Origin of the sequence: Chryseobacterium sp. HR92 (assembly GCF_045689405.1) — a bacterium.
In the GTDB taxonomy this organism is placed as follows: domain Bacteria; phylum Bacteroidota; class Bacteroidia; order Flavobacteriales; family Weeksellaceae; genus Chryseobacterium; species Chryseobacterium viscerum_A.
Genome location: NZ_CP139139.1, coordinates 315,515 through 373,185, shown reverse-complemented (window position 1 = coordinate 373,185; position 57,671 = coordinate 315,515). Strand labels below are relative to the sequence as shown.

Genomic DNA, 57,671 nt, shown 5'->3' with positions numbered 1-57,671 from the left:
GAATTATTTCACGTGAAACATTTTATAAATCCGTGAAACTCTGATGATCAGGGAGAAACAGTTTTCAGCATCAAAAAAAGCGGAACATTTCTGTCCCGCTTTTATCATTATTTTTAACAAAAGGATTAATACCCGAAGATCTCTTCAAGAGATACTTCGTTGAATTCTCCCATTTTGTTGATAGATTCCATATTCAGGTTTTCTTTCTTCCCGATGATGGCTGTATTATATTTTACAGGTTTCACCTCAGTATTGTAGAATCCTGTAAGCTGCGGCAATGTCAGTCCCTGGATTTCAGCATAGACATCTTTTCTCAAATCATAATCAACCCCTAGTTTTTTCAACGCTAACTGATTGAAGAAGATATTCGTTCTGTTGATTCTGTTGGATGCAATCTGTTTTAATGCAGAACCTCTTGCATTTTCAAACTGAGCCGGAATTTGTGGTAAAGATACCATCAGCTCGTTCATTGCATTTACGGCTAAAGGAAGCTTATTTGACTGTGTTCCGATGTAGTTCGTTACATAGTTTGCTTTCCCTTTTTCTGAAGCATTACCATAAGAAACATAAGCAGTATAAGCCAATGACTTACTTTCTCTGATTTCCTGGAAAACGATAGAAGATAGCCCTCTTCCGAAATACTCGTTGAAAACATTGGCTTTCCCAAAATTCCCAAGATTTACAGTATTAGCTTTTGCCACTTTAGACATTTCCATCTGTACCATGTCATAATTCGTGAAGTATACTTTTCCTTCCGTAGTCGGTTCAGTATATTCTTTTGCCTGTGCTGGCTGAAGGCTTGTATTGGTAATAAAAGGCTTCACTGCTTTTTCCAAACCAGCCTGATCCTGTCCGTAAAGAAACACCTGATAAGGATATTGGTTCAGCGTTGTCACTTTCTTCATCAATTCTACAGCGTCAATGCTCTCAAGACGTTCTTTGGAAACGATATCTGTCATTCTTGAGTTTTTACCATATTTAGCATAGTTGGAAAGAGCAGCCATAATTCTCACTTTATCTTTCTTACCTGCAGCTCTTGATTCCAGGATTGTTTTTACTGTCTGAGCATAAATAGCTTTATCAGCTTTTACATTCGTCATCCAGTGGTTCATCAGCTCTACCCCTTTCTTCATATTACTTTCAAGACCACTTAATGTAATGATCATCTGGTCGTTTGAAGTTCTAAGACTATAACTGATTCCAAGTTTAAAGAATTCTTCTTTCAGCTGTTCCGGAGTATATTTATCCGTACCAAGATATTCAAAAAGCGTTCCTGCAATAGAAAGTTCTTTATCATTATCTGTTCCGAAAGGGAAAACATAACTTATCTGAGCAATCTCATTATATTTGTTCTTCACAAAGCTTACCGTCTTATCTTTGATTTTTGAAGTCTGAATAGCTGTTTTAAAATCAATAAATTCAGGCTTAATTTCCGGTACTTTTGTATTCAGAATATCTTTAAGGAAAGGAGACTGAGCTTCTCTGTTCAGTTTAATAGGCGTAATTCCCGGATTCTGTACACGAACAAGCTTATCATTCACTCCTTTTTCTTTATAAATAACAACATAATTGTCCTTATAGAAATCGTTGGCAAACTTCACAACATCGGCTTTCGTGATCTTGTCATACTGGTTGATCTCATCCAGCTCCTGTTCCCATGTCCTTACGTTGATATAGGAATCATAAAGCTCAGTAGCTAATCCGTCAGCAGTTTCCCAGCTTTTCATACGCTGAACTTTTTTATCATTTACGATAGCTTTCAGCATCCAGTCCGGAAACTGTCCTTTTTTCACAAGATCCAGCTGATCCATCAGAAGTTTTTTAGCTTCATCAAAGCTTTGCCCTTCTTTAGGAGTTACTACTAATCCAAATGTACCATACATTTTGTAAGGAGATTCATAAGCTCCTGCTCCAAGCGTTTTTTGCTTTTGGTTGATATTAAGGTCAATTAATCCCGCATCTCCTCTGTTGCTTAAAATTTCAGATACTACATCTGCCAGTCTTGCTTCCTGCGTTCCGTAAGAATCTGTTCTCCATGCAATCGTCATTCTTGGTGTTGTAGGGCTTTTTACAGTTCTTGTAACAATGCTGGTCATTGGCTCTTCAGTAACCATCTTTTTCATTGGAAGTTCTTTGTACTTGAATGCACCAAAATACTGATCAACTAATTTTATAGTTTTATCATAATCCAGATCTCCAACCAATACTACAGCCATGTTGTTAGGCACATAGTACGTATCAAAATACCTGTGGATTGCTTCCATAGAAGGGCTCTTCAAATGTTCTGAAGTACCTATTGTTGTCTGTTGTCCGTTCGGGTGTTTTGGAAAAAGAGCCTGCATTAATGAATAGAATACAAGGCGGCTGTCATTATCCTGTGCTCTATTGTACTCCTCATATACCGCTTCAAGTTCTGTATGGAAAAGACGTAATACCAGTTCTGAAAAACGCTCTTTCTCTACTCTTAACCATTTTTCTAATTCGTTGGAAGGGATATTGTTTTTATAAACCGTTTCATCCAAGGATGTATGGGCATTCGTTCCTGTAGCTCCCAGAGAAGAAATGGCTTTATCATATTCATTAGCAATGGCATATCTGGAGGCTTCCTGAGAAACTTCGTCAATTTTTTTATAAAGTTCTTTCTTTTTTTCAGGATCTTTTTCTGCTTTATGCTGTTCATAAAGATCAGAGATCTGCTTTAGTAAAACTTTTTCTTTTTCCCAGTCCTGAGTTCCCAGATGTGAAGTTCCTTTGAAAACCATGTGCTCAAGGTAGTGAGCCAATCCTGTGTTATCACTTGGATCGTTATTTGATCCAGTTCTTACCGGAATATAAGTTTGAATTCTTGGGGCATCATCATTTTTTGCCAGATAAACCTTTAATCCGTTTTTCAGGGTATATACACGTACACCAGCCTGGTCGTTCTTTACAGTTTCATAAGTGTACCCTTGAGCATCTGTGAGCTTTTGGGTCTCAAATTTCTGTGCCATTGCGCTGATCATACAGAAAAGCGAAACAGAAATAAAAAACTTTTTCATAGTTGTTATTTAATAATTATTTTTCAATCCAAATTTCTAAACATTAGTCTTATTTATACAGACACTTGTTACAAGAGAACCGTTACAAGTGGGAATAATAAATCTTATGGGATTATTTTAAGATTATTTTACATTTGATTAGTTAAAGACTTCTGCCCAAATGGGGAAAAATAAAAATCTTGTTGTTATGATTTCGGAGATTTATTGATGATACAGCCCCTATTTCATTACAATAACTCCTCCAGATTTAATATGATTTACATATAATGTATTTTCACTATTTTAGCCACCTGATTAAAAGAATCAAAAAACAGGTGAATAATTTTTCATCTGGAATCTAAAAAAATGAACATTATTTAGATGAAAAAACAAGACCTGCCTCAAGACGAAAGTAACCTGAAATCCGCCAACATGACTGAAGTTCTGTATGTGACGGATGAGAACGACAATTACACGACAGCAAACAGTACAGGCTGGGATGCCAAGAAAGCTGCTCTGGATGAATCTATGGAACTTATTTATGAAAGAATTGAGGAAGCAAAACAAAATGTTGCCAATAATACAGCAAGCCCTATTGCTTACTTTATGGAATTGAACAAAATGGATCTGGGTGTCCTTGCTTCTTATGTAGGAATCTGGCAATGGAGGGTAAAAAGACATTTTAAACCCAAAATATTCAAAACACTAAGCGAAAATGCACTGAAAAAATATGCCGATGCATTCGGAATTTCAGTGGATGAATTAAAAAACTTCAACGGAAAATAAATGAAATGGGCCAGAAATAACGCCCGTTACATTTAACCAATGAAAAGATACGATCAGCAAATGAAATTAAACTTTGAACACCATCAGACTGCGCATTGCGAAAACGGTGTTGCTTCTAATCTACTGCTTAATAAAGGCCTGAAACTAAGCGAACCTATGATTTTCGGAATCGGTTCCGGACTGTTTTTTGTCTATCTTCCTTTTTTAAAGGTGAATTTTGCTCCGGGCTTCAGCTATCGTCCGATGCCGGGTGCTATTTTCAGCAAAGCAGCTAAAAGATTAGGAATTAAAATTAAAAGAGAAAAGTTCTCAAATCCTAAAGATGCCCAAAAAGCTCTTGAAAGAAATCTGGAACAAAATATACCTACCGGTCTTCAGGTGGGGGTTTTCAACCTTACTTATTTTCCCGAAGAATACAAATTCCACTTCAATGCCCATAACCTTGTGGTGTACGGAAAAGAAGACGGAAAATTTCTGATCAGTGATCCGGTAATGGATTATACGACTTCCCTTTCCGAAGCAGAACTGGAAAAAGTAAGATATGCCAAAGGAGCACTTCCTCCAAAAGGACATATGTATTATCCTATTTATGTTCCTGAAAATGTGAATCTTGAAGAAGCTATCAGAAAAGGAATCAAGGATACTTGCAAAAATATGCTGGCGCCCGTACCTCTTATTGGTGTAAAAGCTATGAGATGGGTAGCGAAAAGCATCCCGAAATGGGCAGAAAAAAAGGGAACAAAAGTGACTAACCATTATTTGGGACAACTGATCAGAATGCAGGAAGAAATTGGTACCGGAGGCGGAGGATTCAGATTTATTTATGGTGCATTTCTTCAGGAAGCGGCCGTCATCCTTGAAAAGGATGAGCTTAAGGAATTATCAAAAGAAATTACTTCTATTGGTGATCTTTGGAGAGATTTTGCTGTAGATATTGCCCGTGTTTATAAAAACAGAAACTCAAAAAGCAATATCTATAATGAACTTTCAAAAACGATGCTGCACATTGCAGATCTGGAAGAAGCTTTCTATAAAAAACTAAGAAAAGCGATCTGATATGGCTGAAAATATGATTGAGATCAAAAGCTTATATAAGAAATACAAAAATTCTGATGAGTTTTCTGTAAATGATATTTCTTTGAGTATCAGTAAAAATGAAATCTATGGAATTCTCGGACCGAACGGAGCAGGGAAAACTACATTGATTTCTATGCTTTCAGGACTGATAAAGCCTACTTCAGGACAATTTACGATCAATGGTCTATCTCCACATTCAGATGGATTCAAAATAAGACAGATTATCGGAATTGTTCCACAGGAATATGCATTATACCCAACGCTTACCGCTAAAGAAAACCTAATGTTTTTCGGAAGCCTGTATGGTTTAAAACACAATCATCTCAAAAAAGCTATTGATGAATCCCTGGAAATCATGGGACTTTCAAAATTTGCCAACAAGCAGGTAGGACAATTTTCAGGAGGAATGAAACGCAGATGTAACCTCATCGCCGGAACCCTTCACAATCCTAAAGTCTTATTTCTGGATGAACCAACTGTAGGTGTGGATGTTCAGTCTAAAAAAGCAATTATTGATTATCTTTTAGATTTAAATAAACAGGGAACATGCATTATTTATACTTCCCATCACCTTTCGGAAGCTGAAGAATTCTGTACAAAAATTGCCATCATCGACCATGGAAAAATTCATGCTGTAGGAACACCTGAGGAACTGGTGAACAGAGTAGCAAGCGCTGAAAACCTTGAAGATGTTTTCATTTCATTAACCGGAAAAGAATTAAGAGATGTTGTTGTATAAACTGTGGAGAAGTTTTATTAAGGAGATTCTTCTGCTGAAAAGAGATATTGGGGGAATTGTCATCATCTTTGTGATGCCTTTGCTTTTGATTGTAACCATTACCCTTATTCAGGATTCTACCTTTAAAAATCTTGAAGGATCAAAGATTCCGATCATTTTTATTGATCAGGACAAATCTGAAGTTTCAAAAAATATAAAAGCGGAACTGGAAAACAGCAAAACATTCCAGCTGCTGACCAATTTCAATGAAAAGTCTGCTCAGGATGCTGTTTTTTCAGGAGATTATCAGATGGCAATTGTCATTCCGGAAAATTTAACGAAAGATTTAAATTCCAATATTGATTCTAAAGTTCAGACCATTGTAAGTTCATTCGGACTGGAAGGAGACTCCGCAAAAGTAAAAACAACAGCTCCTAAAGCGAAAGAAATTCATTTATACTTTGACCCTGCTACCAATGCAGGATTCAAGAATTCTGTGATGAATTCTGTGAATAAAATGGTTTTTGAAATAGAAAATAAAAAGATCTACAAAGCATTTCAGGATCAGCTGGGAACTACGGAAAATCTTGATGAAAATAAAAACCTGATCAGCTTTAAAGAAATCACTCCCAAGAAAGGAGAAATGGATGTTATGCCGAATTCTGTTCAGCATAACGTTCCTGCATGGACTCTTTTTGCCATCTTCTTTATTGTAGTCCCTTTATCCATCAATCTGGTAAAAGAAAAAAGCCAGGGAACGAGCGTAAGAGCCAGAATAAGCCCTACACCCTATTTTGTACATATTTTAGGAAAAACATTTACCTACCTTATCATCTGTATTATTCAGTTTTTACTGATGGTTGCTGTAGGAATTTATCTTTTCCCTTATATGGATCTTCCTGCCTTTGATGTGTCCGGAAAAATGTTCCAGCTTGTAACGGTAACGCTGTTTGCAGGATTAGCGGCTATTGGATTTGGTGTCTTATTAGGAACTATTGCCGATACCCAGGAACAGTCTGCCCCATTCGGAGCAACCTCTGTAGTTGTTTTGGCAGCTATCGGCGGAATCTGGGTTCCTGTATTTTTAATGCCGGAATTCATGCAGACCGTAGCCAAATTCTCTCCTATGAACTGGGGACTGAATGCCTATTATGATATTATTTTAAGAAACAGCGGAATCGGCGGAATTGCCAAAGAATTGGTATTTTTATTATTATTTTATATTGCCACCGTAGCTATTTCCATTTTTTACGAAAGAAAACAAAATGCAGTCTAAAGAAAATATATTAACCTGTACTGAAGAAGTAAGAGTACGATTCAATGAAACAGATCCGCTGGGAATTGTCTGGCATGGGCATTATATCGTATATTTTGAAGACGGAAGAGAAGCTTTCGGGCGTCTGCACGGTCTTACTTATCTTGATATTCAGAATGCGGGATTTGTAACACCTATCGTAAAAAGTACCTGTGAGCATTTTCTCCCTTTAAAATATGGGGAAACTTTCAGGATTGTTACGACTTATGTAAATTCAATATCTGCCAAGCTGATATATAAATATGAAATCTTCAACAATGAAGATCAATTGGTATGTAGTGGTGAAACGATTCAGGTTTTTCTGGACAGTAACGGAAGCTTATGCCTATACAATCCAGAGTTCTTTCAAAACTGGAAAGATAAAATGGGATTATCATGAGGAAGGAAATTTACATCACAGACTACAATTGTGTAACTCCGTTGGGCTTCAATGTTGATTCCAACTGGAATGCTCTTTTGGAAGGAAAATCGGGAGTTGCTTTACATACAATCATAGACAATCAGGCTGCTTTTTATGCTTCTATGATTGATTCTGACAAACTGAATGAAGAATTCAACAGATTCTTCACTCAAAATGATAACGATAATTTCACAAGACTGGAAAAAATGCTTCTTTTAAGCTTACAACCTCTTGTTGAAAAACATCCCCTATCAGAAGACACCGCTTTCATCCTTTCCACCACAAAAGGAAATATCAGTCTGCTAAAAAACCAGTCTGAATTACCAGAAGGCGTTTATCTATCAAAATTAGCAGAAAAAATTGCAGCTTTTTTTGGATTTAAAACAAAACCAATCATCGTTTCCAATGCCTGTGTTTCGGGGGTAATGGCAATTTCTGTTGCCAAGAATATGATTCAGGCAGGAAGATATAAAGATGCCTTTGTGGTAGCAGGTGATGAACTTTCTGAATTTGTTATTTCAGGATTCAACTCATTTCAGGCTATAGGATCAGGCCCCTGCAAGCCTTATGATAAAAACAGAGACGGAATCAATATTGGTGAGGCAGCAGCAGCAGTTTATATAACCAGCTGTCATTCTGACGAAGGAAGAATCTCACAAAACGAAAAATTCAAATTTAAAGTATTGGGAGACTCTGCGATAAATGATGCCAATCACATTTCCGGGCCTTCAAGAACAGGTGACGGTTTATATGCAAGTATCAGAAATGCAATGGCAGAAGCCCGTGTTTCTCCGGAACAAATCGATTTTATTTCTGCCCACGGAACAGCCACTTTATATAATGATGAAATGGAAGCCATTGCCTTCAACAGAATGGATCTTCAACATATTCCTCTCAACAGTATGAAAGGATATTACGGACATTGTTTGGGTGCATCCGGACTTCTGGAAAGTATTATTTCTATGGAAAGTGCTCTTCACAGCACTTTGATTCCTTCAAAGAATTTTGAAGAAACGGGAGTAACCCAGCCTTTGAATATCATCAGAGAAAACCAAACTACAGATATTACGTATATCCTGAAAACAGCTTCAGGCTTTGGAGGTTGTAATGCAGCTGTTGTGCTTGAAAAATGTTAAATTGAAAGTGATGAAGAAAACAAACACCTGTACCATAGAACATTCAAAGATAACCGTTGACGGAAATATAGTTTTTGAGAGTCAGAGCGAAACTTTCCAGGAATTTGCCAAAGAAGCTTATAAAAGTTTAGATCTCAGCTATCCTAAATTTCATAAAATGGATAATCTGAGCAAACTCGCTTTTCTTTCCGCTGAAACCATTTTGAAAGACGAAGATCACAGCAGAACAGCCATTGTTTTTGCCAACAGATCATCCAGTCTGGATACGGATTTCAAGTATCAGGAAAGCATCAACGATCAGGATAATTTCTATCCAAGTCCCGCAGTGTTTGTCTATACTTTACCCAACATATGTGTAGGAGAAATCAGTATTAAGCACAAAATGCAGACAGAAAATGCTTTTTTTGTTTTGAATGAATTTGATGAAAATTTTTTAAATGGCTATTCTGAACAGATTCTCCACTCCGGAAAAGCCAACAAAGTACTATGCGGCTGGGTAGAATTGTATCAGGAAAATTATAAAGCTTTTGTATATTTGCTAACCTTATAGAAATGTAACAATATAACAGTGTAATGATGTAATGATCTTCATGATATACTGAAACACTGATAAACAACTTAATTATGGAAAACTTAAAAACAGAATTGAAACACAAAATTATCGAAGTTCTTAATCTTGAAGATGTATCTGTAGAAGAAATTAAAGATACTGATCCGTTGTTCGGAGGAGGATTAGGATTAGATTCTATCGACGCTTTGGAGCTGATCGTTCTTCTTGATAAAGACTACGGGATAAAATTAGCTGATCCTAAGAAAGGAAAGGAAATTTTCCAATCTATCGATACAATGGCAAAATTCATCGAAGACAACAGAACAAAATAAATTAATACAACAGTCTAACAGTATAACGATGTGGTAATTATTTGTGAATTATCAGATTGCTGCATTGTTATATTATTTAAAACCATGAGTCAAAAAATTGCCATAACAGGAATGGGCATCATTTCCTCCATTGGAAACAATGCGGAAGAAAATTTTATTTCATTACAATCCGGAAAACATGGAATTTCAGATATTGAAATGTTTGAAACCCGACATGCCGGAATCATTAAAACAGGTGAAATAAAATTATCCAATGAAGAACTTGTACAGAAACTTCAGTTAGATGAAGACAATAATGTTACAAGAACTTCTTTACTGGGAATGATGGCTGCGAAAGAAGCTGTAGAAAGTGCAGGAATTTCAGATATCAACAGCTGCAGAACCGGGCTGATCTCTTCTACCAGTGTAGGAGGAATGGATATTACTGAAAAATATTTCTACTCTTACGAAGACTTTCCTGAAAAGCAAAAATACATTGATGCTCATGATGCCGGAAATTCCTCATTGGTTATTGCTGATTATCTGGGATTAAAAGGTATGGTTTCTACCATCAGTACAGCATGTTCATCAGCTGCCAATGCTATTATGATGGGCGCTAAACTGATTAAAAACGGAGTTTTGGACCGCGTCATTGTCGGGGGAACAGATTCTCTTTCAAAATTTACTTTGAATGGCTTCAATACCCTGATGATTCTTACAGATTCTTACAATACTCCTTTTGATAACGACAGAAAAGGACTGAATCTTGGAGAAGCAGCCGCTTTCCTTGTCCTTGAATCTGAAGAGGTTGTCAAAAAAGAAAATAAAAAAGTTCTTGCTTATCTTTCCGGATACGGAAATGCCAATGATGCACACCATCAGACCGCTTCTTCAGAAAACGGACAAGGTGCATTTTTAGCCATGCAGCAGGCTTTGAAAATCTCCGGCTTGGAAAAAGAAAATATAGATTACATCAACGTTCACGGCACAGCGACTCCCAACAACGATTTATCTGAGGGAATTGCCATGATAAGAATCTTCGGAGAAAATAATGTTCCTGAATTTAGCTCTACAAAAGCATTTACAGGACATACTCTGGCCGCTGCGGCAGGAATTGAAGCTGTATTTTCAATTTTAGCTATGCAAAACAGCGTTATCTTCCCGAACCTGAATTTTAAAACAAAAATGGAAGAGTTTGATCTTACTCCTGTTACCGAACTGAAAGAAAAAAACATTGATCATGTACTTTCCAACTCATTCGGATTTGGAGGAAACTGTTCCACCTTAATCTTCTCAAAATCATGAGTGCAGTATACATCAACAGTGCATCCTGTATCTCCGTTCAGGACACTTTAAACGAAAATATTCTTCAGAATCTTACCCCTGAGAATTCTTCAAACATCATTAAGGCCATAGAACCTAATTACAAAGAGTTTATTCCGCCTGCCATGATCAGAAGAATGTCCAAAACGGTGAAAATGAGTTCCGTAGCCTCGCATTACGCATTGAAGGAGGCTGGTATTGAACAACCAGATGCCATCATCGTAGGAACCGGAATGGGCTGCTCTCAGGACTCTGAAAAGTTTCTGAAAAACGTGATTGATAATCATGAAGAGTTCCTTACCCCTACCTTTTTTATCCAGTCTACCCACAACACGGTAGCAGGACAGATTGCTCTTGGATTACAATGCCATGCTTATAATTTTACCTATGTAAATACTTCTTCTTCACTGGAGTTTTCATTACTGGATGCTCAGCTTCAGATCAATGACGGAGAAGCAGAAAATGTTCTTGTAGGTTCTACAGACGAGCAGACTGGCAGAACAATGGAACTATATTGTTTAAATAATACTATCAAAAAGGAAACTGAACTTCCTGCCGATTATTTGAAATCTACCACCAACGGAGTAATCTGGGGTGAAGGCGCCAGCTTTTTTGTTGTTGGAAAAGATAAGACCGAAAACTCTTACGCTAGGCTTAAAAACATTAGTATAAGTAATAAAGTAGAGTTGGATGAAGTAAAGGATTTTATCCGGAATTTTTTAACTCAAAACAATCTCTCAGCTCATGATATTGATGCCGTCATTTTAGGATTCAGTGGAGATGCAGATTCTGATGTTTATTATACCAAAGTGATGGACCTGTTTCCGGACTCATCTTTGCTTTATTACAAGCATTTGAGTGGTGAATTTAATACAGCCAGTGGTTTTTCAACATTTATAGCCTGTCACATCTTAAAAGAACAGCAGATTCCGGAAGTTATGATGATCAACTCTGAGAAAAAGGAAAGTGTGAAAAATGTGCTTCTTTACAATCATCTGATGGGTAATGATCACAGCCTGGTATTATTGGAAAAGGCATAATTGTTGAAATTGAAAATTATACGGTCTATTTGTCATTCAGAGTGAAGCGTGGAATCTAAATTAGAAATTAGTCTGGACTCCTACGGAGTGAAAAAAGAACAACATAGATTCCAATTAATCAACAATATAAAAAAGTAATCAGCAATGAAACACTATCCCTTCATCCTGTTCTACCTTTTCTGTAACGTTTTTATTTATGCGTTCCATGGAGGCTTTTGGGTGTATCTGTTTTGTTTTTTTGCTTTTTCTGCAGTGGTAGTTTGGGGCTCATTTGATATCGAACTGGGATATTTTGTCAACAGTATTACTCATAAGCGGACCAAAGCTAAAGAAGTTGCCCTTACGTTTGATGACGGACCTACTGAATTTACACCTAAATTTTTAGACCTGCTTAAAGAGCATCAGGTAAAAGCAACCTTTTTCTGTATTGGAAAGCAGATTGAAAAATATCCTGAGACATTTCAAAGAATCATTGCAGAAGGCCATACGATTGGGAATCATACCTTATCACATTCCAATTCCACAGGGTTTTTATCTACTTCAAAAATGATTGAGGAAATTGAAAAGTGTGATAAAATCATTAAGAATATTGGAAATATTAAAACCAATCTCTACAGGCCACCTTTTGGAGTGACCAATCCCAATATTGCAAAAGCCATCAAAAGAACGCATAAAATAAGCATCGGATGGAATGTACGGTCTTTAGACACCATCATTGATGATGAGAAGAAAATCTACGGCAGAGTGACCAAAGGCTTGAAAAAAGGGAGCATTATCCTTCTGCATGACACTTCGGAAAAGACTTTTCGCGTGCTGGCCAATTTATTAGTATTTTTGGAGGACAAAAAATATTCAACCTTTACTGTTGATGCAGTGATAAATTCAAATAGAAATGATTAAAAACATTGCTTTCGGAGCATTCTTAATGGTTTCCGGTTTCTTTTTTGCACAAAACACTGCAATGTCGGGAGCTGAAGCCAAAGCATTTGTATCGAAGGTTTCTTCAGATACGAAAGAGATTAAAACCTTGCAGAGTGATTTTACCCAGACCAAAAAAATGGACTTCCTGGATAAAAGCATCGTTACCTATGGGAAGATGTCATTACAAACTCCTAATATGCTGAGCTGGAAATACACAAAACCTTATCAATATAGCATTGTTTTTAAAAGCAATAAGATCTTCATCAATGACCAGGGGAAAAAATCATCTGTAGATGCCAAGAGCAAAACATTTGAAAAAATTAACAAACTGATTGTGGGAAGCTCAAACGGAACGATGTTTAATGATCCTGAATTTACAGTAACGTATTTTAAGAATGGAAATTACAATGTGGCGAAATTTATTCCCAAGACATCACAGCTCTTAAAATACATCAAACAGATCGAGCTGTTTTTCCCAAAGAACCAGTCAACGGTTTCTCAGGTGAATATGACTGAGGCTTCCGGAGATACTACGAATATTGTTTTCAAAAATACAAGAATCAATGCTTCAATTCCCGCGTCAGAGTTTACTTTATAGCCTGATTCTGATACTGGCTGTTTCCTGTAAAACATACAAGTTAACAGAAGCAAAACCAGTTTCCTCTTCTGAAAAAATGGTGGAAAACTTATACTTCTCTTCCGGTGAAGATTATGTATACAAATGCCAGATGGATATTTATAAAAACCATGTGAGCGGAATTCTGATCATCAAAAAACTGAATGAAACAACGCACCGTGTCGCTTTAACATCAGATTTCGGAAATAAACTGATTGATTTTGAGATTTCTGACAATAATTTTAAACTGAATTATGTACTTCCTGATCTGGATAAAAAAATAGTGATTAATTTTCTGAAGAATGACTTTCAGCAGCTTTTGAAAAGAGAGTATCCTGTAAGCGAGAGCTTTGAGAATGACAATACTAAAATTTATCTTTCAAAAATTGAGAATAAAAGCTATTATTTATTTTTCAACAAGGAAAATGGTTTACTGAAACAGATCATTTACACGAAAAATAATAAGGAAAAAATCGATTTTACTTTTGATGCAAAAAAAACTATCTTCGCGGACAGCTTAAATCTACAGCACAAAGATTTTAAGATCAATATAAAACTATTTCAAATAACCGAAACGGAATAACTTCCAACATGAAAAAAATATTTTTCTTACTTTTTGCACTTTTCACTGGTTTATCTTTTGCCCAGGTAACGTTCAATCCGGGAATCAGAGTGGGTGCAAATATTTCACATATATCTGACGGACCTGCCTATGAGTCCTTTTATTATAATGATAATCAAGGATATCACTATGGAGCCAATGCCTATGATATTAAATCAAAAGTAGATTTCTACATAGGTTTCCAGGCCAATATTCGGTTTGCAAAGTTCTACGCTCTTCAGCCGGAAATTTATTATACCCGTCAGGGAGCAAGATTTGAAAGCCAAAATCCTGCTGTTTCTTCAAAAACAGTAACGCTTTCTTATGTGGGAGGAGCAGTAGTGAATAAATTCTATTTTGAAAAATTTAATATTCATTTTGGTCCGACTTTGGAACTTCTGACAGATCATAAAAATATCGACTCTCCTATTGGTGGAGATTTGGGGTTGTTATTTGGAGCCGGTTATGACATTACAAAAAATATAGGCGTTGAGGCCCGAATTAAAAAAGGTTTTGTACATATTAATAATGACAATACCAACGTAACATTCCAGACGGGAGTGTATTATACATTTAATCTTAAAAAATAAGATCATGCAAACCATTCTTACAGATTTTTATACTTTAACATCGTATGAGAAGGCAGAAGACGGAAAGTTTATTGCTCATATTCATCTTAATAAAGACCACGATATTTTCAAAGGACACTTCCCTGGAAATCCGGTAACTCCCGGTGTTTGTATGATGCAGATCATTAAAGAACTGACTGAGGAATTTACAGGTTCAAAATTATTCTTAAAAACAGCATCCAATGTAAAATTCATGGCCATTATCAATCCTTTTGAGACCCCTGACTTACAACTTCAACTGGATATTAACGAAAGTGAAGATGAGGTGAAAGTAAAAAATACAACATCTTTTGGCGAGACTATTGCATTAAAACTGTCTGTAAGCTATAAAAAATTATCGTCATGAAATTAATCTTATCTTTCTTCACGGCATTTATTTTTTTCTTTCAGTCTGATCTTGAAACACTGAGAAACAGCTATGCTAAGGCCAATGAGTCTAACAGCAATACACAAAACTTCATTGAAACCGCTGAAAAACAATCCGGTTCTGATGCTGTGAGCGTTGGATATAAAGCTGCTGCAAAGATCATGGAAGCAAAAATTACCAAAAACAATAGAAAATCATTGGTAAAAACAGGAGCAACAAGTCTTGAAGCTGTTATCAAAAGTAACCCTAACAATGCAGAGCTTCGCCTGATCAGAATGAGTGTTCAGGAAAACATCCCGAAAATTGTTGGATACCGCGGAAGCCTGAAGGATGATAAAACATTTCTTCTGAACAATTACAGCAAACAGAATGCAGCATTAAAAGGCTATATCAAAAGGTTTGCAATGCAGTCTAAAACCATTACAGAGACGGAAAGAGCCACTTTAAAATAAAAAAATGTTCCTTGCTGAAGTACAAAATGCAATTTCTGAAAAGAAGATATGCGTTTTAATACCTACCTACAATAATGAAAAGACCCTGAATAGGGTTATTGACGGTGTTCTCAACTACACCGGAAGTATTATTGTGATCAATGATGGCTCCACGGATTCCACTCCTCAGATACTTGCCCAATATCCTCAGATTACGGTAATCTCCTTACCGGAGAACAAGGGAAAAGGAAATGGACTAAAAACAGGTTTTAGAGCAGCAAAGAAATCAGGGTATGATTATGCCATTACTATTGATTCAGACGGACAGCATTATCCGGATGATATTCCTGTATTTGTAGAGGCCCTTCTTCAGGAAAAAGAAGAAGTTCTTCTGATCGGAAACAGAAATATGTCTCAGGATGGTATTCCTAAGAAAAGCAGTTTTGGAAACCGTTTTTCCAATTTCTGGTTCTGGTTTGAAACCGGTATAAAACTGGAAGATACGCAGTCTGGTTACAGGCTTTATCCTTTACATAAAATTCCAAAGAAATATTTTACCCCTAAGTTTGAATTTGAAATCGAAATCATTGTAAGAACTGCATGGAAACATGTTCCGGTAAAAAATGTTCCGATCAAGGTTTTGTATGATCTGGCAGAACGGGTTTCACACTTCAGGCCTTTCAAAGATTTTACGAGAATCAGTATTTTGAATACAATTCTGGTAACCATTACGTTGTTTTATATTATTCCGAGAAATTTTCTGAATAATTTCAAAAAAAAAAGTTTTAAAAAATTCATACAGGAAGACGTCTTAGAAAGTGACGGAAGCAACCGTACAAAAGCATTTTCTATAGCACTGGGAGTCTTTATAGGACTTTCTCCTTTCTGGGGATTTCAGACACTTCTGGTCATCAGTTTATCTGTGCTTTTCAAACTTAATAAAGTACTTGCATTTGTAGCTTCCAATGTGAGCCTTCCTCCTTTTATTCCTTTTATTATTGCAGCTTCTCTTTTTCTTGGAGCACCATTTGTAAGTGGTGACAGCGATATTTTAAGCCAGGATTTAAATTTTGAACTGATTAAAAACAATCTGCTTCAATATATCATTGGCAGTTTTATCTTAAGCACTACGCTTTCTGCTATTGCAGGGGCAACTGTTTTTTTCTTTCTGAATAAAATAAGTCCGGAAAATAATTAAAAAAGCCCGGGACAAAGTTCCAGGCTCATTATAATTTAGTTATTGCTTTCTATTTTACACTGAGTAAATTATTTCAGAATAAACTGTGTCAGATCTTTTAAAAACGGTTCATCCACTTTTCCTTTTATTTCATAATCTTTTGGAGAGGGTTTTCCGGAACCCGCTATGAATAAGTGGCTTAAAGTCGGATAAAATTTAAAAACGGCTGTTTTATCATTTTTTAATGTTTCTTTCCAAAGGCTGAAATCTTTCTCCGTTACCTGATAATCTCTTCCTCCCTGTGCAAAAAACATGGGAGCTTTTACTTTTTTAACCTCATTAAGCTGATTGTAATTTTTTAAATATTGCCAGTATGCCGCCGGCTGCCCTAAAGGAAGTTCTGATGCTGGTGAACTCAAATTAAATTTAGATGAATTTAAATAGGCAACCTGTTTTTTTACTTCCTGAACAGCTTCAGCAGGAACTTTAGTTGCATCTAAAGAATGAAGATAATCATACTGTTCTACTAATAAATCCTGTAATGGTCTTGCATTACCGGCCATAAAAACATATTTTGAAACCTGAGCTTTTTCTGCAATTTTTGGCATCATATACGCTCCCTGGCTGTGTCCCAGGATAATGATCTGATAACCTTTATAATCTGAATTGTTTTTAAAATATTGGGCTGCATTTACTGCATCATTGACCGTCTCCTCTTCTACAGTAGACTTTTCATTAAATGTTTCAGGGTAAGAATATGTTCTTTTATCATATCGGTAAGAAGCAATTCCGTTGTTGAGAAGATATTCCGCAATATCTTTAAACGGTTTATTTTCCCCAATGGTTTCGTCTCTGTCATGAGCTCCTGAGCCATGAACAAAAATAACTAATCTCTTTTTATCATTGGAAGAAGGAATTAATAGTGTTCCATTCAGTTCAATTGCATCACTTTTTACTTTCAATGTAGTCTTCTCATCCGGCTTTTCAAATGGTTTATGAGGGACTAAAAAGAAGCCGAGTATTTTATTATTCTCTCCAAAGGTAAGCTGAACATCCAGTTTAGTCTTTTCAAATTCTGAATAATAATAGTAAATATTTCCCTCATTGTTCACTTCAAGAATTATTTTCAAACTCCCAATCTGCCCCTGAAGCTGTTCTGTAATAGCTTTAAGCTGATCCACCGGAATTTGTCCTGCTACGGAAGGGTCGAAATAAGAATGTGCTTTTTCTGCATTTTTATCTACAAGCAAAGCTTTAATGAAAGTATTTCCGATCTCTTTTCTATCCTGAGAAAAGAATAAAAGAGTAGATGCGGTAAAGAATAAGGTTAAAAATTTTTTCATAATCAATTATTTAAAGACCACATCAGCAAATGATAGTGGCGTCATCATTATGGTAACAAATATCGAAATAATAACCAGAGCTAATTGGGTGATATGGTATATTTTTTCTCTTTCCTCCTCATTGATTTCAAAAGTAAATTTTATTTTATCAGGCCTTCTGATGATCAGCCAAATAAACACAAGAACAGCCAGATTCATCAATACGGGAAACACAAGAAAGATTTTACTTCCATAATTGTCTTTCATACTTCCGTACCCGTGAATAGTGATGGTGTCAGGTATTGAGCTGTAAACAGTGCACAAATACACAGAATAACAGATGATAATAACAAAAGGAATACAGAACAGCAGTTTTATATATTTGGGGATCATTTCAGTTTCTTTAAAGTTTTCTTCAGGTATTTTTCCACATTTTTTCTGTCCGGAACAGTCGTAATCTCTTTCGTCAAAGCTTTTTCAAATTCAGTTTTTGCCTTTGAATATTCTTTTTTGTTAAAATAATACTTTCCAGATTGATAATAGACCAGCCAAAAATCCGGGTTCATAGATTGATAAGAAGGGATAACACCATCTGTCAGCAGGGTATTTTTATCGTTAGCAGCCTCATTGATTTCTTTACCATACATTTTAGACAATTCATAGTTTTGGAATTCTTCAGAATCTGCGAAAGGATCACGTGGAATATTCAGATTTGATTTTGAAAAATTATCCGGCTGTAATCCTTTATCTGAAAAAATTTCGTTCAGATCATAACAAACAAATTCTCCCAACTGATAAGGATTTGAAGAAACCCAGACCAGTTTTTTCTGAGGCGAAAATATGACAGCATGATGAGCCAGAAGCTGATTAAGTGCTTTTTCATTACCATAACCAATACTTTCATCTTTTAAGCCGGATCTGTTTCTTAAAATGGAAGCCATTTTTTTCGGGGTTATTTTCTTTTCTTCCTGCAAAAGCTCCTGAAGTTTTTCATAACGATATTCCGAATGGCTTTCTTCAATATGTTTCTGATTTCTTTTGTCGTCTTTATAAGCTTCAGACTGGAAATGATTGGTGCAAAGAACTCTGCTGGTATTCTGTACGCTGTACACTCCGAAATTTTTAGGTGAAACTTCGATGATTACGGCTCTCTTATCTGCTGCACTTCCCACAAGGATGGATTCTGAAACGAAAACTTTTCTTTTTTTAGCAATAGCAATTGCTTCCTCAATATTTTTAGCATACTGCAGAATTTCTCTTGTAACAAGGGAAATAGGTGTTTTTGCTGTCAAAGGAATTTTTGATTTCCCGGCATTAATTGTCACTGAGATTCCTTCTTTATTCATCCCGGAAACAACACCTATCATTCCCGGCCAGCTTACTGACATGTATGGAATTCCTTCTTCGGGCTGAACAAATTCTACCAGTTTATTTTTTGCAAAGTCATCTCCTACATAAAAATCAAAATTTCTTCCGATCAACAAGTCTCCGTCTTCCGTATTTTCGTTCCATACAGCGAGTGAAGTACAGCCTACCATGGCCAGATCCTGCATGGCATGTCCGATATCGTGGGCTCCGTGCAGGTAAAGATTTCTTAAATATTTGGGAGCAATAAAATCATACTGATCAGATGAATATTGTGACAAACCATATAATTCTGCCTGATAATCTTCTCTTACATTGAGATACATTTTTCTGTTGTACCATTTTAAAAAACCTCTTAGCAGCCTTTGTCGGAATTTTGAAGGCACAAATCCTTCCACTTTTGAAAAGAAAATGCTTTCCTGCTTCTGCATCAAACTTTGTGTCAATGCTCCGTTGTTATATCCCAGCTGCAAAGGATTTCCTTTAATATAAAGTTCCCAGAGCTGCTGCTTATTTTTGGTAAGATAATTCTGATTGTAGCTGAAAGTGCTGTCATTAATCTTGTTTACTTTTGGAACTTCCAGAGCATATTGTTTTACATTGGGAATGTGATGGATAGATTTTGATATTCCGCAGGAAATGAGGAAAAAACAAAAAGTAAGGTAAAGAAGAGTTCTTTTATAGGGTGAATAAATGGTTTTCGTTTTTTTCACTTTAGTTTTTATTAATCATTTGTCTCAACCGCGTGTCAATCGTTTTTTTTCCCAGAATTTCTGCACAGGTATTAAAAGCACCGATGGTCACTCCTAAAATCCCATGCATATTCACAGATTGCCCTGTCAGAAACAGATTGTCGATTTTCGTACGGGGAGAAACCATTGTTTTAAGAGGATTCTCAGAGCTTTTCATGTATCCATACATATTTCCTTCAAAATTCCCGATATAGTCCCGGTAAGACAAGGGAGAAGAAGTATATATTGTTTTGATGGCACGCCTTAGATTGGGAATTTTCTTTTCCAGAGCGTCCAGCATTTTTTCTGTTTTTTCAAGCTTAAATATTTCATAAGCAGTTCCTCTTTCATGCTCATCCGCTACAGTATTGAATGTATTTTCCCATTCTTTAACCTCATCAAAATCCATATAGGAAATTGCGGTAAGACTTTCTGCAAATTCGGGATAATGCTTCGAAGATGTGGAAGAAAGCATATAGGTTTCCGGCCATGATTCTTTTTGATAACGGAATGCGTTCCAGACTTGTTCTTCTGATGAATAGTGATACCTGTTGTAATTGAAATTCGGAAGACTTTGAGGTTTTAAAACCAGATAAATACTAAAACACGATGAAACCGGCTTCCAGCTTAAAACCCTGTTCAGAAAGGATTTTTTTAGTCTTTCTTCTCCTATCAGATTAATGGTGGAACGAATCTCTATATTTGAGATAAACTGTTTTCCATAGTATTCTTTTCCTTCTTTCGTTTTTACGGATGCTAATACATTATTTTCATTAAAAACAAATTCGGAAACTTCCGAATGCTTGTGAACTTCTGCTCCATATTCCCGAAGTTTTCTGATCAGAAGTTTAGAGATCTGGCTTCCTCCTTTTACACACTTGTAAGCGCTTTGGATATAGGAATTTACCGTTAAAGCATGTACGTAGAAAGGTACATTTTCAGAGTCTCCGGCATATAAAAAATTGGAACCCAGTAAAACAGCCTGAAGTCTTTTGTTCTGGGTAACGGATTCAATAAATCGTTTGGTATTAAGATGCAGAATTTCCTCGTTATAATTATCTTTTCCTACCACATGATATCTTGGAAACTGGCTGCAGACATACTGAATCTCTTCGCAGTAGTTTTCAAGGTTTCCTCTTTCTTCAGGAAAATACTTGGAAAGCTGCTCAACGAAATTCTGATAGCCCTGTGCATGTGGATATTCTATTTCATCATCCCCAAAACTGATCCTGTCATATCCGTCCTCATCCATCAGGTGAAGTTCTAGATCATCCATAATTTCCAGATAGGAAAAGAATTGATGCAGGTTTTGCCCTTTGGATAAACCTCCAAGATAATGAACTCCCGTGTCAAAAATCAGTTTGTCCCTTGAAAAAGTCTGCAGATTTCCCCCGTATTGGTTATTTTTCTCAAGCACACACACTTTCAGACCTTCTTTCGCCAAAATAAGAGCTGAAACAAGACCTCCCAATCCGCTGCCGATTACAAGTATGTCGTATGCTTTCTTCAAAAGAGAATGTGCTTTTAATAATTAAGAAACAGGGAATTTAAGATATTTAAAGTTTACTTTGGTACAGTAAGCAAAGAAATTCTATTTGGAAATACTATTTAATGATCTTAATTCTTAGTAAATCTTAATGGTTGTTAGTTTTTCGTTAGTTTTTACGGGATAAAAATAGAAAAATTAATCTATATCGTCCCAAAAATCAAAATAATTAAACCATTGAAGCGGATATTTTTTCACCATGGTTTCAAGATTATCAACATAAGACTGTAAAAGTCCTTGTGAATCACGATTTTTGATATTCTGGGCCACTCTTGCATACAGGTGGTAATGAAGATTGTTCTCTTTCATCACATAGACGTATACTACGGGAACGCCCAATCTTGAGGCAATCAAAAACGGACCAGCCGGAAATTTTGCGCTTTTCCCAAGCAGTTCTGCTTCCAGATACTTAGATCCTTCAAAATAACGGTCTCCTGTAAAGCAGATCAGTTCATTATTAGACAAAGCCTGATTGATCTCAAAGATATGAGACATATCTTCTTTTACATAGATGAACTTGATATTACTTTCTTTTACGGCAACGCTCTCCAGATATTCTTTAATCACGGTAACTTCCTGATCTGTAGTCACCAGATTGATCTGGCAATCAAAGTCGATATCTGCAAAAAAATGTTCAGCAATTTCAAAATTACCGATATGAGCACTGATGAGAACGCCTCCTTTTTTAGCGGCTAAAAGATTTCTAAGATTTTCAATGCCGTCAAACTCATAAGTATATTTTTCTCTGAGCCCGGCAGAAATAGCAGTTTTATCAATCAGAACTTTTCCGAAGGTAAAATAGCTTTTAAAGATAGAGGCTTTGGATTTCCAGTATCCGTAATTCAGTCTTTTTTGAAAATAATAAAGAATATACTGGTTACTTTTCTTCTGAAACAGTGAGTAATAAGCTGCTACAAAATACAGCACACCATATGAACTTCTGATCCCGATATTTCTAATACACCAGACGAATATTCTGTATCCGAGTACTGTTCCTTTAGATTTACCTTTCCACTTGTTCATATATAGAATTTAATATAACAGAGAACCAATGTAATAATACCCTTTTTAAAAGTAACCGTTACCGGATCACCCTGATATTATTACATTGGCACATTTTATAGAATAAAGATTTACTCAATAACTACGCGTTTTTTTCAGCAATCTTATTTTCAATCGTTGTATAGAAATCATCAAATGTTACCATTTTTTTGAAATCTGCTTCTCCTAATTTCACCCCGAAATTGGATTCTATCACGACTACCATGTCGATATAGTCCAGGCTGTCTAAGCCTAGTGTATTTTTAAGGTTGGCATCATTACTGATTTCGTCTCCGTCTACCTCGAATTCGTTTACCAGAAAATCATTAACGATAGCAACAATTTTTTCCCTTTCCATGTTTTTAATCAAATTTTTTAACTATTAATGCAGAATTGGTTCCCCCAAACCCAAAAGAATTCGACAAAAATACATCAATTTTTTGATTTTTTGTTTTTGCGACTAAATTTATCTTTTGTGCTTCATTATCAGGGTTTTCCAGATTAATATTCGGGGCTACAAAATCGTTCTGCATCATCAGAATAGAGTAGATCACTTCACTTGCACCTGCCATCCAGCACTCATGCCCGGTCATAGATTTGGTAGAACTTACCGGAACTTCACTTCCGAAAATTTCATAGATTGCTTTGGCCTCATTGGCATCACCAATTGGGGTAGAAGTTGCGTGAGCATTGATATAATCGATGTCTGAAGCTTTTAACCCTGATTGTTTTAATGCTCTGTCCATTGCCAAAGCTGGCCCATCCACATTGGGTGTTGAAATATGACCTCCGTTTGAAGAGAAACCATATCCGATAATTTCTGCAATGATAGGAGCACCTCTTCTTTGAGCAGATTCTAAGCTTTCAACAATCAGACTGGCTGCACCACCACTCGGAATCAATCCGTCTCTTTCTGCATCGAAAGGTCTTGATGCCTTCGTAGGCTCATCTTCTCTGGCTGAGAACACTCCCAGCCCATCAAAGCTCGCCATGGAATATTTGTTGGTTTCCTGAGCTCCGCCACAGATGATCATATCCTGAAAACCATTCTTGATCATCATATAAGCCAGTCCCAATGAGTGTGAACCACTTGCACATGCCGCGCTTATGGTAAGATTGATTCCTTTCAGTTTAAAAATAGTTGAAAGGTTCATTGTCACTGTTGAGTTCATTGATTTGAAAATCGCTCCCGACCCCATCAATGTTGTATCTTTCTTTTCCCTTGCAATATCAATAGATTCTACGACTGCCTGGGAAACACTGTCATTTCCATATAAAATTCCCACTTCATGAGAATCTAAGAATTCTTCATCCAGATTTGCCTGTTTTAAAGCATCAATGGTAGCCAGATAAGCATATTCGCTTTCTTCTCCCATACTGATACGCTGGCGTCTGTTTAAGAGATTTTTCAGATCGGGTTTCGGAACAACTCCTGTAAGGCCAGACCTGAAACCAAATTCTTTTCTATCCGGATCTAAAACAATACCGGATTTTCCTTGATATAGGGATTCCCTGACCTCTTCTAAAGATGTCCCGATGCAGGAATAAATTCCCATTCCGGTAATTACAACCCTATTTTCCATGTTATGAATAAATTCCTCCGTTAATATTAATCACTTCTCCTGTAATGTAGGAAGATTTTTTAGATGCTAAAAATGCAACCAGATCTGCCACTTCTTCTGCTTCTCCGAATCTGTTGGCAGGAATCATCGCTTTCAGTTCTTCTTCATTAAATTCCTGAGTCATATCTGTTTTGATGAAACCAGGAGCTACAGCATTGACGGTAACATTTCTTTTGGCAACTTCCTGAGCCAGAGCTTTTGTAGCACCTACTACAGCGCCTTTTGCAGCAGAGTAATTTGTCTGGCCGGCTGTTCCTTTTACTCCGGATACCGAAACCATATTGATGATTCTTCCGTACTTATTACGAAGCAGCTTTTGGATGAAGAAGTTGGTTACATTGAAAAATCCGTCCAGACTTGTATTGATCACACTGTTCCAGTCTTCTTTCTGCATCCACATAAAAAGACCGTCTCTTGTGATTCCGGCATTATTGACGATAACTTCTACCACCGCGTCAGGATTTCTCTCCTGCCATTCTGTCAAAACAGTCTTTGTCTCTTCGGTGTTTCCTACATCAAATTTAAGGATTTCTCCGGTAGCACCTAATTCTTCCACTTTAGCCAACGTTTCGTTTGCTGCGGTTTCGTTTGAAGCGTAGTTGATCAGAATGTGATAGTTTTTTTCTTCAGCCAGTTTTATACAGATTGCTCTCCCGATGCCTCTGGAGCCTCCTGTTACAATTGCACATTTCATGCGTTAGTGTTTATATCGTTTTTAGTTTTTTTAAGTTGATGCAGGATGCCTTTATTGAATAGACAATACATGACAGCTAATAGTTACATTCCTTTCAGATATTTCTTCACTTCTTCCAGATACGGATACATGACCATATCGTCTGAAAAAGCAGGAATAATTTTTCTGATTTCGTCATACAGTTCTTTTGTAGACGATGAAACCTTATCCTGGAATCCAAGATATTCTACAGCCTGGATGATCGTAATAGCTTCGATCGCTAATACTTCAAAAGCATTTTCAATCACTTTTCTGCAGATTACCGCAGCATTGGTACCCATGCTAACGATGTCCTGATTATCATTATTGTTTGGAATACTGTGAACATACATAGAATTTGACAACATCTGACTTTCTGCCGTGGTAGAAGTTGCCGTAAACTGTACTCCCTGCATCCCAAAATTGAAACCTAATTTACCTAAATTTACAAAAGGAGGCAAGATTTCATTGATTTTAGCATTCAGAAGATAGTTTAACTGTCTTTCTGCAAGCATTGTTAGTTTGGTTACCACAATCTTAAGTTTGTCCATTTCCAGAGAAATGTAATCTCCGTGGAAGTTTCCTCCGTGATAAACATGTTGGTCTTCAACGTTGATAATCGGGTTATCATTGGCTGAGTTGATCTCATTTTCAAGTACTTTCTCTGTATATTCCAACGTATCCAATACCGGACCTAAAATCTGAGGAACACATCGTAAAGAATAGTATTCCTGAACTTTTTCCTTGAATACTTTTTCCTGTTCTTCAAAGTGGGTATAAAGGTGTTCTTCTCTTTTTCTGATCAGTTTACTGTCTGCCAGATGAGCACGCATTCTTTCTGCCACTTTCTGCTGACCGTAATGTTTTTTCGTTCCGTTCAGTGCTTCTGATAAGTGATCATCATAAGCCTGTACAATCTCATTGATCGCACAAGAAAGTCTAAGAGAAATATCTGTAAGCTGATTCGCTTTATAAGCATTCACAATACCTATTCCTGACATTACGGAAGTTCCGTTCATCAAAGCAAGACCTTCACGGATCTCTACTTTTATCGGTTCTAAACCTTCAGTTTCAAAAACCTCTTTGGTAGATTTTCTTTCTCCTTTATAAAAAACTTCTCCTTCTCCAATCAATACCAAAGCCAGGTGAGCCAGCTGAACAAGGTCGCCGCTTGCTCCTACTCCTCCATGTTCAAATATCAATGGGGTAATATCTCTGTTGATAAGCTCCTGAAGAAGATGAATAACAGACTGATGTACTCCTGAATTCCCTAATGACAAAGTATTCAGTCTTGCCAGCATACATGCTTTCACCTCATCTGCAGGTAAAGGATTTCCGATTCCCGAAGAGTGGCTTCTGATAAGGTTATACTGAAGCTGGTGTGTATCTTCATCACTGATTTTAAACTGAGCCATTGGCCCAAAACCGGTGTTTACACCATATATTACTTTATTTTTTGAAAACTCCTTTAAAAACTGAAAACTCTTATCCACTCTTGATAAAAGTGATTCATCCAGTTCTATTTTTTCATTCTCAATGATAATTTTTTGAAAGTCTTTCAGTTCTAAAAAGTTATTTATTTTCATCAATTAAAAGTAATAGTTGATAATTTTGTAAAATATTAATTATTTGTCACTAATTTTGCGGCAAAGATAAAAGTTATTATTAAAATAAAAAATCAAAGATGAGCAAAGAATTTGTTGACGTTCTTGTAATCGGAGCCGGGCCTTCCGGATGCGTGTCTTCTTCATACCTGAAGAACCATAATGTCAGCGTAAAAGTAGTCGAAAAGACAAAATTTCCCAGACTGGTGGTGGGTGAAAGCTTAATTCCGAGGGTAATGGATCACTTTGAGGAGGCCGGACTTTTCCCTGCATTAGACAAAATGGGCTTTGAAAAAAAGCTTGGAGCACGTTTCCTTCGTGGTGACGAAGTCTGCATTTTTGATTTCAGCAACAAATTCGGGGAAGGCTGGGACTGGACCTGGCAGGTTCCGAGAGCTGATTTTGATAATACTCTTGCTCAGGAGGTCATTAATAAAGGAGTTGATCTTGAATTTGAAACTGAAGTTATTGACATCAAATTTGAAGGAACAGATTCTGTAACTACGGTAAGAACTAAAGATGGAGAAACGAAGGAAATCCATGCTAAGTTTGTGATTGATTCCAGCGGCTACGGAAGAGTACTGCCTCGTCTGCTTGATTTAGAAAAACCTTCAAAATTGTCTCCTCACTCTGCCATTTTCTCTCATGTAAATGATATCAACAGAGAACCAGGAGAGGAAGGTACTTTAATTTCTTTTGACATTATTAAAACAGAAGTATGGCTTTGGGTAATTCCTTTTTCTAACGGAAACACAAGTTTAGGAATTGTAGGCCCTACTGAATATATCGACAAATTATCTGAGAACGGAGATACCACTGAAGCTTTGAGAAAAGCCATTTCTCTTTCTGATTATTATGTAAAACGTTTTGGGAATGTAGATTTCCTTTTTGAACCTAAACATCTGAAAGATTATTCATGTTCCGTTAAAAGTTTATTTGGAGATGGATTTGCTTTAACCGGGAATGCTTCAGAATTCCTTGATCCTGTTTTCTCTTCGGGAATGGCTTTTGCCACAGAATCCGGAATGCTTGCTGCAAAACTGGCTTTAAGACAGCTAAACGGAGAAAAAATTGACTGGCAGAAGGAATACACAGACTACATTCTATACGGTGTGGACGTTTTCACCACCTATGTGAAAGAATGGTATACCGGAAATCTTCAGGAATTATTTTTCCACCAACCGGAAAATCCGGATGTAAAGAAAAAAATATGTGCTGTTTTAGCAGGTTATGTCTGGAACAAAGACAATCCTTTTGTGAAAAAGCACGATACAGTTATTAAAAACCTTGCGAACCTGATTAAGTTAGAAAAGCAGGAACAGCAAAATCAAGCATAAAAAAACGGTCTGAATTTTCAGACCGTTTTTTGTTTTATTTTAAAGACTTTTTAATTTCTTTTCCTAAATATCTTCCAACGGATTCGTAAGCCGCAGCTATTCTCCCATACTCCATTACAAATTCTTCATTTTGAACAAATTTGTCAAATTTTTTAAGCTCTACTTCAGCTAAGACTGTAGAAGGATTATTGGTTTCTATAAGTTTTATCTTACCTGTTATCTCAGCAGTCATAGCAGTCAGTCCGGCATGCCAGCCCGGGAAAATCCAGTTTGTTTCCACCAGCAGGGTATATTTTGCGGAAGGATCTTTTTTAAATGAAATGTTTTTATATGTCTTATTAAGCCCTTTTGCAAAATAATCTGCATACTCATTTTTATATTTCCCCCACTCTCCAATCCATTCATTCCATGCCGTTTGTCCTCTTTTAGGATTGTCAAGAACTTGTTTTTTTCTGTTTTCAAGGTATTGAGCTTCTGTAATATTTTCTTTCATAAACAGTACGTTCTCAAATTCAACCTCAACATTTACTTCGGTCTGATCTTTTAAGACATTCAGATTTCCTGCAACAATTTTCATTTTTTCCTGACTGAAAGCCATTGTCATTGTCACCATGAATACCAGCAATAATAATTTTCTCATATGCTATTAGTTTTTTTAATTAAGAGCCCAAAGATATTATAAAAGCAAGTATTTATATGACTCTTTATTTTTAATTTTATCTTAAATCAATAAAAGTGATTGGCTTTCTGCTGTTTGGATTAAAAACGGTTTTAGACAAAATATCAAAATCTATGATTTCAATTTTTGGGCTTACTCTCAGTTTTGCACGGAAGTGGTCTCTGACTTCATTTACAAAACCATCATGTTCTTCTTCTGTGCTTATTTTAATGATAATTTCGTCAAGGCCTATTTCGTTAGCCTGAATAACGATCTGATAGCATAAGATATTGTTGAAATCATTCAAAATATCATTCATAGCAGGCGGATACAAAGTTGTTCCTTTGTATTTGATCATCTGCTGCTTTCTTCCTACAACAGGTCCTAACCTCATAGTATTTCTTCCACATTGGCATGGCTCGTAATGAGCTTTTACAATATCACCGGTTTTAAATCTTAAGAGAGGAATGGCTTCTACTCCTAAAGTAGTGATGGTCAATTCTCCATTTTCTCCTTCATTTACCGGATTTCCGTTATCATCCAGGATTTCTGTAATGATCAGTTCCGGATGATGATGTCCTCCGATCTGGAATTCGCACTCTGTAAAAGCGGTACTCATTTCTGTAGAGGCATAGGTTGAAAAAAGTTTTATATCCCATTTTTCTTTGATTTTCTGAGAAAGAATATTATCCGTAAAATCCTGATTTTTGATACTTTCTCCGATACACACAGCCCCGTAAACACTGGAATTTTTATAATCCAAACCGTGTTTTTCGGCATAATCAATCATTTTCAGCAGAAAAGAAGGTACTGTAATCAAATATTTAGGTTTATATCTGAAAATAGAATCCCACTGAAGTTCAGGAATTCCAGGTCCCATTCTCACCACACTAGCTCCCATTTTTCTTAGACCTAAAAAATAGGCAAGACCAGCCATAAACCGCTTGTCAATGGTCGTAATCATCTGAACCACATCTCCTTTCTGAATTCCTGCACACGCAAATGATATCGCTTCATTGTAAGCAAGCCTCTCAAGATCGTTGTCGGACAATCCGAAGGTTACAGGATCTCCCAATGTTCCGGAAGTGGTACTGTAATCGACAATTTTATCCGGCGTTATACAGAAAAAATCATGGTTATACTGCTGTAGATCATTCTTTGTAGTAGTAGGAATCTTCTGAAGATCTTCCAAAGTGCAGATATCGGCAATATTGATATTATTTTCTTTGAACAGTTTCTGATAAAAAGGTGAATAAGTTTCAAGATAAGTCAAAAGCTCATGAAGTTTTTCTTCCTGAAATATTTTGATTTCCTGAATCCCTGCTTTCTCGATTAACGGATGAAATTCCAATGATTTTAATTTTTAAAAGGCAAATTTATTTAAAATTACATGATTGTAAGATGTATTCATGTAAAATGTATTCATGAATTCTGCCACAGCTTTTATCTCTGGAAGGTAAAAGTCTGTGTATTGGTATTCCCAGCAGTATTGATGGTGGTTACCTTCAGCGTATGCGCGCCTGATCCTTTCGGGCATTTTTCATCAAAAATGTAGACAAAATTATCTTTTACGCGGGCAAAGCGAAGCCACTTTCCATCCAGTTCGGCCCGGAATGAAATAATATCTCCTACTCTTGCCGTTCCTTTTAACAGTAATGAATTACTATTAACCATTGCTCCTTCTGTCCAATTTGATGAAACAGATGGCAGATTATTATCGATCAATAATTTTGCAATACCCAATCTGTTGAATTGTCCTTCTGCCCGATCACCATTCCATTTTACTTTTACAACATTTTTGTCACTGCCATAATCAAGGAGAATAACAGCTTTCTCTTTTTCTGCATTAGTTAACTTTCTATTCGGTTTTATTTTCAAAGTATATTCATCCTGAACAGGAATATATGGGCTATGCAAAACAATGGTATTTGAAACAGCATTTGGATCTGTATCCGGTTTTTCATAGGCCTTAAAATTTACAGCATCGTAGACTCCATTTTTACTGAAGCTAATCTCTGCATTTTCGGTAGCAATGATTTTTCCTTCATTTGGCATTACGGTTTTCCCTGTAGAAGATACTTTTTCTGAAGTTGTATTGAGCTGAAGCTTTGTTGTTAAGCGGCTCGTATTTCCTTTTACATCTCTCAGGACAATTTCAATGGTATGAACATTTTCATCCTTAAGGTTGATAATCCCTGTTGAGTTGGGAAGACTATAATTCTGAAGCTTCATTCCCGGCAAATCAGATAAATGCTGAATTCCCATTTTATCCCTGATGAATTTAGTATAATCTATGCAGCCGTTGATATATCGGGTATCATCATAGTGTATTTTATCAATTTTAAAACTGTAAATCAGCTTGCCATCCATCAATAGTTCTGCATTATAAATGCCCAGATTAAAACCTTGATTAGCTTTATCTACTGCCTTAATCGCAAAACTTATTTCTGGAGAATTAACCTGAACGAGATTAGAAGTATAAACATTTCCTGCCTTTTTTACTGCAATTCCATTCGCTCCTGGTTCATAAGTACTGAAACGTCTGTCATACCAATACAATCCGCTAATAATTGGGGCTATACTATCTGGAATGGCAAAGCCAAAAAGTAACGGGTTAAGACATTCTTCTGTTTTGGTATCTCTTATTTCAAAATGCAGATGTGGCCCAGCTGATCCTCCTGTGTTTCCACTCAACGCAATTTGCTGTCCTTTATCCACAGGGAACTGTCCGGGCTGAAAAGTGATATCCTGTTCCCACTTTTCGTCTTTATATTGTCTTTCCTTTACATATTCATCAAGCTTATTGAAATATTTATTCAGATGAGCATATACTGTGGTATAGCCATTGGGATGAGTGATGTATACAGCATTTCCAAATCCGTACCGCTCCACTTTTATTCTGCTTACATACCCTTCTGCAGCTGCCAGAACCGGTAAATTCTCCTGACTATTGGTTCTCAGATCCAGTCCCATATGAAAGTGATTGGTTCTGATGGCTCCAAAGTTGGCCGCAAGCTGCATTGGAATATTGAGTGGATTCCTGAAATAATTCTGTGGATAATTATTTTGAGCTTGTACAATGCCTGTGTTGATAAAACAAACAAAAAGCATCAGATGATAAAAGATTTTCATACAGCATTTGGGTTTATAGGTCTACTTAAATGTACAAAATTCCGGCCAATAAGCGCTTGTTAGGATATTCATTTTTAGAATCACCTTTGTTTTCTTAACCACAGTTTTCCTTTGCTGAGTGAAACACCTTTGCGAACAATTTTAACCCATTCATAAGTTCTTTGTGAACTTTGCGTACTATTAGGTTTTGGCTAAAACCATTGGATATGTTTTTATTATTTAAGCGGGCTTCCTTCGACTATGCTCAGGATAATAGCCGCTCCTAGTGAATAAACTGCCTTAAATTTCATACTCAAAACAGTCAGAAAAATTCACTTATTGACCATTCACCATTCACTTTTTCTCACTTTCTCCATTTATATTTCTGAAATTGAACTTTTTAATAGAAATTACCTAAATAAAACATATATTATAAACCGACAAATTTTAGTAAATTTGCAGACTTAATTAATCAACGATATTGAGATATTTACAATGAGCCAATTTAAAGAATACAAAAACCTCAACCTTATTGACGTAGCAGAGAATGTAGCGGAATTTTGGAAACAAAATAAAACCTTCAATAAGAGTGTTGAGATTCGTCAGGGAAATCCTGAGTTTGTTTTTTATGAAGGTCCGCCTTCAGCAAACGGTATGCCTGGAATTCACCACGTAATGGCAAGAGCATTGAAAGATATTTTCTGCCGTTACCAGACTCAAAACGGAAAGCAGGTTTTCCGTAAAGCTGGCTGGGATACGCATGGTCTTCCTGTGGAACTGGGTGTAGAAAAAGAATTAGGAATCACGAAAGAAGATATTGGCAAAAAAATCTCTATTGAAGACTATAACAAAGCTTGTCGTGAAGCAGTAATGCGTTATACTGATGTATGGAATAACCTTACAGAGAAAATCGGATATTGGGTGGACCTTGATGATCCGTACATCACGTACAAGTCAAAATATATGGAAACCGTTTGGTGGTTATTGAAGCAATTGTATAGCAAAGAACTGTTGTACAAAGGCTACACCATCCAGCCTTACTCACCGAAAGCAGGAACAGGACTTTCTTCTCACGAGCTTAACCAGCCAGGAACATATCGCGATGTTTCGGATACAACGGTTGTAGCTCAGTTTAAAGTGAAGAAAGACTCTTCAGCATTGTTTAATGATGTTGATGGAGATGTACATATCCTTGCATGGACGACAACTCCATGGACGCTTCCATCCAATACTGCTCTTACTGTAGGTAGAGATATTGAATATGTTGTAGTTAAAACCTTCAATCAATATACATTTGAACCTGTAACGGTTGTGTTATCAAGCGTTCTTTTACCTAAAGTTTTCGGTAAAAAATATACAGAAGGTACAGATGAGGATTTTGCCAACTATACGCCGGAAACGAAAGTAATTCCATTCAGAATATTAAAAGAGTTTACAGGAGAAAAGCTTGTTGATACAAGATATGAGCAATTAGTCCCTTGGTTTACGCCAAATGATAATCCTGAGAATGCATTCAGAGTAATCTTAGGAGATTTCGTAACAACTGAGGACGGTACAGGTATCGTTCATACAGCTCCTACATTTGGTGCTGATGATGCAAGAGTGGCTAAAATGGCTCAGCCTGAGATTCCGCCAATGTTGGTAAAAGATGAAAATGACAATCTTGTACCATTGGTAGACTTACAAGGGAAATTCATCAAAGGAGAAAATGTTCCTGAGGTATTCTCCGGAACTTATATCAAAAATGAATACTACGATGAAGGAACTGCTCCTGAGAAATCATGGGATGTGGAACTTGCGATCCTGTTGAAAACAGAGAACAAGGCTTTCAAAGTAGAAAAATATGTCCACTCTTATCCACACTGCTGGAGAACAGATAAACCGGTATTGTACTATCCGCTTGATTCATGGTTTGTGAAAATGACGGCTGTAAAAGACAGACTGGTTAATTTGAACAAAGAAATCAACTGGAAGCCAAAAGCTACCGGAGAAGGACGTTTTGCCAACTGGTTAGAAAATGTGAACGACTGGAACCTTTCCCGTTCAAGATATTGGGGAATTCCGTTGCCGATCTGGAGAACAGATGATCTGAAAGAAGAAAAGATCATGGGTTCTGTAGAGGAATTATACAACGAAATCGAGAAATCAATTGCAGCTGGATTGATGAGTGAAAACCCGTTCAAAGGTTTCATTATCGGAAATATGGCTGAGTCTAACTATGATCTTGTGGATCTTCACAAAAATGTAGTGGACAAAGTAGTATTGGTTTCTGATTCAGGAAAAGCAATGAAGCGTGAGAGTGACCTGATTGATGTTTGGTTCGATTCAGGTTCTATGCCTTATGCACAGTTGCATTATCCTTTTGAAAACAAAGAATTAATAGACAATAATAAAGCATTCCCTGCTGATTTCATCGCAGAAGGTGTTGACCAGACCCGTGGATGGTTCTATACGCTTCACGCTATCGGAACTGCTGTTTTTGATTCTGTTGCTTATAAAAATGTAATGAGTAACGGTCTTGTTCTGGACAAGAACGGACAGAAAATGTCAAAACGTTTAGGAAATGCCGTAGATCCGTTCGAAACTCTTTCTGTATATGGGCCGGATGCTACCCGTTGGTACATGATTTCCAATGCCAACCCATGGGAAAACCTGAAGTTTGACATTGAAGGAATTGACGAAGTAAGAAGAAAGTTCTTCGGAACGCTTTACAATACGTATTCATTCTTTGCTTTATATGCGAATGTTGACGGCTTCAACTATTCAGAAAAAGAAGTGGAAAACCGTCCCGAAATTGACAGATGGGTCCTTTCTGAACTGAACCTTCTGATCAAAGAAGTAAAGGCTTTCTATGAAGACTATGAACCAACAAGAGTAGCAAGAGCAATCAGCACTTTTGTGAACGATAACCTGAGTAACTGGTATGTAAGATTATGCAGAAGACGTTTCTGGAAAGGAGACTATTCTGACGATAAAATCTCTGCTTACCAGACACTATATACATGTCTTGAAGTAGTTGCTAAACTATCTGCTCCGATTGCTCCGTTCTTTATGGATCAATTGTATCAGGACCTGAATAAAGTAACAGGTAAAGAGAACTGTGAATCTGTACATTTGACAGACTTCCCGGTAGCTGATGAAAGCTTAATTGATCAGGATCTGGTTGAGAAAACGCATTTGGCTCAGAACATTACAAGTATGGTCTTCTCTCTGAGAAAGAAAGAAAATGTAAAAGTCCGCCAGCCGCTACAAAAAGTATTGGTTCCTGTATTGGATTCTAAAACAGAAGAGCAAATCCTTGCTGTTGCAGATCTGATCAAGCAGGAAGTAAACGTTAAAGAATTACAGTTAATCAATGCTGAAGAAGCATCTCACTTAATTGTAAAACAGATAAAACCCAACTTCAAAGCTCTTGGTCCTAAATTAGGAAAAGACATGAAGGTGGTAGGTGCCGAGATAGCAAATCTTACCACAGAACAGATTGCCGGTCTTGAAAAAGAAGGAAAAATAGGCGTTCAGGGATATGAGATCACACTTGATGATGTAGAAATCTCTACAAAAGATATCCCGGGATGGACTGTTACTTCAGACGGTAAAACAACTGTGGCATTAGATTTGACGTTAACCGATGAGCTAAAATCTGAAGGTATCGCAAGAGAATTCATCAACAGAATTCAAAACCTGCGAAAAGATAAAGACTTTGAACTGACAGACAGGATTAATATCTCCATTGAAGAGAACTCACCTTTCCTTGATGATATTAAGAAAAATGAAGAATATATTTCTTCTGAAGTCTTGTCAAATAAAATAGAAATTGTATCTTCACTTTCAAATTTTAACGAAATCGAAATAGATGAGGTTAATTTTAAGATAAATGTTGAAAAAAATTAACATGTAGTTATTATATTTCAAATTCCATTTCATAATTTTATTAAAAAAGAGAACGAATATGTCAGACGAAAGAGTTAGATACAGCGATGCTGATTTACAGGAATTTAAAGCGATCATTAAAGAAAAAATAGAAAAAGCAGAAAAAGATCTTCAGCTTATCAGAGAAAGTTTCATCAACGACCAGAATAACGGAACCGATGATACCTCTCCTACTTTCAAAGCATTTGAGGAAGGAGCAGAAACATTAAGCAAAGAGCAGAACTCTATTTTGGCAGGAAGACAGGAAAAATTCGTGCGTGACCTTAAAAACGCTTTGATCAGAATCGAAAACAAAACGTATGGTGTTTGCAGAGTAACAGGAAAATTGATTCCTAAGGAAAGACTTTTAGCCGTTCCTCATGCTACGCTGAGCATCGAAGCGAAAAATATGCAAAAATAACCGTAAGGTTTGTAAAATACTATTGGGTTTATATCGTATTCACGGATACTTTATAAACCTAATTTTTAATGTATACTCATGAGCGAATTATTAATTTTAGGATTTATTATCGCAATAATTCTGCTGTTTTTCAACAGAGAATGGATCAAAAACAGATTTTTCCCTGATCAGCAGAAAAACTATACTATTGATGATCAATTCAATTCTGATAAACGCGAACGGGAAAAAGAGATTGACAGACTTTTGAGTAAGATGGGCAAAAACGGAATCAATGATCTGTCTGAAAAAGACAGGAAAAGACTTGATGAGTTGTCTAAAATGTAAAAATTAAATATAAGAAATGGAATCTATCATAGTACATCCTAAAAATTCTATGGAGCTTAGTGCACTGAAAAGTGTACTGAAAGAAATGAACATTAAATTTGAAAAAGCTCATGTTAAAAGTTCATATAACGGGCAGAAAGTGGTTAAGAAAGCAAGCGATAATAAAAATATAAAACCTGCTGCAAAACCTTCAAAACCTAAAGGACAGTAATGAAAAAGATATTAGCGATAACATTTTTAGTGTTGTTGATTGACCAGGCTTCAAAAATTTACATCAAAACTCATTTCGAGCTGAATGAAAGCATTCCTGTGATAAACGGTTTCTTCAACAAAACTTTTGTTGAAAATCCGGGAATGGCTTATGGATTTCATTTTGGCGGAATCATCGGAAAATACTTTCTGGTAATCCTAAGAGTTTTCCTGATTGGAGGAATGGTATATATGTTTAAAAAATGGTTAAAGGACGGAGCTTCCAATTATCTTTTGATTCCTATGGCTATCATTTTCGCCGGAGCCATCGGAAATCTTATTGACGGAATGTTTTACGGGATGATCTTCGATACCGGAACAGTGTATGATGCCAGTACCGACCGATGGATTGGATATGGAGGTATCTCTAAGCTTGTTCCTTTCGGACATGGATATTCTACCTTTATGAAAGGTTGTGTGGTAGATATGCTTCACTTTCCTGTAGTAGACTGGTATGTGCCCGAAAGCTGGCCTTTAATAGGTGGAAAACATCTTGAATTCTTCAAATATATTTTCAATGTTGCCGATTCTGCTATCACAGTAGGAGCAGCTTTCCTTCTAATCTTCAGAAAAAAAGCATTCCCAAATGGGCTTGAGTTTTAAAAGATGTATTTTCGGATGAAAAAAATAATCAAAAATATTTTTAAAATTTTCCTGCTTCTTTTCGTTGCAGGAATTATTTTTATTGCCTGGGCGAACTACAGCATCAAAAAGGACAGCGAATCATTTGTTTCCTATAATATTGCTGATGTACCGGAAGCCAAAACAGGTCTTTTATTAGGAACCGGGAAAACCTTAAACAATGGGTCACCCAATGCTTATTTCTACAACAGAATTAAAGCTGCGGCCGATTTATACAAAAGCAGAAAAATACAATACATCATCGTTAGTGGTGATAACAGTACCAAAGATTATAACGAACCTGAAGATATGCAGCTTGCATTGATGCAGGAAGGAGTTCCACAAGATAAAATCATTCTGGATCATGCCGGATTCCGAACTTTGGATTCTGTGGTAAGAGCAAAAGATATTTTCAGCCAGACAAAACTGGTGATTATCTCTCAGAAATTTCACAATGAAAGAGCCGTTTTCCTGGCCAGAAAAAATGGAATGGAAGCCTTTGGGTATAATGCTGCTGATGTAAATAAATATGCGGGGTTAAAGACCAATATGAGAGAGTATGCTGCCAAAGCTAAAGCATATTGGGACCTTCTTTTTGGCGTAGAGCCTAAATTTGGAGGAGAGAAGATTGTGATTCCTTAGTTTTTTCAACCACGAATTGCACGGATTTTCACAGATGATTGTGTAGAAGGATATTGAGATTTTGCTGATTGATAGGTTTTGGCTAAAGCCAATAGATCTTTTTATTTCAAAGCTGGCTGGGCTAAAGCCCACCTCTATTGAATTTTAAATGACAACATCTTTTAATCTTTTAATCTTTTAATCTTTTAATCTTTTAATCTTTTTAATTCTATATTCCCGGCAAACCTCGTAAATTTGCTATTCATTAATTTTTAAATATAAATTTTAAACAAATGTCAAGAATTCTTACCGGCATACAAGCCACCGGAACACCCCATCTTGGAAATTTATTGGGGGCAATTATTCCTGCTATCGAACTATCCAAGCAGGAAGGAAATGAATCATTTTTATTTATTGCGAATCTTCACACGCTTACACAGATTAAAGATGCGCAGACGTTGAGACAAAATACCTACGAGATTGCTGCGGCTTGGCTTGCTTGTGGATTAGATACTGAAAAAACATATTTCTACAGACAAAGTGATATCGCTGAAACCTGTGAACTTTCTTGGCATTTATCATGTTTTTTTCCTTATCAAAGATTAACATTGGCTCATTCATTCAAGGATAAGGCAGACAGACTTCAGGATGTGAATGCCGGACTGTTTACTTACCCTATTCTGATGGCGGCAGATATTTTACTGTATGATGCTGAAATTGTACCTGTAGGTAAAGATCAGCTTCAGCACCTGGAATTTGCAAGAGATGTGGCTTCAAGATTCAACAATCAGATGGGTGATATTCTTGTTCTTCCACAATCTGAACTTCAGGAAGACACCAAATATGTTCCTGGAACAGATGGTCAGAAAATGTCTAAATCAAGAGGAAATATTATCAATATTTTCTTACCTGAAAAGGAGCTTAAAAAACAGGTAATGAGCATTGAATCAGATTCAAAATCTTTAGAAGAACCTAAGGATCCTGAAACGGATAAAACATTCCAGATTTATCAACTTGTTGCTACACCTGAACAAACTGAAGAATTAAGGGCAAAATATCTTGCCGGAAATTTCGGATACGGACACGCTAAGAAAGAATTACTGGATCTTATTCTTGTTCGTTTTGAGAAGGAAAGAGAAACGTTCACTTATTACATGAACAACCTTGATGAACTTGAAGCAAAACTTCAGCAAGGAGCTGAGAAAACCAGACCTATTGCGCTGGAAACTCTTAAAAGAGTAAGAACAAGCTTAGGATTTTAATTCTGAGCTTTAAGCATAAGAAAGAGGCTGTCTCAAAAGTCAAATAATTTGGCTTTTGTCATTCTGACGAAGGAAGAATCTTAGATTCTTCCTTCGTCAGAATGACACTTTTGAGTTAGCCTCTTTTTCTATTGATGTAAAGCATTTAATGAGCATTGTTCTTTGTCAGGATAAAGTAATGCATCTGATCTCCATATTCATAATTAATATCCCAGCCTGGATATTGTTTTACAATGGTCTTAATTATAGACAACCCCAGTCCTGTGGATGTATGATCTGATCCCTGTTTATAGAAACGGTTAAAAATTCTTGATTTATCCAAAGGTACAGATGTTCCGCTGTTCTGGAATGTTATCCGGTTGTTTTCAACTATAATATTTAGGGTTCCTTCTTCATTGTTGTACTTAACAGCATTTTTAAGAAGATTGGACAAAAGAATATCTGCAAGATCCTGATTAAAATCTGCAACGAATTTCCCCTTTTCAATGACATTAACCTCTACTTTTTTAAATGTAATGAAATCTTCATAGTTCTGAACTAACTGAGCAATCATCCAGTTAAAATTAACATCTGAAGTCTTATTAAACTGGCTGTTTTCAATTTTGGAAAGCATTAATAAAGATTTGTTTAAGCCTACCATTCTTCGCAGATCATTTTTAACTTCGGTAATAAAGGTCATACTTTTTTTATCAAGGTCATCATTCTGAATCAGAAGATCAATTTTATTAATAATGATAGCCAAAGGAGTCTGAAGTTCATGGGAAGCATTTTCAATAAACTGTTTCTGCTGATAGAAAACAAGTTCATTACGCTCAATCATTTCATTGATTTCCACATTCAATTCTTCAAACTCAGAGATCTTATAAGTTTGCTTTTCCTGGGAAAAAGGAATTCCAAACTGGTATTTTTTTAGTTTATCCAAAATCCGGTAAAACGGTCTCATCGCCTTATTAAGAAGATATCCGTTGACTGCCACAATACTTATGACCAAAAGGATATAGAGTACAATCAAGGCAGTCGTAAGATCGTATATCAATTCATCTTCTTCTACGGTGGAAGTTCTTATGACAAGCCGTTGATTCTTTTTGAACTGATCAATAAAGTCTGCCTCAAGAACCCTGTAAGGCTGATCTTTATCATCATATTCCATGTAGTACATCTTGTTGTAAAGCCTGCTTTTGTTTTGATATTCTTCAGCTTTGATCGGGTTTATTTTAAATTCATTGAATCCAAAATCATTATTATTCAAAAGCTGAGGATTAAGATAAACAGCTTTGATGATCTGTATTTTTCGATTCCTTAATCCATCATCTACATTATCATGCACTTCATCCAGAATATAGGCATAAAATAGCCCTGCCCAAACTGCAATAATGAACAGCAGGATCATGATCAGGTACTTTATGGTGTAATATTTTAATGAAACTTTCATCAGATGAATTTATATCCTATTCCGTATACAGCCTGAAAATCAGCTTCTGCATTGAGTGTTTTTAATTTTTTTCGAAGATTTTTGATTTGGGAATAAATAAAATCAAGGCTGTCTGCCTGATCTATATAATCTCCCCAAATAGCTTCTGCCAGTGTTGTCTTTTGCAATGTTTTTTCCGGATGGATCACAAAATAATACAAAAGATCATACTCTTTACGATTGAGAGCCAGCTCCTCTTCTCCTATTTTCACCGTTCTGTTCTCCGGATCAATGCTTATATTTTTGTACCGGATTATATTTTCGCCATCCTGATTTTTCCTTCTGATCACAGATTTGATTCTCGCCATCAGCTCAGCAAGGTGGAAAGGTTTTGCAAGATAATCATCAGCCCCAATTTCCAGCCCGGTTACCTTATCATCTACTGAATCTTTAGCAGAAAGAATGATTACAGGATCTTTCTTATGCATTTTTTTTATTTCTTTCAGCAGATCTATTCCATTTCCGTCAGGCAGCATAATATCCAGCAAAATACAGTCATATTCGTAAGAAATAATTTTGTCCAGTCCGCTGCTGTAATTTTCTGCATACTCTACAATGAAATGTTCTGCTTCCAGAAATTTTTGTACCGTATCTTTCAGTTCGGGTTCATCTTCTACTATTAAAATCTTCATATTTTCTGGATCTGTATATTCTGCTGCTTCATTAATGTATATCAAATATATGAAATTATAAACGGGAAGGACTGAAGCGGGAAGCTGGACGTTATTTATCTCAACCTATGCAACTTTTTTCACTTCCTTCTTCCCGCCTCCAGCTTCCCTACTTAACAAAGCGTCCATCTGCATCAAAAACGAGACATAAACCGTTCATTAAATTGATTTTATAAGCATTATATTTTCTTTCAATGGAATCAATTACGCTGCAAGGATGATTCCTTGTCATAAATGAAACCATATTTTTTCTAATCTGTGCAGAAGAAATTTTTCTTCCGCTGCTGTTTATTAAATTCCAGTTGATCATATTATTACTATTTAGTGTTGATTTTTACTTTTGAATTAATCATCAATTTTTTTAAAATTTCCGTTTCTGTCGAATTCAAGCTCCAATCCGTTAGAAAGTTCTGCTTTGTAAGACCATCTTTTCTTTTCTATCTTAATGATGTAGGTATTGGGGAAATTTTTGGTGCTGTAATTTCTTATTGATACAGGAATGAAACCATAAGGAACTTTCTGATGTTTACCATCTACTTCTTTCCAGTTTCCGCTGCTGTCGAACTCCATTTTCATTCCATTGGTCAGATATACTTTATATTCGTCTATTCCATAGATTTCTCTGTCTTCTATGGCCGAGTTTACGGGTATTCCTTTAAAATGGGCTGCAAGAAAGTTTTTAGCTGTTTTGGGTAACTGATTAGCATTGATTGCTCTGTCCTGTGCAGAAACAAAGCTTCCCATTAATAAAAACATGAACATCAATACTCCTGTGATTTTCTTTACATTTTTCATAACATTTAATTTTTCTGTCATTATTATGGAGCAAAGTTCCAAATCAATTTGGGAAAGAATTGGGAAAAGTTATTTCTGTAAAAAATAAATAGGATAAAGTTTAAATTTTACCGCAGATTTTAGCAGATAAGTTATTAATGTTGATTTTCGAAAAGTATTAAAAACGGAAAAAGCCACTAAGTACAACTTAATGGCTTTTTTATTAGATTATATGGTCTATTTATAGATATTCTTTAATCTGCTGAAGATGGGTAATAGCTTTTAATCCTTCCCTCTGCTTATCTTCCTTATAGACATTGAAGAAAATAGTATCCATTCCGAAATCTGTTGCTCCCATGGCATCAGCAATCCAGTCATCCCCAATCAGGATGCTTTCTTCTTTTCTGGCTTCAGAAAGCCCTAAGGAGTACTCAAAAATCCTGGGATTAGGTTTTCTTACTCCCACAGAATCTGCACTGGTAATCGTCTTAAAATAGGGTGCAATTCCTGACAGGGTACATTTTCTTTCCGTTACTTCCTGAAATCCATTAGAAATAATGTGTAATGTATAGTTCTTAGCTTTCAGATATTCCAGAACATCTTCGGCTCCTTCTACCAATTCATTATGACTCACAATATTATCAAGGAAGTTTTCTTCAAAATAAAGGGCAAGCTCTTTATTTTCTACTCCAAAATGTTTAAAGGAATCATAAAAACGGTGCTCTCTCAAATATTCTTTGCCGATAATCCCGTCTCTGATCTTTTCCCACAACTCTTCGTTGATATCATGGTAAACAGAGTGAAACTCTTCAAAGTCAATATGATACTTTGAAGTAATTTCCTGTTTTTCAAAAAGCTCTTTGATGGTAAGATAGGCATTTCTGCGGTGATCCCAGAGTGTATTATCCAGGTCAAAAAAAACATGCTGCATTTTCATACAGCACAAAGTTAATAATTTTAATTTTTCGAGATAGGATAATTTTTGCTCTTGCTTTTCACAATTTCAAGGCTTTTAGAAAAATTCAGCAAAAAATCAATGGTTTGTTTCTTAGGTTTCAAAGTTTTCACTTTTAAGGAGTCATTTTTTTTCATAAGCGAAGTATGTTTTCCTTAAAACGTGAAATTTTCCAAAATATTATTTATCTGGTTAATATTATATTATTTTCATCCATGATTTTTCTCAGGTTTATCAGCGCATACCGTACTCTTCCAAGAGTTGTATTAATGCTCATATCCGTATGATCTGCAATTTCCTTGAAACTCAGCCCGTCAAAAAATCTCAGTTTGATTACTTCTTGCTGATTTTGTGGTAAAAACTGCAGCATCCTTAGAAGATCTTCCTGTATCTGATTCGTCACAAGCTGATCTTCAATATTTTCAGAAGGTTCTCTGATCAAATCAAAAATAGAATATTCATCGGTTTCAAAAGTAGTTTCTGAAACTTTTATATTCTTTGCTTTTGACCTGAAATGATCAATGATTAAATTGTGGGAAATTCTTTTTGCCCAAAGGATAAATTTACCTTCTTCGTTATAGCGCCCTTCTTTGAGCATAACAATTATCTTCATGAATGTATCCTGAAAGATATCATTAGCTAAATCTTCATCATTAATTTTGTAAAAAATGAATGTAAACAGTTCTCTCTGATGTCGATGAATAAGGGTTGACAACGCACCCTCGTCTCCTTTCTGGTAAAGGGAAATTAGTAAACTATCCGATTTTGATTTCATAACTCTTCTCAATATAAATATTTGCAGACAAGCATTCTACCAGATATTTCTTCTGGCCTTTGCTGTATAAACAAAACAGTTCTAGAGTAGAGTCTCTTCTATAGGCGGTAGTACAATTATTATGATGTAAATATAATAATTTTTTAATAACTGTTAACCTATTATTAAATTTTATAGAGAAAAATCTAAAAAAAATCATTTAAACATGTCATGAATAAAGACTGTAGGGATATTTAATGTAAAATTAATATTCAGACCTTTCATCTCTTTTCCGTTCAATCGGGTGTCTCCGATAGGAAAAGCATAGCCTCCGGTAAGGTCCAGCATCCCGAATAAGGTGACTCCTATTTTAGGAGCAATGTATTTATTGGTTCCTTCTACTCCTGCCAAAAAGTAATAAGAGTGATAGAAGTCTACATTTTTTTCAAAATTAAGAAGAACATCTGCCTGCAGCTTTGGCATAATAGCGAATTTGGAGTCCGTAACTCCCATCAGCGCAGATCCTCCCAATCTGTAAATCACATCATCATTTTTAAGAAAAAGCAATTTCCCTCCTATTTCACCAAAACTTTGATTCTGATAAGTATACCCCACAGTAATCATTTTATGCATGGTATATTGTGCCTTTGCTAATGTACTTAGCAAAAACAGGGACAGGACAGCAACTACAGTTCGAAAATTCATCATCTTTCTATATTATTAAGGTGTAAAATTAAAAAAAACTGCCTTATCCAAAGATAAAGCAGCTCATTTATTATTCTTTAAAGGGAAAATTAAATTCCGAAAGCGGTTTTAATTTCCTCTACTTTGTCCAGTTTCTCCCAAGTAAAGAACTCAAGCCCTTTCAATGTAAGCTCATTCTTATGTCCTTTATTGAATGTTTTATCAGCTACATAATGCTCTTTACCCATGTGTCCGTAAGAAGCTGTTTCCTGATAAATAGGATTTCTTAATTTTAAGTTCTGCTCAATAGCGTAAGGTCTTAAATCGAAGATCGTAGAAACTTTTTTTGCGATCTCTCCATCATGAAGATCTACTTTTGCAGTTCCGTATGTGTTGATATATAAACCACAAGGTTCAGCTACCCCGATTGCATAAGAAACCTGTACCAAAACTTCATCAGCAACTCCTGCAGCTACTAAGTTTTTAGCAATATGTCTTGTTGCATAAGCAGCACTTCTGTCTACTTTAGACGGATCTTTTCCTGAGAAGGCACCTCCTCCGTGAGCTCCCTTACCACCGTAAGTATCTACGATGATTTTTCTTCCTGTAAGACCTGTATCCCCGTGAGGTCCTCCGATTACGAATTTTCCTGTAGGATTGATATGATATTTAATCTGATCGTTAAATAAAGCCTTAATTTCTTCTGTCTGTTGTGCAACTACTCTGGGAACCAGAATATTTTTAATATCCTCACGGATCTTATTCAGCATTTCTTCTTCACTTCCGAAATCATCATGCTGAGTAGAAACAACGATAGAATCAATTCTGATTGGCTTATGATCATCTGAATACTCAATTGTTACCTGGCTTTTTGCATCCGGACGAAGATAAGTGATGTCTTTATTTTCTCTTCTGATTGCAGAAAGCTCCTTAAGAATAGTGTGGGCAAGATCCAGTGCAAGAGGCATATAGTTAGCCGTTTCATTGGTAGCATACCCGAACATCATTCCCTGGTCTCCTGCTCCTTGTGCATTTGCTTTTGCTTCAAAAGACTCATCATTTACAGCTCTGTCAACTCCCTGGTTGATATCAGGTGACTGCTCATGGATAGCAGAGATCACACCACAAGAATCTCCATTGAACATATATTCACCTTTTGTATACCCAATTCCGTTGATTACTTCTCTGGCAATGGTCTGTACATCAAGATAAGCATCTGATTTTACTTCTCCTGCCAATACCACCTGTCCGGTAGTTACAAGAGTTTCACATGCTACTTTTGAATCTTTATCGTATGCTAAAAAATGGTCGATTAATGCATCTGAGATTTGATCGGCAATTTTATCCGGATGTCCTTCTGAAACTGATTCAGATGTAAATAAATAAGACATATAATTCTTTTGTTTTTAAAGATTTAAAAAAAATTGTATTGAAGAAAATATGAAATAAAATTGCCCAGAAAAAAAGAATACTGTTTTAGCATATTTTTATAGAGGTTGCAATCAGGTCAAATTTTTCCTCGTAATAAACGTCAGCAAATTTAAGCACTATTTTCGTAATACTCAAAATTTTTGTTTATTAATTATTATTTTATTTAAATTGATGATTTCTATCACTTTAAAGCATTTCCATTACTGAGGCTTAATGCTTACAAATTCTTTTGGACTTTCGTGATAATTCAGCTTAAGTTCTAAAGAAGTTTTGATAGAATGTGACAATTCATCAATAATTTTCTGCTTAAATGTTGGCTTATAATAAATAATACTGATTTCTCGATAAGGGAAAGGTTTTTTGAATCTGAAAACATTTTTCTTTTGTTCTTCTGAAAGCTGGCTCAATGCAAGCTCCGGCAGAATACTGATTCCTCCTACTTTATCTACCATATGTACCAAGGTCTGGATATTGGAAGCCAGGAAGTCTAAATTTTTAGGCTTCAAGGTATTTTCTTTCAGATGGCAAATGTTTTCAAACTGATTTCTAAGGCAGTTTCCTTCTTCAAGCAGCCAAACTTTTTCTACATTCAGGTCTTCCGGAATGATGTAAGAATTCTTTTTGTTGGCCTCTGTATTGGAACTGTAAATCATCAGCTCTTCATTGAATAAGAAATCCTGATAAAACTCGTCAGCTGTATCATAAGGAGTTGAGATAATTCCCGCATCAAGCTCTCCGGCTTTTAAAGCTTTAATAATATTATCCGTTGTCATTTCTTTTACATTCATCTGAATCTTTGGATTATCTTCAAGGAACTTGAAGATTTCCGTAGGCAGAATGAAAGAAGAAACAGTAGGAATAATTCCGAGATTGAGAGTTCCTCCTAAAATATTATTCAAAAGATTCGCTTTATTTTTCAACTCATTGACAGACTCTATAATAACTTTTGCCTGATCAATAATCTGAAGACCTACATCCGTGGTACGAATCGGGTGAGTAGTTCGGTCGAAAACCTTCACATCCAGTTCATCCTCAAATTTCTGTATCATGGCACTTAACGTAGGTTGTGTAATAAAACATGCCTGAGCTGCTTTACCAAAATGTTTATACTTATCAACAGCGATAAGATACTCCAGTTGCTGAATGTTCATTTGATTAATATTATCTATTACAAAGATATAACGTTTTTGTTATTAGCAATTAAAAATTCAAGTAAATTTGATATTCACTACCTTTACACTTCGATTTAGAAAAAGGAAAAAGAATTATTCAAATCATCAATTATATGGATTCTAAAAAATTAACGTTAAGCAACGGAGCACCTTACTTTGAGCATCAGGATTCACAGACGGTAGGACCAAGAGGCCCGGTATTGCTGCAAGACTTTATTCTTCAGGAAAATCTTGCCCATTTCGTTAGGGAAAGAATTCCTGAAAGAATAGTGCATGCTAAAGGAAGCGGAGCATACGGAACCTTTACCGTAACCCATGATATCAGCCAGTACACAAAAGCAAAGCTATTTTCAAAAGTAGGAAATTCATGCAGAATGTTTGCCAGGTTCTCTACCGTGGGAGGAGAAAAAGGAAGCGCGGATACTGCAAGAGATCCTAGAGGTTTTGCTTTAAAATTTTATACTGAAGACGGAAACTGGGATCTTGTAGGAAATAACACTCCGGTATTCTTTATTAAGGATGCAAAAAAATTTCCGGACTTTATCCATACTCAAAAAAGAGTTCCGAAGACAAACTTAAAAAGTGCTACAATGATGTGGGATTTCTGGAGCTTAAATCCAGAATCACTTCATCAGGTTCTCATATTAATGTCAGACAGAGGAACACCCTACGGATACAGACATATGCATGGATTTGGGTCTCATACTTTCTCCATGATCAATGATAAAAATGAAAGAGTATGGGTAAAATTCCACTTCAAAACCAAACAGGGAGTGAAAAACTTCACTGATGAAGAAGCTGTAAAAATGGCCGGCAAAAATCCGGATTTCGCTCAGGAAGACCTGTGCAATGCTATTGAAAATGGGGACTTTCCGAAATGGACTCTATACATTCAGGTAATGACTGAAGAGCAGGCAAAAGATTTCAGATGGAATCCTTTTGATGTAACAAAAGTATGGTTCCATGATGATTTCCCTTTGATTGAGGTGGGAGAAATGGAGCTTAATGAAGTTCCTGTTAATTATTTTGCTCATGTTGAACAATCTACTTTTTCACCAAGCAGCCTGATTAACGGAATTAGTTTCTCACCCGACAAAATGCTTCAGGGAAGACTATTCTCTTATCCTGATGCACACCGCTACAGAGTGGGTGTCAATGCACATCAACTGGAGGTGAACCGATGTCCTTTTGCTGTCAATAACTACCAGAGAGATGGCTATATGGCAGATTCAAGCTACTATCAGGATAAACCAAATTACCATCCGAACAGCTTTGATGATATCAAGGTAGATTCTGATTATAAAAACTTTGAGTATGAATTAGACAGTGCTCATGTAGCCAGTTATAACAGAAATGATAACGACAGTGATCATTATACTCAGCCGGGGCTGCTTTATTCAAAAGCAATGAATGCAGAAGACCGAGATCATTTGATCAAAAATATTGTAGGCAGCATGAATGGTATCACCGGACCGAAAAAAGATGAGATTATCAACCGACAGCTATGTCACTTTTTCCGTGCTAACATTGAGCTTGGCATGAAAGTAGCTTCTCAACTAAACGTCAATATTGATGCAAATATGATGAATCATTCCAAATAATCATATTGAATAATAAATTAAAAAAAAGGAAAAAAAAATAATATTTTTTCCTTTTTTTTGTAAAAAATTCATAATTTGCAAAGGATGATATTTTAAAGTGGAAAAATGAGTTACGAGAACATATTATTAAAAAAAGAAGATAAATTATCTATCATTACCATAAACAGACCTGAAAGTTTAAATGCTTTAAATGCAAAAACAATTCAGGAAATCAGTACCGCACTGGATGAGCTTAATGCTGATACTTCCTGCAGGGTAATTATCCTTACCGGAAGTGGAGAAAAATCTTTTGTAGCGGGAGCTGACATCAAGGAATTCAGTGACTTCGGGCAGGAAAAAGCTGAAGAACTTGCAAGAAACGGACAAAATACATTGTTCAATAAAATTGAAAATATGTCTAAACCTGTCATTGCAGCCGTAAACGGTTTTGCATTAGGCGGAGGTTTAGAGCTTGCCATGGCATGCCATATCAGATACGCATCGGAAAATGCCAGATTAGGGCTTCCTGAAGTAACTCTTGGATTAATCCCGGGATACGGTGGAACTCAAAGGCTTCCAAAGCTTGTAGGAAAAGGTATTGCCAACGAAATGATCTTCTCTGCCAAAATGATCCCTGCCCAAAAAGCAAAAGAGATTGGCCTGGTCAATGAAGTATATCCTATTGAAGAATTATTAACCAAAACGAAAGAATTAGCAAATACTATTGCCTACAATTCACCAATGGCAATATCCAAGGCTATAAACGCCGTGAATTTATCTGACACGGAGAAAGGTTTTGAAACTGAAATTAAATATTTTGGGGAACTTTTTGAAATGGAAGATAAGAAAGAGGGAGTTACTGCGTTTCTAGAGAAGAGAAAGCCGAACTTCTAAACTTTCTAAAAGATTTTAATCCAAATTATTTCGAAAAAAACAATGCTGTGGTATGAATAAGTTTGATAAAGCTTATCTAAAAATGGCTCAGGAATGGGCAAAACTCTCCTACTGTAAGAGAAAACAGGTGGGAGCTCTTATCGTAAAAGATAGGATGATTATTTCAGATGGTTACAACGGGACTCCTTCGGGATTCGAAAACTGCTGTGAAGATGGAGAGGGAAAAACACACTGGTACGTATTGCATGCGGAAGCCAACGCTATTTTAAAGCTGGCTGCTTCTACTCAATCTGCAAAAGGAGCAACGTTATATCTGACGCTTTCTCCCTGTAAAGAATGCAGTAAGCTGATTCTGCAGGCAGGAATTACGAGACTGGTGTATATTAATGAGTATTCGGATGACGATGGAATATCGTTCCTGAGAAACCATAACATTGAAATAGAACAAATATCGGACTGTGAACTAAAAAAATAAGCACAAATGACTTGGGATGAAAAGATCAAAGATTTTGAAATATTTCTTCGTTTCGAAAGAAATTTTTCAGAAAACACTCTCGACGCCTACGTTCGGGACATTAAGAAATTAAAAGATTATGCAAAAGAAGATCTGGCAAACGTCGGTCCAGATTCTATCGGTTACGAAAACCTGCAGGAATACATTTTCAATCTTTCTAAACAGAAATTCAGTGAGAGATCACAAGCAAGATGGATATCCTCCATCAAAGCCTTTTTCAAATTTCTACTTGAGGATGAATACCGTGAAGACAATCCTGCTGCGTTACTTGAAGGCCCTAAACTGGGATTATATCTTCCTGATACCTTAAGCCTGCCTGATATCAACAAAATTATTGCTGCTATTGAAGTCAATACAGATCTTGGAAAAAGAAACCACTGCATCATAGAGGTACTATATGGGTGCGGACTTCGTGTTTCTGAACTGATTGATCTGAAAATCTCCAATATCAACTTTAAAGAGCAATACATCAAGGTAAACGGAAAAGGAAACAAAACCCGTTTTGTTCCTTTGGCTGATTATACTGCTGATTTGCTGGAAAGTTATATCAAAGAGGTACGTTCTAAAGGTAAGATCAATAAGAAATATGAAGACACTCTGTTTTTAAACAGCCGTGGGACCTCTATGTCCAGAGTGATTGTATTTCTTATTATTAAAGAACTTACAGATAAAGCAGGGGTTAACAAAAAAATATCTCCACACACCTTCAGACATTCATTTGCTACGCATTTACTGCAGAATGGAGCAGATCTCCGTTATATTCAGGAAATGTTGGGACATTCCAGTATTACAACAACGGAAATCTATACGCATCTGAAGACGGAAGAATTAAGGGATGTTATTTTGAGTTATCACCCGAGAAATATTAATATTGCTCAATGAAACTATTGAAATATTGCCCAAGCTGTGGCAAAGAGTCCTTACAATGGGATGGCGAAAAGAAATGGAGCTGTCCGGAATGTGGTTTTACTTTGTACAATAATGTGGCAGGCGCCGTGGCGGTTGTCATCAGATGCGGTAACGAAATTTACCTTACCCGAAGAAACAGAGATCCTAAAAAAGGAAAACTTGATCTTGCCGGAGGATTCGTTGACCCTAAAGAAAGTGCAGAGGAAACCTGTAAAAGAGAACTTTTTGAAGAACTTCAGCTTGACATCGATATTTCTAACCTGAAATACCTTACCAGTCTCCCTAACATCTATCAATACAAGGAAATCGATTATAATACCATCGATCTCTTCTATGAGTATAGTGTTTCGGAAAAATTTGAGGTAAACCTTGAGATCTCGGAGATTTCAGAAGCAGTCTGGATTCCTTTACAGGATTTAAATTTAGAAGATATTGCTTTTGATTCTCAGAAGAGGTTTTTCGAGAATTATTTAAAGAAATAATTTTTGTAATATATATTCTCTCGCAGATTTTGCAGATTCAGCAGATGATTGTGATTTTACAATCTTGCTCAGTTGGCAAAATCTGCGAGAGTTTTTTTGCTATAAATTTAATAGGTTTTAGCCTTAAGCATTTCTTCAAAGTACTGAATCAGCAATGCTCTTTCTGCTTCTGAAAGATTGGCTTCTTTATGATAAACAATATAACCCGGCATTGGCATTGCCTTGCTTTGGATAGTCTGAATAGATTTAGTAATCATATTCTTCTTCAAATCCTTATTATAAGTTTCCCAGGTAGAAAAATTAAGGTGCTCCCGGCCTTCATTTACATGGCTTTTTACAGACCATGATACAGGAGCGATAAAAGCATATTTCGGATAAACTGTTTCATTGGAATGGCAGTCATAACATGCATTTTTAAGCAGCGTTCTGATCTTTTCCGGTGTTTTCCTTGCATCAACGAAGTTTGTGGCAGAATCAACCGGCTTATTGGTCCTGTCAATAGGAAAAAACTGAATCAGGGCAAAACCCACTAATATCCAAAATATGATTTTCTTAGCCATTTTTATCTGCTTATTTTGCCGGAGTTAAAACAGCGTTACCGGATTTAAATCCTTTTTTCAGCGGTTCCTTCGTTGTTGCAGGCGTTACAGGCTGCGGAGTTTCTGGTACCGGAATAGAGGTTGAAGCTGGCGCTGGAGCAGTAGAAGTTGATTTAGGGCTATCGAGTGTTCTGGTATCCTTCAGATCCCAATCTTCTCTTGTTTCCCACAATCCTCTTACGATCACTTTTTTATGGAAGATATAGGCATCTTCGGCAAATACATCGTTAGCGAAATCTGCTTCATCCCAGTATTTATTTCCGTTATTATCTACCAGAATTCTTACAATATATTCTGCAGGTCTTAATATATCAAACTTTACCTTATCTCCTTTTATATATTTCTGATAAGCAATTTTGTCCGAAGAATCTATCAGCTGAATCCAATAATTTGCTTCCGGAGCATTTGAAATAGAGAACTCAACACTTCCAAACTGATCTACTTTAGCAACATCAAAGTCGAAACGTTTTGACTGGCTGTTTTTTGCGTAGAATGAAGAGACCGTTTCCTTAGGAACAGTAAGCTCATAGCTTTTTCCCATCACAAAATCAGATTGCACATGGATCTGATAAGGGTTTGTTTCTGAAATTTTAGCTGTAAACGGTATTGTTGTTAAACTATCTCCTTTGATCTTTAACGTCCATTTTGAAGGATCAATCTTATCTACAATATAGTTTGATGCAAGCTTTAAATCTGCTTTTGGTGCGATTGAAGTTCCGTCATTATCGCTCACGACATCCATCGAATTCTTCTTATTATATCTGTAAAATAAAGAAACGTTATAGACACTATCTTTTTTCATGCCTTTATTATGGGTAAACGTGAGTTTTTCATTTGCTGTCTGCCCTACATCATCTTTTACCGCATCAAACCAGATTCTGACAGAGTCGGATTTTGGGTTATGCGTTATTTTGATATCTTTTATTTTCTCATTCAGTGACTGAACCTTTACTTCATCAGGATTACCTTCAAATGTCATTAAAGCCCCTCCTGCGATTTCTTTCATTTCCACATATTTCACTGCTTTTTTGGAAGGATATACTTTTAAATTCAATCCTGAAATAGATTTCTCTACATTTATTGGATCTTTGTGGAACCCAACCTTTTCTTTTCCGGGGTCATACATAGAGTTTCCATTCTCGTCGTCAAAAGCAATAATTTTATATTTTCCAGGGGTCAGATAATTCAATTCATAATATCCATCTTCATCTACCTTTGTAATATAGTAAGGTTTTTTCTTATAATCCATCGTATCTTTTACCTGATACAAACCAACCACAAGCTTATTTTCCGTTGTTGTTCCTGTCTTCTTTTTAATATCCATTGCGTCTTTTACCTCTCCACTGATGTAAAGATCATCCAGTTTGTCTCCGGTAGAAAAAGCAAAATTAAAATACCTCAGTATATTCGATTCGTTATTGTCTACAATAGAGTTTCCGAAATTGAAGTTATAAGTTGTATTGGCCTGAAGTGTATCCGTCCATTGGATCAGCACAAATTTGTTGGCAATATTTGAAGGAAGAATCCTTGTTATCCCTTTAATGGGTGGCGAAATAATCAGGTTCTTATTGATGTCCTTCAATGTCACATATTCATCAAAATCCAGACGGAGCTCGTGAATATCTTTTTTGACATTAATTCTTGTAGTATCAATATTTGAACTTAAAAACCTTGGTGCTAGAGTATCTTTAGGCCCTCCAACAGGAGATCCCACTCTTGCACAAGAATGTACAAGAAAACAGATAACAAATAATAAAAGAAACCTTTTCATGAAAATGTTTAAGCAAAAATAAACATTATTCTCCAAAAACTTCCTGTCCGGAATTTAAAGTATCTTTATTGTCATGCATAACGGTGTGCAGCTTCTCCTTCTGTAAAGGAAAATCCTCAAATAATCCGGATAACGCAAGGGCTGTGTATACTTTGTTTGAATATTTGTTTCCAATAGCTACTATGGTCACTTTAGATTTTAAAAGGTGCGCGAATACAGAGTTTGTCCCATGCCACCAGCCGTTGTGATATGTCAGTTTTTCACCGTTATCAAAAATTTTCATCCTGAATCCTAATCCATAATTATTCATTCCTGCCTTTTCATTGCTGTAAGGGGCGAAAACCATCTCCATCAGTTCCGGTTTCAGAAAGTTTTTTGAAAACATTGCTTTTGAGAAATTGTACAAATCTCTTGGGGTAGTGTATACATTTTTGTCACCATAAATAAGATCCAGCCTGTCTAAAGGATACAATTTATTTCCTCCATAATAGAAAGACTGTGAAGCTGTAGGAATATCTTTTTCCTGAAAGATATACGTGTGGTTCATTTTCAACGGAGTGAAAATCATTTCTTTCATCGCCTGCGGGAAGGGAGTTTTTGTAACTTTTTCAACCAATAAAGCCAATAGAGCAAAATTGGTATTACAGTACATAAACCCTGTATCAGTATCTCTTGCCAGATCAGGTTTGTATTTGATAATCATATTCAATACATCCTGATTCGTAATAAACGGTTTGGAAAGTTCTGCCGGAGCAGGCTGTATTTTGGTAATAAAATATTCGTATTTCGGAAGACCGCTTCTTTGATCCAATAAAGTCTGAACGGTAACATTCGGATATGGAAACCCCGGAAAAAATTGGGTAAGATGATCTGTAAGTTTTATTTTTCCTGCCTCAATAAGTTTCATCATTGCCATTGCTGTTAATGTTTTTGAAACCGAAGCTACATGCAAAGGTGTATTTTTATCAATCGGCATCTGATTGCCTTCTCTTCCAAAACCTCTGTAGTTTTCGTAAAGAATTTCATCTCCTTTAGCAACCAGAATTCCGCCGCTAAGATCTCCTCCGTCCCATATTTTTTTGTAGTACTGGTCTATATAGCTTACTGTTGTCTGCCTGTTCAGAAGCTGTCCATCACCTTTAGTGAAAACATCTCCAAGATCTACGTTTCCATAGTTAGGAAGATTGGTCGTATTTTCCGCTGAAGTCTCTTTGGCTTCAGTCTTTTTTTTACAAGAAAATATTGATAAAAGAACAGTTAGGATAAGTACAAAATTACGCTTCGTCATGAGATTCAAAATGAGCGGCAATTTAATAAAACTCAAAAATAAATAATAAATAAGATAGGCATATTATGAATTATTTAACATAAATGAGAAAAAAAATCGCGAATAGGCAAAATGACCACGATTACCAGAAACGCAAATTTGTTTTCTAAATAGGAGGACCTGCCTGCCCTATAACTCTTCCTCCAAATGTGATGATACTATAAAGATTCAAAATTGCTATCCGGAGTTCATCCTGATTACAATAATAATGATCAATTGTACCGTATTCTGTATACTCTGAAATATTAAATCCTTCTTCAATATCATTATAATAGATGACTCTTCTTCCCATTAATCCTACTACCCAAAAGCCACCGCCTTCCTGCCCGTAATCTTCTTCATCCCATTTCTCAGGATCTATTTTGATTAAATCCCAGAAGTTTAAAAGATTACCATTTAACTCTTTTTCTGTTGAGAAAATCATTTCTAAGATTTCTTCAATAGGTATTGGTGTCCAGATCATGATTACATCGTTTTACTTGTTTGAAAATCTATGAAAAAGCGAGTTCACTTTTTTGCAAACCCGCCTTTTTAGCTTTTTATTTTCTTCGTTTATTAGCCTAACAATGTGAAGCTATAATTTTATCTACAATAAACTGGGCCAGTTTTTCTTTACTCTGATGGGTCCATCCGGCAATATGCGGTGTAACAATTGCTTTTTCAGATTCAAGAAGGTATTTTAAATCTTCATTTTCTGTTTCAATATGCTCAAAAGAAGACTTTTCATACTCCAATACATCCAGACAGGCACCTTTTACCTTTCCTGACCTCAATGCTTCTACTAAACTTTTAGTTTTTACATTTTTCCCTCTTGCCGTATTAACAAAATAGAAGTTGTTTTTCATCTCTGCGATGAAATTTTCGTCAATAAGATAATGCGTTTCCGAAGTCAAAGGAATATGTAAACTTAAAACCTCTGCAGACTGTTTCAATTCTTCCAGTGAAACCTGCGTTGCATATTCATCCGAAAGATCAGGGAGTATATCATGGAAAATCACCTTACATCCGAATCCTGAAAGCCTTTTAGCAGTAGCCTTCCCCATATTTCCATATCCGATAAGCCCCACAGTTTTTCCCAGCAATTCATCTCCTCTGTTTTCTTCACGTTTCCAGATCCCGTTTTTTACTTCCTGAGAAGCAATAAAAAGTCTGTTCATAATCACAAGCAGCATTCCTACCACATGCTCTGCTACAGAGTCTCTGTTTCCTTCCGGAGAATTGATCAGCTGGATTCCCAGCTTTTCAGCAACAGGAATATCTATATTTTCCATTCCAGCTCCTACTCTTGCAATAAATTTCAGATTCTTACCTTTTTCCAGAAAGCTTTTGTCTAACGGAATACGACTTCTGATAATAATCCCGTCGTAATTTCCAATTTTATCACAAACCTCATCATAAGACGATGTAAAATCCTCTTCCAATATAAAATTCTGAGCCAAAAGCTGTTCAGTGATAAGAGGATGATTTTTATCTAAAAGAAGTATTTTCATAGTTTAAACACAAATGACACTAATTTATTTCACAAATAGCACAAATTACAAAGCACCGTTAATCACTCTCTTAACTCCATTTTTAAACTGAAGTGTATTGAAATTGATTAACATACCAAGCTTACAATTACTTAAACGAAGGTAAGTGAGTATCTGTGCCAGATGAATATCATGCAATGATTCTACAGATTTTATTTCCAGTACAAATTTTCTCTCAATCAAAAAGTCAAGTCTATAGCCAACATCCATTTTAATTTCATCATAAACTAATGGCATCGGTTTTTGTCTCTCTACAAGAATATCATGTTTATTTAATTCATAAAACAGGCATTCTTCATAAGCACTTTCCAAAAGTCCTGGTCCCAGAGACTTATGAACTATATACCCTGCTTCATAAACAATTTTTGATATATCATTTTCTGAAATATCCATTTTGATTATTTTTTTTCATCTGGCTGAGCACAAACCATTTGTGAAAATTTGTGCCAACCATTTGTGTTTTTTGTGTTTTATTTCTTGTCTTTCTTAGGCTCCTGTGGTTCCTGGAATAACTTTTTAAGTTCTACAGATTCCAAAGGTTTCATTCTTCCGGAAAGAATTAATGAAAGTTCTTTTCTACGGAATGCTGCAGCAAATCTTTCTTTCTCTTCTTCTGTTTCAGGAATCATTTCCGGAATAGGAATCGGACGGTTGAATTCATCTACAGCAACGAAGGTATAAATACCGGCATTGGTGTGAATTTTCTTCTGATTGATAGGGTCATCCAACCATACATCCACATATACTTCCATAGAAGTAGAGAATGCTCTGGAAACTTTAGATTCCAATACCACTACTCCGCCTTCCGGAATCGGATGATTGAAAGATACGTGGTTTACAGAAGCTGTTACTACTCTTCTTTCGCAGTGTCTTGCTGCAGAAATAGACGCACAACGGTCCATTTTCGCTAAAAGTTCACCTCCAAAAAGATTTCTTAAAGAATTGGTTTCGTTCGGAAGAACGATATTGGTCATAATGGTCAGAGATTCTGACGCTTTTTTTATTTTTGCCATCTAGTCTTAGTGTTGTTTGGAACGGCCGGAGCTTGTTTTACTCCTTTTCCGACAGGTTTTAATGAATCTTTTTTCAAAGAATCTGAAACGGATGTTTCCGGGGTGTGTACCATCACCTTAATTGTATCTTTTACAATTCTGTGGGTAGAGGTCTGTACAGAAACCTTATTGAAAGACTTCTTACCAAAAAGAAGTTCCTGCTGGGTAAATGCAAGGTATAAAATCCCCAAAACCGGAATAATCAAAAGAAAGGCCCAGAGAATAGTCTTT

The 57,671-nt window shown here is 36.1% G+C and carries 60 protein-coding genes (1 of these 60 cut by a window edge); 30 read left to right on the top strand and 30 right to left on the bottom strand.

Features of this window, described 5'->3' with window-relative positions:
• Window positions 1-125: 125 nt before the first annotated feature.
• Window positions 126-3,038: a M16 family metallopeptidase gene (locus SFA27_RS01715; protein WP_407295759.1), complete on the bottom strand. Its 2,913-nt coding sequence runs from the start codon at window positions 3,036-3,038 to the stop codon at window positions 126-128.
• Between the two features lie 360 nt (window positions 3,039-3,398).
• Between SFA27_RS01715 and SFA27_RS01710 the strand changes: the two genes are divergently transcribed.
• From SFA27_RS01710 to SFA27_RS01630, 17 genes are all read left to right on the top strand, one after another.
• Window positions 3,399-3,803, top strand: coding sequence for a hypothetical protein (locus SFA27_RS01710; RefSeq protein ID WP_047377402.1), 405 nt, complete (start codon window positions 3,399-3,401; stop codon window positions 3,801-3,803).
• Window positions 3,804-3,863: 60 nt separating this feature from the next.
• The gene (locus tag SFA27_RS01705) at window positions 3,864-4,859 is read left to right on the top strand and encodes a BtrH N-terminal domain-containing protein (RefSeq protein ID WP_407298154.1); all 996 of its coding nucleotides are present in this window, start codon (window positions 3,864-3,866) and stop codon (window positions 4,857-4,859) included.
• 1 nt (window position 4,860) lies between these two features.
• Entirely contained in the window at window positions 4,861-5,619 is a 759-nt protein-coding gene (locus SFA27_RS01700; protein ID WP_407295755.1) for an ABC transporter ATP-binding protein, read from the top strand.
• The gene (locus SFA27_RS01695) at window positions 5,606-6,874 is read left to right on the top strand and encodes an ABC transporter permease (protein WP_047377400.1); all 1,269 of its coding nucleotides are present in this window, start codon (window positions 5,606-5,608) and stop codon (window positions 6,872-6,874) included. The genes SFA27_RS01700 and SFA27_RS01695 overlap by 14 nt, the downstream gene beginning before the upstream one ends.
• The gene (locus tag SFA27_RS01690) at window positions 6,864-7,292 is read left to right on the top strand and encodes a thioesterase family protein (protein ID WP_047377399.1); all 429 of its coding nucleotides are present in this window, start codon (window positions 6,864-6,866) and stop codon (window positions 7,290-7,292) included. Before SFA27_RS01695 ends, SFA27_RS01690 begins: the two co-directional genes overlap by 11 nt.
• A complete protein-coding gene (locus SFA27_RS01685; RefSeq protein ID WP_407295752.1) occupies window positions 7,289-8,449 on the top strand; it encodes a beta-ketoacyl synthase N-terminal-like domain-containing protein in 1,161 nt (386 codons plus the stop codon). Before SFA27_RS01690 ends, SFA27_RS01685 begins: the two co-directional genes overlap by 4 nt.
• Before the next feature lie 10 nt (window positions 8,450-8,459).
• A complete protein-coding gene (locus SFA27_RS01680; protein WP_407295749.1) occupies window positions 8,460-8,999 on the top strand; it encodes a 3-oxoacyl-ACP synthase in 540 nt (179 codons plus the stop codon).
• A 74-nt stretch (window positions 9,000-9,073) separates the two neighbouring features.
• Complete coding sequence (locus SFA27_RS01675; protein ID WP_034692439.1) at window positions 9,074-9,331, top strand: phosphopantetheine-binding protein; 258 nt, start codon at window positions 9,074-9,076, stop codon at window positions 9,329-9,331.
• Between the two features lie 84 nt (window positions 9,332-9,415).
• Window positions 9,416-10,615, top strand: a complete 1,200-nt coding sequence (locus tag SFA27_RS01670; protein WP_407295746.1) for a beta-ketoacyl-[acyl-carrier-protein] synthase family protein — start codon at window positions 9,416-9,418, stop codon at window positions 10,613-10,615.
• Window positions 10,612-11,673: a beta-ketoacyl synthase N-terminal-like domain-containing protein gene (locus SFA27_RS01665; RefSeq protein ID WP_407295744.1), complete on the top strand. Its 1,062-nt coding sequence runs from the start codon at window positions 10,612-10,614 to the stop codon at window positions 11,671-11,673. The genes SFA27_RS01670 and SFA27_RS01665 overlap by 4 nt, the downstream gene beginning before the upstream one ends.
• Before the next feature lie 144 nt (window positions 11,674-11,817).
• Window positions 11,818-12,573 carry a polysaccharide deacetylase family protein gene (locus SFA27_RS01660; protein ID WP_407295742.1) on the top strand — a complete coding sequence of 252 codons (756 nt, stop codon included), beginning with the start codon at window positions 11,818-11,820 and terminating at the stop codon, window positions 12,571-12,573.
• Entirely contained in the window at window positions 12,566-13,192 is a 627-nt protein-coding gene (locus tag SFA27_RS01655) for a LolA family protein (protein ID WP_407295739.1), read from the top strand. The genes SFA27_RS01660 and SFA27_RS01655 overlap by 8 nt, the downstream gene beginning before the upstream one ends.
• Window positions 13,158-13,793: a hypothetical protein gene (locus tag SFA27_RS01650; RefSeq protein ID WP_407295737.1), complete on the top strand. Its 636-nt coding sequence runs from the start codon at window positions 13,158-13,160 to the stop codon at window positions 13,791-13,793. Before SFA27_RS01655 ends, SFA27_RS01650 begins: the two co-directional genes overlap by 35 nt.
• 8 nt (window positions 13,794-13,801) lie before the next feature.
• Entirely contained in the window at window positions 13,802-14,401 is a 600-nt protein-coding gene (locus SFA27_RS01645; RefSeq protein WP_407295734.1) for an outer membrane beta-barrel protein, read from the top strand.
• Window positions 14,402-14,405: 4 nt separating this feature from the next.
• A complete protein-coding gene (locus SFA27_RS01640) occupies window positions 14,406-14,786 on the top strand; it encodes a 3-hydroxyacyl-ACP dehydratase (RefSeq protein ID WP_081995489.1) in 381 nt (126 codons plus the stop codon).
• The gene (locus tag SFA27_RS01635; protein ID WP_047377393.1) at window positions 14,783-15,259 is read left to right on the top strand and encodes a hypothetical protein; all 477 of its coding nucleotides are present in this window, start codon (window positions 14,783-14,785) and stop codon (window positions 15,257-15,259) included. The genes SFA27_RS01640 and SFA27_RS01635 overlap by 4 nt, the downstream gene beginning before the upstream one ends.
• Before the next feature lie 4 nt (window positions 15,260-15,263).
• Complete coding sequence (locus tag SFA27_RS01630; protein WP_407295730.1) at window positions 15,264-16,436, top strand: DUF2062 domain-containing protein; 1,173 nt, start codon at window positions 15,264-15,266, stop codon at window positions 16,434-16,436.
• 68 nt (window positions 16,437-16,504) lie between these two features.
• Here the strand turns inward: SFA27_RS01630 and SFA27_RS01625 are convergent, their stop codons facing one another.
• From SFA27_RS01625 to hutH, 9 genes are all read right to left on the bottom strand, one after another.
• The gene (locus SFA27_RS01625; RefSeq protein ID WP_407295729.1) at window positions 16,505-17,758 is read right to left on the bottom strand and encodes a DUF3887 domain-containing protein; all 1,254 of its coding nucleotides are present in this window, start codon (window positions 17,756-17,758) and stop codon (window positions 16,505-16,507) included.
• A gap of 6 nt (window positions 17,759-17,764) precedes the next feature.
• Window positions 17,765-18,130: a hypothetical protein gene (locus tag SFA27_RS01620; protein WP_045501296.1), complete on the bottom strand. Its 366-nt coding sequence runs from the start codon at window positions 18,128-18,130 to the stop codon at window positions 17,765-17,767.
• Window positions 18,127-19,815 carry a C45 family autoproteolytic acyltransferase/hydolase gene (locus tag SFA27_RS01615; protein WP_407295726.1) on the bottom strand — a complete coding sequence of 563 codons (1,689 nt, stop codon included), beginning with the start codon at window positions 19,813-19,815 and terminating at the stop codon, window positions 18,127-18,129. The genes SFA27_RS01620 and SFA27_RS01615 overlap by 4 nt, the downstream gene beginning before the upstream one ends.
• 1 nt (window position 19,816) lies before the next feature.
• On the bottom strand, window positions 19,817-21,343 hold the full coding sequence (locus tag SFA27_RS01610; RefSeq protein ID WP_407295723.1) for a phytoene desaturase family protein: 1,527 nt from the start codon (window positions 21,341-21,343) through the stop codon (window positions 19,817-19,819).
• Window positions 21,344-21,517: 174 nt separating this feature from the next.
• The gene (locus tag SFA27_RS01605) at window positions 21,518-22,402 is read right to left on the bottom strand and encodes a lipid A biosynthesis acyltransferase (RefSeq protein ID WP_264519234.1); all 885 of its coding nucleotides are present in this window, start codon (window positions 22,400-22,402) and stop codon (window positions 21,518-21,520) included.
• 121 nt (window positions 22,403-22,523) lie between these two features.
• Complete coding sequence (locus SFA27_RS01600; RefSeq protein ID WP_047377388.1) at window positions 22,524-22,778, bottom strand: acyl carrier protein; 255 nt, start codon at window positions 22,776-22,778, stop codon at window positions 22,524-22,526.
• 4 nt (window positions 22,779-22,782) lie between these two features.
• Window positions 22,783-24,003 (bottom strand): beta-ketoacyl-[acyl-carrier-protein] synthase family protein, encoded by a 1,221-nt coding sequence (locus tag SFA27_RS01595; RefSeq protein ID WP_047377386.1) that lies wholly within the window; start codon window positions 24,001-24,003, stop codon window positions 22,783-22,785.
• A gap of 1 nt (window position 24,004) precedes the next feature.
• A complete protein-coding gene (gene fabG, locus SFA27_RS01590) occupies window positions 24,005-24,736 on the bottom strand; it encodes a 3-oxoacyl-ACP reductase FabG (RefSeq protein ID WP_047377385.1) in 732 nt (243 codons plus the stop codon).
• An 83-nt stretch (window positions 24,737-24,819) separates the two neighbouring features.
• Complete coding sequence (gene hutH, locus SFA27_RS01585; RefSeq protein ID WP_407295719.1) at window positions 24,820-26,340, bottom strand: histidine ammonia-lyase; 1,521 nt, start codon at window positions 26,338-26,340, stop codon at window positions 24,820-24,822.
• Between the two features lie 98 nt (window positions 26,341-26,438).
• Here hutH and SFA27_RS01580 point away from each other — a divergent pair, with 98 nt between their 5' ends.
• Window positions 26,439-27,695, top strand: coding sequence for an NAD(P)/FAD-dependent oxidoreductase (locus SFA27_RS01580; RefSeq protein ID WP_407295716.1), 1,257 nt, complete (start codon window positions 26,439-26,441; stop codon window positions 27,693-27,695).
• A gap of 34 nt (window positions 27,696-27,729) precedes the next feature.
• Here SFA27_RS01580 and SFA27_RS01575 read toward each other — a convergent pair whose 3' ends face one another.
• The 3 genes from SFA27_RS01575 to SFA27_RS01565 all read right to left on the bottom strand — a co-directional run bounded on the left by SFA27_RS01575 (window position 27,730) and on the right by SFA27_RS01565 (window position 31,485).
• Window positions 27,730-28,335, bottom strand: coding sequence for a hypothetical protein (locus SFA27_RS01575; protein WP_264519238.1), 606 nt, complete (start codon window positions 28,333-28,335; stop codon window positions 27,730-27,732).
• A 76-nt stretch (window positions 28,336-28,411) separates the two neighbouring features.
• On the bottom strand, window positions 28,412-29,704 hold the full coding sequence (locus tag SFA27_RS01570) for an AMP-binding protein (protein WP_047377381.1): 1,293 nt from the start codon (window positions 29,702-29,704) through the stop codon (window positions 28,412-28,414).
• 92 nt (window positions 29,705-29,796) lie between these two features.
• Complete coding sequence (locus SFA27_RS01565) at window positions 29,797-31,485, bottom strand: M23 family metallopeptidase (protein ID WP_407295714.1); 1,689 nt, start codon at window positions 31,483-31,485, stop codon at window positions 29,797-29,799.
• 474 nt (window positions 31,486-31,959) lie between these two features.
• Here SFA27_RS01565 and ileS point away from each other — a divergent pair, with 474 nt between their 5' ends.
• The 7 genes from ileS (at window position 31,960) to trpS (ending at window position 38,871) form a co-directional block, all read left to right on the top strand.
• Window positions 31,960-35,355 carry an isoleucine--tRNA ligase gene (gene ileS, locus SFA27_RS01560; protein ID WP_407295711.1) on the top strand — a complete coding sequence of 1,132 codons (3,396 nt, stop codon included), beginning with the start codon at window positions 31,960-31,962 and terminating at the stop codon, window positions 35,353-35,355.
• Window positions 35,356-35,413: 58 nt separating this feature from the next.
• Window positions 35,414-35,794: a TraR/DksA C4-type zinc finger protein gene (locus SFA27_RS01555; RefSeq protein WP_002983772.1), complete on the top strand. Its 381-nt coding sequence runs from the start codon at window positions 35,414-35,416 to the stop codon at window positions 35,792-35,794.
• A gap of 78 nt (window positions 35,795-35,872) precedes the next feature.
• Window positions 35,873-36,118: a DUF6576 domain-containing protein gene (locus SFA27_RS01550; protein ID WP_047377377.1), complete on the top strand. Its 246-nt coding sequence runs from the start codon at window positions 35,873-35,875 to the stop codon at window positions 36,116-36,118.
• Between the two features lie 16 nt (window positions 36,119-36,134).
• The gene (locus tag SFA27_RS01545) at window positions 36,135-36,329 is read left to right on the top strand and encodes a DUF2683 family protein (RefSeq protein ID WP_047377375.1); all 195 of its coding nucleotides are present in this window, start codon (window positions 36,135-36,137) and stop codon (window positions 36,327-36,329) included.
• Complete coding sequence (locus SFA27_RS01540; RefSeq protein WP_264519243.1) at window positions 36,329-36,970, top strand: lipoprotein signal peptidase; 642 nt, start codon at window positions 36,329-36,331, stop codon at window positions 36,968-36,970. Before SFA27_RS01545 ends, SFA27_RS01540 begins: the two co-directional genes overlap by 1 nt.
• A gap of 15 nt (window positions 36,971-36,985) precedes the next feature.
• Window positions 36,986-37,630, top strand: coding sequence for a vancomycin high temperature exclusion protein (locus tag SFA27_RS01535; RefSeq protein ID WP_407295705.1), 645 nt, complete (start codon window positions 36,986-36,988; stop codon window positions 37,628-37,630).
• A 272-nt stretch (window positions 37,631-37,902) separates the two neighbouring features.
• Entirely contained in the window at window positions 37,903-38,871 is a 969-nt protein-coding gene (gene trpS, locus SFA27_RS01530) for a tryptophan--tRNA ligase (RefSeq protein WP_264519245.1), read from the top strand.
• A gap of 145 nt (window positions 38,872-39,016) precedes the next feature.
• On the opposite strand, the gene SFA27_RS01525 is transcribed toward trpS, so the two are convergent.
• The 9 genes from SFA27_RS01525 to SFA27_RS01485 form a co-directional block, all read right to left on the bottom strand.
• Window positions 39,017-40,303, bottom strand: coding sequence for a sensor histidine kinase (locus SFA27_RS01525; RefSeq protein WP_407295701.1), 1,287 nt, complete (start codon window positions 40,301-40,303; stop codon window positions 39,017-39,019).
• A complete protein-coding gene (locus SFA27_RS01520; protein ID WP_047377438.1) occupies window positions 40,303-40,974 on the bottom strand; it encodes a response regulator transcription factor in 672 nt (223 codons plus the stop codon). Before SFA27_RS01520 ends, SFA27_RS01525 begins: the two co-directional genes overlap by 1 nt.
• 148 nt (window positions 40,975-41,122) lie before the next feature.
• On the bottom strand, window positions 41,123-41,323 hold the full coding sequence (locus SFA27_RS01515; RefSeq protein WP_407295699.1) for a PepSY-like domain-containing protein: 201 nt from the start codon (window positions 41,321-41,323) through the stop codon (window positions 41,123-41,125).
• A 35-nt stretch (window positions 41,324-41,358) separates the two neighbouring features.
• Window positions 41,359-41,808: a PepSY-like domain-containing protein gene (locus SFA27_RS01510; RefSeq protein WP_047377437.1), complete on the bottom strand. Its 450-nt coding sequence runs from the start codon at window positions 41,806-41,808 to the stop codon at window positions 41,359-41,361.
• A gap of 220 nt (window positions 41,809-42,028) precedes the next feature.
• Window positions 42,029-42,724, bottom strand: a complete 696-nt coding sequence (locus SFA27_RS01505; protein ID WP_047377369.1) for a YjjG family noncanonical pyrimidine nucleotidase — start codon at window positions 42,722-42,724, stop codon at window positions 42,029-42,031.
• A 202-nt stretch (window positions 42,725-42,926) separates the two neighbouring features.
• Entirely contained in the window at window positions 42,927-43,517 is a 591-nt protein-coding gene (locus tag SFA27_RS01500) for an RNA polymerase sigma factor (protein ID WP_047377368.1), read from the bottom strand.
• A 195-nt stretch (window positions 43,518-43,712) separates the two neighbouring features.
• Complete coding sequence (locus SFA27_RS01495) at window positions 43,713-44,204, bottom strand: hypothetical protein (RefSeq protein ID WP_264519247.1); 492 nt, start codon at window positions 44,202-44,204, stop codon at window positions 43,713-43,715.
• A gap of 86 nt (window positions 44,205-44,290) precedes the next feature.
• Window positions 44,291-45,571 (bottom strand): methionine adenosyltransferase, encoded by a 1,281-nt coding sequence (metK, locus tag SFA27_RS01490; protein ID WP_407295695.1) that lies wholly within the window; start codon window positions 45,569-45,571, stop codon window positions 44,291-44,293.
• A gap of 240 nt (window positions 45,572-45,811) precedes the next feature.
• Window positions 45,812-46,762, bottom strand: coding sequence for a LysR substrate-binding domain-containing protein (locus SFA27_RS01485; RefSeq protein WP_047377365.1), 951 nt, complete (start codon window positions 46,760-46,762; stop codon window positions 45,812-45,814).
• Window positions 46,763-46,896: 134 nt separating this feature from the next.
• Here SFA27_RS01485 and SFA27_RS01480 point away from each other — a divergent pair, with 134 nt between their 5' ends.
• The 5 genes from SFA27_RS01480 to SFA27_RS01460 all read left to right on the top strand — a co-directional run bounded on the left by SFA27_RS01480 (window position 46,897) and on the right by SFA27_RS01460 (window position 51,162).
• Window positions 46,897-48,384 carry a catalase gene (locus tag SFA27_RS01480; RefSeq protein ID WP_407295691.1) on the top strand — a complete coding sequence of 496 codons (1,488 nt, stop codon included), beginning with the start codon at window positions 46,897-46,899 and terminating at the stop codon, window positions 48,382-48,384.
• A 105-nt stretch (window positions 48,385-48,489) separates the two neighbouring features.
• The gene (locus SFA27_RS01475) at window positions 48,490-49,257 is read left to right on the top strand and encodes an enoyl-CoA hydratase/isomerase family protein (RefSeq protein ID WP_034692518.1); all 768 of its coding nucleotides are present in this window, start codon (window positions 48,490-48,492) and stop codon (window positions 49,255-49,257) included.
• Between the two features lie 52 nt (window positions 49,258-49,309).
• The gene (locus SFA27_RS01470) at window positions 49,310-49,732 is read left to right on the top strand and encodes a dCMP deaminase family protein (RefSeq protein WP_034692520.1); all 423 of its coding nucleotides are present in this window, start codon (window positions 49,310-49,312) and stop codon (window positions 49,730-49,732) included.
• Window positions 49,733-49,738: 6 nt separating this feature from the next.
• Entirely contained in the window at window positions 49,739-50,653 is a 915-nt protein-coding gene (xerD, locus tag SFA27_RS01465; RefSeq protein ID WP_047377362.1) for a site-specific tyrosine recombinase XerD, read from the top strand.
• Window positions 50,650-51,162, top strand: a complete 513-nt coding sequence (locus tag SFA27_RS01460) for an NUDIX domain-containing protein (RefSeq protein WP_047377361.1) — start codon at window positions 50,650-50,652, stop codon at window positions 51,160-51,162. Before xerD ends, SFA27_RS01460 begins: the two co-directional genes overlap by 4 nt.
• A 107-nt stretch (window positions 51,163-51,269) precedes the next feature.
• Here the strand turns inward: SFA27_RS01460 and SFA27_RS01455 are convergent, their stop codons facing one another.
• The 8 genes from SFA27_RS01455 to SFA27_RS01420 all read right to left on the bottom strand — a co-directional run.
• On the bottom strand, window positions 51,270-51,728 hold the full coding sequence (locus SFA27_RS01455; protein WP_185097836.1) for a heme-binding domain-containing protein: 459 nt from the start codon (window positions 51,726-51,728) through the stop codon (window positions 51,270-51,272).
• 4 nt (window positions 51,729-51,732) lie between these two features.
• On the bottom strand, window positions 51,733-53,532 hold the full coding sequence (locus SFA27_RS01450) for an Ig-like domain-containing protein (RefSeq protein WP_407295687.1): 1,800 nt from the start codon (window positions 53,530-53,532) through the stop codon (window positions 51,733-51,735).
• 25 nt (window positions 53,533-53,557) lie between these two features.
• The gene (locus SFA27_RS01445; protein WP_264519249.1) at window positions 53,558-54,820 is read right to left on the bottom strand and encodes a serine hydrolase; all 1,263 of its coding nucleotides are present in this window, start codon (window positions 54,818-54,820) and stop codon (window positions 53,558-53,560) included.
• A 145-nt stretch (window positions 54,821-54,965) separates the two neighbouring features.
• On the bottom strand, window positions 54,966-55,322 hold the full coding sequence (locus tag SFA27_RS01440; protein WP_407295684.1) for a hypothetical protein: 357 nt from the start codon (window positions 55,320-55,322) through the stop codon (window positions 54,966-54,968).
• 97 nt (window positions 55,323-55,419) lie between these two features.
• Entirely contained in the window at window positions 55,420-56,349 is a 930-nt protein-coding gene (locus tag SFA27_RS01435) for a 2-hydroxyacid dehydrogenase (RefSeq protein WP_407295681.1), read from the bottom strand.
• A gap of 45 nt (window positions 56,350-56,394) precedes the next feature.
• The gene (locus SFA27_RS01430; RefSeq protein ID WP_319800599.1) at window positions 56,395-56,781 is read right to left on the bottom strand and encodes a GxxExxY protein; all 387 of its coding nucleotides are present in this window, start codon (window positions 56,779-56,781) and stop codon (window positions 56,395-56,397) included.
• 77 nt (window positions 56,782-56,858) lie between these two features.
• The gene (locus SFA27_RS01425) at window positions 56,859-57,401 is read right to left on the bottom strand and encodes an acyl-CoA thioesterase (RefSeq protein ID WP_047377356.1); all 543 of its coding nucleotides are present in this window, start codon (window positions 57,399-57,401) and stop codon (window positions 56,859-56,861) included.
• Window positions 57,389-57,671, bottom strand: partial view of a hypothetical protein gene (locus SFA27_RS01420; RefSeq protein WP_047377355.1) — the final stretch only. 467 nt of this gene lie beyond the right edge of the window; only the last 283 of its 750 coding nucleotides appear in the window; its start codon lies beyond the right edge, outside the window; its stop codon occupies window positions 57,389-57,391. The genes SFA27_RS01425 and SFA27_RS01420 overlap by 13 nt, the downstream gene beginning before the upstream one ends.

Excerpts from the sequence above, each read along its gene's own strand:
- SFA27_RS01715 (WP_407295759.1), bottom strand. The coding sequence starts at position 3,038 with ATGAAAAAGTTTTTTATTTCTGTTTCGCTTTTCTGTATGATCAGCGCA.
- SFA27_RS01710 (WP_047377402.1), top strand. The coding sequence starts at position 3,399 with ATGAAAAAACAAGACCTGCCTCAAGACGAAAGTAACCTGAAATCCGCC.
- SFA27_RS01705 (WP_407298154.1), top strand. The coding sequence starts at position 3,864 with ATGAAATTAAACTTTGAACACCATCAGACTGCGCATTGCGAAAACGGT.
- SFA27_RS01700 (WP_407295755.1), top strand. The coding sequence starts at position 4,861 with ATGGCTGAAAATATGATTGAGATCAAAAGCTTATATAAGAAATACAAA.
- SFA27_RS01695 (WP_047377400.1), top strand. The coding sequence starts at position 5,606 with ATGTTGTTGTATAAACTGTGGAGAAGTTTTATTAAGGAGATTCTTCTG.
- SFA27_RS01690 (WP_047377399.1), top strand. The coding sequence starts at position 6,864 with ATGCAGTCTAAAGAAAATATATTAACCTGTACTGAAGAAGTAAGAGTA.
- SFA27_RS01685 (WP_407295752.1), top strand. The coding sequence starts at position 7,289 with ATGAGGAAGGAAATTTACATCACAGACTACAATTGTGTAACTCCGTTG.
- SFA27_RS01680 (WP_407295749.1), top strand. The coding sequence starts at position 8,460 with ATGAAGAAAACAAACACCTGTACCATAGAACATTCAAAGATAACCGTT.
- SFA27_RS01675 (WP_034692439.1), top strand. The coding sequence starts at position 9,074 with ATGGAAAACTTAAAAACAGAATTGAAACACAAAATTATCGAAGTTCTT.
- SFA27_RS01670 (WP_407295746.1), top strand. The coding sequence starts at position 9,416 with ATGAGTCAAAAAATTGCCATAACAGGAATGGGCATCATTTCCTCCATT.
- SFA27_RS01665 (WP_407295744.1), top strand. The coding sequence starts at position 10,612 with ATGAGTGCAGTATACATCAACAGTGCATCCTGTATCTCCGTTCAGGAC.
- SFA27_RS01660 (WP_407295742.1), top strand. The coding sequence starts at position 11,818 with ATGAAACACTATCCCTTCATCCTGTTCTACCTTTTCTGTAACGTTTTT.
- SFA27_RS01655 (WP_407295739.1), top strand. The coding sequence starts at position 12,566 with ATGATTAAAAACATTGCTTTCGGAGCATTCTTAATGGTTTCCGGTTTC.
- SFA27_RS01650 (WP_407295737.1), top strand. The coding sequence starts at position 13,158 with ATGCTTCAATTCCCGCGTCAGAGTTTACTTTATAGCCTGATTCTGATA.
- SFA27_RS01645 (WP_407295734.1), top strand. The coding sequence starts at position 13,802 with ATGAAAAAAATATTTTTCTTACTTTTTGCACTTTTCACTGGTTTATCT.
- SFA27_RS01640 (WP_081995489.1), top strand. The coding sequence starts at position 14,406 with ATGCAAACCATTCTTACAGATTTTTATACTTTAACATCGTATGAGAAG.
- SFA27_RS01635 (WP_047377393.1), top strand. The coding sequence starts at position 14,783 with ATGAAATTAATCTTATCTTTCTTCACGGCATTTATTTTTTTCTTTCAG.
- SFA27_RS01630 (WP_407295730.1), top strand. The coding sequence starts at position 15,264 with ATGTTCCTTGCTGAAGTACAAAATGCAATTTCTGAAAAGAAGATATGC.
- SFA27_RS01625 (WP_407295729.1), bottom strand. The coding sequence starts at position 17,758 with ATGAAAAAATTTTTAACCTTATTCTTTACCGCATCTACTCTTTTATTC.
- SFA27_RS01620 (WP_045501296.1), bottom strand. The coding sequence starts at position 18,130 with ATGATCCCCAAATATATAAAACTGCTGTTCTGTATTCCTTTTGTTATT.
- SFA27_RS01605 (WP_264519234.1), bottom strand. The coding sequence starts at position 22,402 with ATGAACAAGTGGAAAGGTAAATCTAAAGGAACAGTACTCGGATACAGA.
- SFA27_RS01600 (WP_047377388.1), bottom strand. The coding sequence starts at position 22,778 with ATGGAAAGGGAAAAAATTGTTGCTATCGTTAATGATTTTCTGGTAAAC.
- SFA27_RS01595 (WP_047377386.1), bottom strand. The coding sequence starts at position 24,003 with ATGGAAAATAGGGTTGTAATTACCGGAATGGGAATTTATTCCTGCATC.
- fabG (WP_047377385.1), bottom strand. The coding sequence starts at position 24,736 with ATGAAATGTGCAATTGTAACAGGAGGCTCCAGAGGCATCGGGAGAGCA.
- hutH (WP_407295719.1), bottom strand. The coding sequence starts at position 26,340 with ATGAAAATAAATAACTTTTTAGAACTGAAAGACTTTCAAAAAATTATC.
- SFA27_RS01580 (WP_407295716.1), top strand. The coding sequence starts at position 26,439 with ATGAGCAAAGAATTTGTTGACGTTCTTGTAATCGGAGCCGGGCCTTCC.
- SFA27_RS01575 (WP_264519238.1), bottom strand. The coding sequence starts at position 28,335 with ATGAGAAAATTATTATTGCTGGTATTCATGGTGACAATGACAATGGCT.
- SFA27_RS01565 (WP_407295714.1), bottom strand. The coding sequence starts at position 31,485 with ATGAAAATCTTTTATCATCTGATGCTTTTTGTTTGTTTTATCAACACA.
- ileS (WP_407295711.1), top strand. The coding sequence starts at position 31,960 with ATGAGCCAATTTAAAGAATACAAAAACCTCAACCTTATTGACGTAGCA.
- SFA27_RS01555 (WP_002983772.1), top strand. The coding sequence starts at position 35,414 with ATGTCAGACGAAAGAGTTAGATACAGCGATGCTGATTTACAGGAATTT.
- SFA27_RS01550 (WP_047377377.1), top strand. The coding sequence starts at position 35,873 with ATGAGCGAATTATTAATTTTAGGATTTATTATCGCAATAATTCTGCTG.
- SFA27_RS01545 (WP_047377375.1), top strand. The coding sequence starts at position 36,135 with ATGGAATCTATCATAGTACATCCTAAAAATTCTATGGAGCTTAGTGCA.
- SFA27_RS01540 (WP_264519243.1), top strand. The coding sequence starts at position 36,329 with ATGAAAAAGATATTAGCGATAACATTTTTAGTGTTGTTGATTGACCAG.
- SFA27_RS01535 (WP_407295705.1), top strand. The coding sequence starts at position 36,986 with ATGAAAAAAATAATCAAAAATATTTTTAAAATTTTCCTGCTTCTTTTC.
- trpS (WP_264519245.1), top strand. The coding sequence starts at position 37,903 with ATGTCAAGAATTCTTACCGGCATACAAGCCACCGGAACACCCCATCTT.
- SFA27_RS01525 (WP_407295701.1), bottom strand. The coding sequence starts at position 40,303 with ATGAAAGTTTCATTAAAATATTACACCATAAAGTACCTGATCATGATC.
- SFA27_RS01520 (WP_047377438.1), bottom strand. The coding sequence starts at position 40,974 with ATGAAGATTTTAATAGTAGAAGATGAACCCGAACTGAAAGATACGGTA.
- SFA27_RS01515 (WP_407295699.1), bottom strand. The coding sequence starts at position 41,323 with ATGATCAACTGGAATTTAATAAACAGCAGCGGAAGAAAAATTTCTTCT.
- SFA27_RS01510 (WP_047377437.1), bottom strand. The coding sequence starts at position 41,808 with ATGAAAAATGTAAAGAAAATCACAGGAGTATTGATGTTCATGTTTTTA.
- SFA27_RS01505 (WP_047377369.1), bottom strand. The coding sequence starts at position 42,724 with ATGAAAATGCAGCATGTTTTTTTTGACCTGGATAATACACTCTGGGAT.
- SFA27_RS01500 (WP_047377368.1), bottom strand. The coding sequence starts at position 43,517 with ATGAAATCAAAATCGGATAGTTTACTAATTTCCCTTTACCAGAAAGGA.
- SFA27_RS01495 (WP_264519247.1), bottom strand. The coding sequence starts at position 44,204 with ATGATGAATTTTCGAACTGTAGTTGCTGTCCTGTCCCTGTTTTTGCTA.
- metK (WP_407295695.1), bottom strand. The coding sequence starts at position 45,571 with ATGTCTTATTTATTTACATCTGAATCAGTTTCAGAAGGACATCCGGAT.
- SFA27_RS01485 (WP_047377365.1), bottom strand. The coding sequence starts at position 46,762 with ATGAACATTCAGCAACTGGAGTATCTTATCGCTGTTGATAAGTATAAA.
- SFA27_RS01480 (WP_407295691.1), top strand. The coding sequence starts at position 46,897 with ATGGATTCTAAAAAATTAACGTTAAGCAACGGAGCACCTTACTTTGAG.
- SFA27_RS01475 (WP_034692518.1), top strand. The coding sequence starts at position 48,490 with ATGAGTTACGAGAACATATTATTAAAAAAAGAAGATAAATTATCTATC.
- SFA27_RS01470 (WP_034692520.1), top strand. The coding sequence starts at position 49,310 with ATGAATAAGTTTGATAAAGCTTATCTAAAAATGGCTCAGGAATGGGCA.
- xerD (WP_047377362.1), top strand. The coding sequence starts at position 49,739 with ATGACTTGGGATGAAAAGATCAAAGATTTTGAAATATTTCTTCGTTTC.
- SFA27_RS01460 (WP_047377361.1), top strand. The coding sequence starts at position 50,650 with ATGAAACTATTGAAATATTGCCCAAGCTGTGGCAAAGAGTCCTTACAA.
- SFA27_RS01450 (WP_407295687.1), bottom strand. The coding sequence starts at position 53,532 with ATGAAAAGGTTTCTTTTATTATTTGTTATCTGTTTTCTTGTACATTCT.
- SFA27_RS01445 (WP_264519249.1), bottom strand. The coding sequence starts at position 54,820 with ATGACGAAGCGTAATTTTGTACTTATCCTAACTGTTCTTTTATCAATA.
- SFA27_RS01440 (WP_407295684.1), bottom strand. The coding sequence starts at position 55,322 with ATGATCTGGACACCAATACCTATTGAAGAAATCTTAGAAATGATTTTC.
- SFA27_RS01435 (WP_407295681.1), bottom strand. The coding sequence starts at position 56,349 with ATGAAAATACTTCTTTTAGATAAAAATCATCCTCTTATCACTGAACAG.
- SFA27_RS01430 (WP_319800599.1), bottom strand. The coding sequence starts at position 56,781 with ATGGATATTTCAGAAAATGATATATCAAAAATTGTTTATGAAGCAGGG.
- SFA27_RS01425 (WP_047377356.1), bottom strand. The coding sequence starts at position 57,401 with ATGGCAAAAATAAAAAAAGCGTCAGAATCTCTGACCATTATGACCAAT.